Consider the following 56,048-nt stretch of genomic DNA (forward strand, 5'->3'; position numbering starts at 1 on the left):
CCGATGATGCCGGAGAATGTGTTTCTTATGCCGCAGCTTTCACTCGGTGAGTTCACAGCCCTTATTAAAAGAGCCAAGCTCCATATCGGAAATGATTCCGCCCCACATCACATAGCTACGGCGTTTAAGATTCCCACCTTCATCATCATCGGCTCATCCCATACAAGCTGGGTGTTTAATTCTCCCGAGCACACGTACATTACCAAAGGTCTGGACTGTCAGCCCTGCGGAAAATCAGTATGCGCAAAAGGTGAGGAGATCCCTTGTATGGAGAATCTGACTGCGGACGATATTATGCCCGCGCTGGAGAGGTTTATAAATAATGCTGTCCGCCTTTAAATCAGTACCGGTAATAAGCTATACAAGCATTTCAGACAAAAGCGATATAACAAAAGAGGACTTCAGAAAACATATGAGGACTCTTGCGCAGGGCGGCTACACGCCGATCTCCGCTGACAGGCTTCATGAGTTTATGCAGGGCGACGGAGAAGTACCCGGCAAACCGGTTGTAATCACTTTTGACTGCTGCCTTTTTGATAACTGGATAAATGCCATGCCCGTTTTGGATGAATTCGGCTTCAAGGCTGTTTTCTTCTGCATTACCGGCTTCCTGCACGATACACCAAAACGCACTCAGAAAGCTGATTCAGAGCTTCTCGGTCGTGATCAGGCTTTTGAACAGGCTCTTTGCGACAAAAACTTTTCCGGCTTCATGAGCAGGCAGGAAGTTTACGAAACGGTTCACAGTTTCGGGCATGAAGTCTACAGCGCCTCCGCCACTTATCCCATGATATTTAAATCGTCCGCACCGAAGGGAACTTATCCCGACAAAAAGCACTGGTGCTTTCACAGCATATGCAGAAGGCTGAAAGAAGGTGACAAAGTCTATGATGTGGGTTCAGCCCTCGCCTACAACGGGTATGTTGTCAAAGATGACAAGCCTGTGCTGAGAGGCATGGACGAACGCGCAAAACAGTGCCGTTTTGAGATGGAAGAAAGCAAAAAAGAGCTGGAATATCTCCTTGCGCGCCCATGCGGTTTTTTCAGCTGGCCCTGCGGTCAGTACGACAGGCTTTCGGTAAGCATCCTTGAAGAAACAGGTTATAAGGGCGCATTCACATTCGACAGAGGCGCAAACGCCCGCAACACGGATGTCCGCTATATAAAACGCATCAGAGTAAAAGGTAAAAGACCGCTGTTATGGCTGAGAAAAAGGCTTGGCATCTATTCCAACTCAATAATGGCAAACCTCTTCGGAAGAAAATTCAGGCTGAAAATCTAGATACAAAAACGCCCTCCTGAGGGAGGGCGCTAGGCTGATGACAAAAACAGCAGTTGACTTGTTCATAGGTATAAAATCCCCCTCAGTCCCCCTTTATAAAAGAGGGAAGTTGCTATGATTAAAAGCAGAATACCCTCCTTTCGCAAAGGAGGGCAGGGGAGGATTTATGCAAAGGGCGCTTATCTTTACATAGTAGGAACGGTTTTGGAAGCGTATGCCGTCTTTACAAGCACCTCATCGAGTCTTGAGGCGTAGTATTTTGTAGCGTCCTGAAACTCTGCTACTTCCACCTTAGGCAGCTTGGACGCCGGAGCCTTGAAGGTGAGCGGATTTATGTACGTGCTCCCTTTCCTTATGCGGTAATCAAGATGCGGTCCCGTGGATATTCCCGTGCTGCCAACATACCCTATCACCTCTCCCTGCCTAACATATTTGCCTATGCCCATGCCCTTGGCGAATCTGGACATATGCAGGAAAAGCGTGTGATAGTCGTTTGTATGACGTATGCCTATGAAATTTCCGTTGTATTTACCGTACCCCTTTTTGCTGATGTATCCGTCCGCAGTCGCGTGTATCGGCGTTCCCACAGGCGCTGCGTAATCCACGCCGAGGTGCGGTCTGACCTTGTTAAGAACAGGATGGAGTCTTTTGTAGCTGAAGGTTGATGAAATTCTGCTGAATTTAAGAGGCGCCTTAAGGAAGCCTTTCCTGAGTGAGTCGCCTTCCGGTGTGAAATATCCTCTGGTTTTGCCGTTTTCGTAATAAAGTGCGCGGATATGCCTTCCGTTGTTGAAAAAGTCAGCTGCGTGCACTTTTCCGTAGCCTGCGAACTCACCCTTTATGAAGCGTTTGTCAACAAGGAGTGTGAAGCTGTCGCCCGTGCGGATGCCCTTGAAGAAGTCGATCTCCCATTCAAAGATTTCCGCCAGTTTCATGGCGAGAGAGAAGTCCTCCCCCGCTGAAGTGATGGCTCCGTAAAGGCTGCTTTCAATATTGCCCGTAACGTACGCAGTAACTGTTTCAACCGGGTATTTGACCGCTTCAACTCTGAAACCGTCGCCGTCTTTCTCAATGAGAAGCTCTTTATCAAGACTAAGCTTGAAAAGCACCGAGTTTTCGTCAGTGAGAAGAGTCGCGCCCGCTTTCAGAGTAAAATCGGGTAACTGGCTTTTGATCTCCTTTACGATTTCCGCAACCTGTGCGGAATCGAAAATCCCCCCGAGGATCGAGTAGAGCGTTTCGCCGAATTTAACAGTCCTTTCCATATAAGGAGACGCATGGGAAACGGAAGCCGCAAACATAATCACAGCGGTAAGTACGGAAAAGATAATTTTTTTCATCATCACACAGCCTTCTTTTTCTTTTTTTGAAAATAAAAGTAGCACATAATAATAACGGCTACAAAAACAAGCAGTAAAATACTTATCGTCTTTAATTTACTGTGCATTAGCCCGGGATTGTTTCCTATGAAAAATCCCACCCACGCAAGCACGACAACCCAGATTCCGGCGCCCAGACCTGTGTAAAAACAGAACTTGGGGATATTCATTCCGGCTAAGCCTGCCGGAAAGGAAATATACTGTCTTATCACAGGGATAAGCCGTCCGGTGAATGTGGTCACCTCCCCGTGCCGCAGGAAGAAGCTTTCCACCTTCGTAAACTTTTCCTCGCTGAGGAAAAGATACCTGCCGTACTTTTTAAGAAGCCCTCTGCCCATGTACACGGCGATAAAGTAATTTGCCAGTGCTCCTATCACGCTCCCCGCCACGCCGGAGAGAATAACAAGATATATATTCATCTTCCCCTGCGCCGCCAGATACCCCGCCGGGGGCACCACAACCTCGCTGGGAAAAGGAACAAACGAGCTTTCAAGGGCCATGAGGAAAACTATACCCCAATAACCCATGCCGTGAACGGCGTCCAGAACAAAATTAACAAACCCGCTAAGCATTATCCCCCCGACCTGTGAGTAGCTCTTTCGCCTGCTCAATGGACGAAGGTGTCTTTTCTCCCGCTATCATAAGCGCCAGAACCTCTTCCCTTTCATAAGCACTGAGCTCTTTCACATCGGTTCTGGCTTTGTCGCCGTACGTGCCCTTGGAGATATGAAAGTGCCTGTTCCCCTCTGCCGCTACAACAGGAAGGTGGGTGATAACTATGACCTGTTTGCCGCGCGCTATGCTGCCGAGCTTTTTCGCCACCTGCTTCGCCGTTTTTCCGCTTATGCCTGTGTCTATTTCATCGAACACAAGCGTGCCGACCTTGTCAGACTCGGCAAAAACATCTTTCAAAGAAAGCATAACTCTGGAAATCTCCCCGCCCGATGCGACTCTTGCCAGAGGAGCCGGAGGAAAGCCCGGGTTGGTGGATATATAAAACTCTGCGCGTATGCCGCCCAGTTCGTCAAGTTCATCCTGTGGAAAAAACTCAAGGTTAAAGACAGAGTTCCTGAGCTCCAGTTCATTTAAATTTTTTACAATTTCCGAGGAAAGTTTTTCTGCTGCCTTTTTTCTGGCGGTGTTAAGCTTATCAGCTTTTTTCAGTGCTTCATCATAGAGAGATGTCACCTCTTTTTCCATTTTGGACATTGCGTCCTCATCCAGAAAAAGGTTGTCCAGCCGCTCCTTTATAGCCTGTCCGTGGAGAATAACCTCCTCCAGTGTACCGCCGTATTTCTTCATCAGGTTAGCTAAGCGGAACTTCCTGTCCATGAACCTGTTAAGCTCTTCCGGATCAAGCTCCTGCATATCCAGCATCTTTTCCAGAAAAGCGGTGACATCGGATATTTTATAAGCAGCCTCCGCCAGACTCTCCGCAGCGGAGGCAAGCTCCGCGCCGTAGTCCGCAACGGAAGCCATGAGGGAGGACGCATTTCCGATCAGTTCGGAAGCGTTCACTTCGCCGTCCTTGAGGTAGTTGAGGGAGGTCGCCGCAGCCTCACGGATTTTCTCCATATGGGAGAGCATTTTTATCTTCTCTTCGAGTCTTTCGTCTGCGGCGGGGTCGATGCGTATGGATTCTATCTCGTTGAGCTGAAACTCCAGTATATCTTTTTCTTTAAGCGTTCTGGTTATATCGGATCTGATGTTCTCAAACTTCTTTCTCTTTTCCTGATACCTGCCGTAGGCTTCCAGATAATCCGCCTTGAACCTGCCGTCTACTGCGGAATCCAGAAACTCTATGTGGCAGGCGGGGTTGAGCAGCCTCTGGTGCTCATGCTGCCCGTGAATATCGGCGAAGCCTTCGGCAACCTCTTTCAGCTGAACGACAGTTGCCAGCTTTCCGTTGAGGTAGACACGGTTTTTCCCGGCACTGTCTATCTCTCTGCGGATTATCACTTCGTCCTCTATTTCAAACTGCTCCTTGGTATCCGCCGAAAGGTGCGAGAAATCACCGTTGAAAACTCCTTCCACCACGAGCTTTTTCTCCTCATCACGCAGAAGGGTTCTGGTGAAGCGTTCACCCAGAAGGAGCTTCAGAGCACCGATAAATACGGATTTACCCGCTCCGGTTTCTCCGGTGATAATGTTCAGTCCCTCGCCGAACTCAACCGTTGCGGACTCTATAACGGAAAGATTTTCTACACGAAGCATATTAAGCATCAGGAATCGCCCCAGCCGAGTTTTTCCCTGAGAAGGGAATAGTAGTTTTTATTTTTCGGAACCACCAGCACGGTGGGAGATTGGGCTTTTTTTACGGATATGGTCATTGTCGGATCAATGGAGCGCCACACCTGACCGTCGTAGGTGATGGACACGTTTTCGTCCCTGCTTCTCAGCTTGACGGTGATGTTGCTGTTGTCGCTTATGACTATGGGTCTGTTAGTAAGAGCGTGGGGGCATATGGGGGAGATTATGATCGTTTCTGTCTCGGGATGCACGATTGGTCCGCCCGCAGCAAGGTTATAGGCTGTGGAGCCTGTGGGCGTGGAGATGATTAGTCCGTCCGATCTGTAGCGATTCACGAAGTCTCCGTTTATAAAGACCTCCATCTCTATGATTCGGGCAAGGTCTGATTTATTTATCACCACATCGTTTAGGACTTCGATTTCAAGGGTCTTGCGCCCCTCCTCCTCTATATGGCAGTGGAGCTTCATTCTTTTTTCGACTCTGTAGTCATCATTAAGAAAATCATTAAGGGTGTTTATTACGTCATCCACCCTTGTCTCAGTGAGAAAGCCCAGTCTGCCGAGGTTAACCCCGAGAACAGGCGTCTGCCTGCTGCCCAGAATGCGGGCGGCGGATATTAGGGTTCCGTCCCCGCCGAGAACTACAACAAGGTCTGATTTTTCTCTGATTTCGTCATGATCGGAGGGCGCAGCTCCCATTACAGCGGCTGCCTTCTCCTCAAAGAGGATTCCGACACCTTTTCCGGCAAGAAAAACGCATACTTTTTCAAGAGTCTGTCTGACTTTCTCTCCGTGAGGTTTTGCTATAATAGATATAATTTTCATTCGCTACCCGTTTGATGATCTCCGTTAATTCAACGAAGTCTGACGGGCAATTGTATACAAAATACGCAGGATATTCAAGATTTCCTTTTGCGCCCCGTATGGGGGACTGAGTCAGCCCGTGAAAAAAGAAGGATGACTGTCCGGCGGAGCTGACAACAGACTCTATAACACGTGCGTGAACCGCCGTGTCGGTGACTATCCCGTTTCTGCCTGTCTCTCCTCTCTCTGCCTCAAACTGAGGCTTTATGAGGAAAATCGCTTCCGTTCCGTCTTTGCAGAACTGCACGCAGGAGGGAATGATCATACTGAGGGATATAAACGAAACATCTGAAACAATGATGTCGATTTTTTCGCCTATGATTTCAAAAGGGATGGTTCGGAAATTTGTCTGTTCAAGACTTATGACACGGCTGTCCTTTCTGAGCTTTTCATGGAGCTGGTTTGTGCCCACGTCAACAGCGAAGACTTTTTTCGCCCCGTTCTGCAACGCAAGGTCGGTGAAGCCGCCTGTGGATGAGCCAATATCAAGAACAATTTTACCCCTGAAATCAAGTCCGAACGCATTGACCGCCTTTTCAAGCTTCAGCCCGCCGCGGCTGACGTACGGAAGAGTTTCCTTCAGCCGCAGAACGGCTTCACGGCTTACCATCTGCCCGGGTTTGTCAATCCTGTGGTCGTCTGCGACTGCGAGCCCCGCCATTATCAGGCGTTTAGCATGCTCCTGAGATTCCGCCAGTCCATACTCCACCAGAAGCAGATCGAGGCGTTCTTTTTTCATAATCCGCCGAAAACGGATTTCACTTTCTCAAACATCTGCTCCGCAGTTAAGCCGCAGATCTGCCTGAGCTCCTTCACGGAGCCGTGTTCTATGAAGTTATCCGGTATACCGAAACGCACTACTCTCGCTCTGCTGCCGCCGTCCATGAGGATAGACTGAACCTCTTCCCCGGCTCCGCCTTTTACCGCGCCCTCTTCCACTGTGACGACAAGCTTCTTGGAGCCTATAGCCCCGCAAAGATATTCCTGATCGAGAGGCTTAAGAAACCGCAGATTCACGAGAGCGACCTGTCCGTATTCTTCTTTGAGCTTTTTCCAGAGCTTGAATGACTCCTCAAAAATATGCCCTGCGGAGACAACGGCTATATCACCTTCCGCTTCGATGACCTCCGGTCTGCCGTATTCCACTGATGAGACAGGCAGTCCGGAATAATGATGCGCCTCCCCCCTTGCGTATCTCACGGCGGAGGGACCCTTGAGCGCCATGGTCATTTTCAGCATTGTTTCCAGCTCGTATGCGTCCTTGGGGAGCATGATCGAAATATTCGGTATCATGCGGAAATAGGCTATATCAAAAACACCGTGGTGAGTGGGACCGTCCGCCCCCACAAGCCCGCCCCTGTCAACACAGAAGACGACGGGAAGATTCTGTATGGCAACATCATGTATTATCTGGTCGAAAGCGCGCTGAAAAAAGGTGGAATATATAGCGACGTACGGACGTATTCCGCTGATGGCAAGTCCTGCGGCAAATGTAACCGCATGCTGTTCGGCTATGCCCACGTCAAAGAATCTGTCAGGATATTTCTTCTCAAACTCACAGAGCCCCGTACCGTCTTTCATGGCGGCGCTGACCGCTGCTATCTCTCTGTTTTTCTCGCCCATCTCGGCAAGAACCTTGCCGAAGACGTCAGTATATGATTCCGCGCTGCCCAGCTTGGCAGAACAGCCCGTGTTTACGTCAAATGATGAAACACCGTGGAACCGCGAAGGGTCCTTTTCGGCATAACCGTACCCTTGTCCTTTCTTGGTGGATACATGGATGATCACCGGTCCGTCCTGAAGCATGGCGTTCTGAAAAGCCTTGTCCAGTTCGGCTACCCTGTGCCCGTTCACCGGACCGATATAGCGCAGCCCGAGCTCCTCGAAGAGAATACCCGGGGTAAAGAGACCGACTATCCCCTCCTCCATCTTCTTGGCAATCTTGAGGAGTCTGGGACCCAAGGGGCGCTTTTCCAGCAGATTCTGAACATCCTTCCTGAAACGGGTGTACATCTTGCCGGTCATAAGGTTTGAAAGGTAATGGGAGAAAGCGCCGACATTGCTGCTGATGGACATTTCATTATCATTCAGAACAACGATCATCCGCTTGTCCAGATGCCCGAGATTGTTGAGCGCCTCAAATGCCATCCCCGCGGTCATGGCTCCGTCGCCTATTACGGCTACGACTTTTCTGTCCCGTCCGAGAATGGAATCAGCAACGGTCATGCCCAGCCCCGCTGAGATGGAGGTGCTTGTATGTCCCACGCCGAAGGCGTCAAAGGAGCTTTCCGAAGGTTTGATGAAGCCTGATATTCCCTTGAACGTGCGCAGTGTGTGGAACCTGTCCTTCCTGTCGGTGAGGATCTTATATGCGTAGGACTGATGTCCCACGTCCCACACTATGCGGTCGTACAAGGGTGTAAAATTTCGCAGGAGACTGATTGTGAGCTCCACAACACCGAGGCTCGGAGCCAGATGCCCGCCGTTTTTTGAAACAGTATCGATTATTATCTCCCTTGTTTCGGCGGCGAGTATTTCCGTCTGCTGGTAATCCAGCTTCTTTATATCATCGGGAAGCTTCAGTTTTTCGATCGTTCCCATCTAATTCTTACGCTCCAGCACATACTTGGCTATCTCGATACAGGGTCTTGCCGCCTTGCCGTACGGCTCGACTATGGCTATCGCCTCTGCGGTGAGCTCGGAGGCAATCCTCATAGACCTCTCAACCCCGTAAAGGGCTGTGTATGTCGCTTTGCCCTCCGCCGCGTCCTTGCCTATGCTCTTACCCAGTTCCTCCGCTGTGGAGGTAACGTCAAGCACGTCATCCACCACCTGAAAGGCGAGACCTATCTTTCTGCCGTAGGACTTCATGTTCGCTTTATCTATCTCTTCCCCGTAGCCGAGAACAGCGCCAAGTTCGGCGCAGTAGGCTATGAGGCTTGCTGTCTTGTGCATATGGATATAGTCCACGGTTTCGACTTCCGGATCGGTTTTCTCCGCCTGCATATCGGCGAACTGACCGCCCACCATGCCCTTATCCCCTGCGGCGACTGCCAGCTTGAACGCCGCCTCCGCCATGAGCGGGGCTTCTATATCGGGGTTGATCTCTTTATTCAGCATTATCTCAAAAGCCTTGGTAAGCAGAGCGTCTCCGGCGAGAATCGCTGTCGCCTCACCGAAAACCTTATGGTTTGTGGGTTTGCCCCTGCGGAAATCATCATTGTCCATGGCGGGGAGATCGTCATGAATCAGGGAATATGTATGCAGAATCTCCACTGCGGCGGCATAGGGGGTGACCTTGTCGAAATAATTGTCAAATATGCCGAAGGATGAAAAGATAACCGCGGGGCGCATACGCTTTCCCCCTGCGCCGAGGCTGTAGTTCATGGATTTCACAAGTCCGGAGGCATGAATATCCGCAGAGACTATATAGCTTTCAAAAAATTTCTCAACACGCTCCGCCCAGAAGCCCACATAGCCTTTCAGATTGAAATCATTCATCGGCAGGCTCCGTGCGTACGTTCCCTTCGCTGTCCGCGCTGAGAACTTTATTAACCTTTATCTCTATTTCATCAAGCATTTTGCGTGATTCTCTGCCGAGCTGCATCCCTTCCTGAAAAAGCGCGAGGGTAGTTTCTATATCAAGCTCCGAGTTCTCAAGCTTTTCCACTATTTCCTCAAGCCTTTTCAGCTTGGTTTCAAAAGCGCCTGTCTCTTTCATCTCAGTTCACACAGCACTTTCTCAGCGTGCCCCTTCGCCTTGACGTTCTTAAAAACCTTCAGCACTGTTCCGTCCGTGTCAATAACGAAGGTGGAACGGATTATACCTGTGTATGTTACACCGTAGTTTTTCTTTTCACCATATGCGCCGAAAGCTGCCGCGCATATTTTATCGGGATCGGAGAGAAGCAGAATGTCAAGATTCTGTTTTTCCTTAAACTTTTTATGACTGGCAGCACTGTCCGGGCTCACGCCGATGATTTTGCAGCCTTCTTCGGCGTATTCCTTCACAAGCGCTGTGAACTCACGAGCTTCCGTGGTGCATCCGGGAGTGTTATCCTTTGGGTAAAAATAGAGAATCAGCTTTTTTCCGCTGAAATCGGAGAGAGAATAAACCTTGCCGTCATCCCCTTCCAGAGAAAAATCAGGGGCGGGGTCGCCCGTTTTGAGTTCAGCCATTGTCATCACCTTTTTCCCTTGCCGTTTTGGCGTAAAGCTGCCCGCAGGCTCCGTCAATGTCGCTTCCGAGGCTCTTTCTGATAAAAGTACCAATCCTCTCTTGTATCAGATAATTTTGAAATTTTAAAGTTTCTTTTTCCCCGGAGCTTCTGTACTGCCCGTCCTTAGAGGAGTTGTAGGCGATAAGGTTGACCTTGACGTGCATCCCTTTGATCAGCTTGGCGAAGGCTTTGGCGTCCGCTTCGGAGTCGTTTATCCCTTTCAGGAGAACATACTCTATCATTATCATCTTATGCTTGCTGACAGGAAGCGACTTCACCACACGCACCAACTCATCCAGAGGATATTTTCTGGAGATCGGCATTATCTTTTCCCGCTGCGCCTGTGTGGCTGCGTTTATGGAAACGGCGAGGTTAACCGGCTTTTCAAGCTCAAAAAGCTTGGGCAGTTTGTCCGTAAGCCCCGATGTGGAGACCGTGATTCTGCGGTATGAGAAGCCGTAGCCGTTGTCATCCAATAAAACGGTGATGGACGGCAGGAGGTTTTCGAGATTATCCAGAGGCTCGCCCATGCCCATGAAAACAAGATTGGTGAGCCTGCGCCCCTCCGCTCTGAGCATGTTGTCCATGGTGCGCACCTGAAGGAGAATCTCCCCCACGGTGAGGTTGCGGACAAAACCCATCTTAGCCGTGGAACAGAAGACACAGCCCATTCGGCATCCCACCTGAGTGGATATGCAGCCTGTGGCGCGGTCAAAGTCCCTGAGGGTCACTGCCTCTATCATGTTTCCGTCAGCGAGACGGAAAAGCAGCTTCATGGAGTCGTCCTGCATGGAGCGCTGATTCTTTATCACCTCAAACGGCGTAAACCCGCATTCTGCCGTGAGCTTCTCACGGAGCTTCTTGGAGAGGTTCGTCATCTGTTCAAAATCGAGCACACGTTTATTGTGCATCCAGTCGAAAATCTGATCGGCACGGAATTTTTCAAAGCCAATCTGCGAGAAATATTCCCGCAGCTGCTCTTTGGACATAGAGTCCAGCATTATTAAGTCAGTATTGATTTGCGGCATCAGCCTTCCAGAATAGTACCTGCCGTTTCGTCCGTGGAATGGATGCTGAAAAGTCTGTGCAGGTTGGTACTGTCGAAAATTTTGTTAATCTCTTCGTTTAGGTTGGTGAGGAAAAGCAGTTTTCCTCTTTCTTTCAGAAATTTTAATATCTGAATAAGCTCACGCAGACCCGAACTGTTCAGGTAGTTTACTCTGGAAAAGTTGACGATAACCGCATCATACGAATCGTGTTCGATGATGAAGGTCTTCATCTCTTCTCCGTTGTAGGAATCAATCTCATGGAGCGGGTAAAGCACCTCCACGGTTTTTCCTTTGAAATCCTTAACTTCTCTGCTGAACGCCATTATTAGCACCTAGCCTATGAGTTTTCTCAGTTCGAGCTGTCTTTTAAAAACATATTTAATTACTTTATCTCTGTCAACAGTGTTCATTCCGAGGAACTTAAGCCCCGCCTCATATCTGTGGTCCTCGTGGGCTACGCTGCGCATGACCACGGCTCTGACAGATGCCAGTTCGGGAACCATATCACTGAAGTATATCTCAACTTCCTGTCCGTGTTCAAGCCTGTATCCGGCGGTGACTCTCATCCCTCCGCCGGAAATATCCTGAACATACGCCTCAAAGACATCATCCACCGGATTTCCCTTCTCGTCTTCGTATGAGGCGAGAATTTTCACTCTGGCTCTGGTGTTTATCCTGAAAAACTCACGGAGCTCCTTACGGAAAACCACCGAAGGCTTTTCTATCTCAAGCATGGGGATCTGCTCCTTCATCCGTGAAAGCACCTTGGACTGAAAGCTGAAGCGTCCCCCGTCCCCGACATAGGAGACATTTATGCTGATCCCCAATGCCAAAGGCACGGGAAAACCCCTTTCACTGGGCATGGTTATACGTATGGTGCTGGCTGTTATATCCTCAATTCGGGAGTCAAAGATACCCGGATATTCGCCGAATTTTACGTCCAGAATAATTTTCTGATTTATTATCAGAAATTTGTCAATATTTGTGTATTTTTCCACTGATACGTCACCGTTATTAAAACCAAGCTTGTATGATTTTATTTATATTAATCGATAAAGTATGTTTGTAAATTAAAAATATAAGGAAGAGGACAATCCTCCTCCTTAATATATCGGTCTGTTTAAAAAAATCTAAGGCTTGAAGTTCCTGCTGCCGGGTTTGACAGCGGGGGTTCCCAGTTTACAGAGAGGGCAGCTTGCGGGATCGTATGTGTGCACATCTATCTGAAGAAGAGATATAAACGGAACATCAAACTGAGCTTCCCCGCTGCTTCTGTCCACAAGGCTCACAACCGCCTGAATATCTCCTCCGGCGTCCCGCACTGCCTTCATACACTCCTTAGTGGATTTGCCTGTAGTAACAACGTCTTCCGCTATAACAACCTTTTCGTTGGGTTTCATAACGAACCCTCTGCGGAACTGAACAACCTCATCCACCCTTTCGGTGAACAGAGAGCGCTTCCTCAGCTGTCTGGCAAATTCATAGCCGAAGCGTATGCCGCCTATGGCAGGGCTTACCACCGTGGTGAACTCCAGATGATAGGTCTGAAGAACGAGGTCGTTGATCAGCCTCTCAGCTATTGCCGGATACTGCATAATCAGAGCGCACTGAAGGTACTTGTCGCTGTGGAGACCGGAGGAGAGCAGAAAATGCCCCTCAAGAAGTGCGTTGTGCTTGTTGAATACTTCCAGAATCTGTTCGTTTGTCATTATCTCATTTCCTCACTTATTCTGTCTGCGGCAAGATACGGGTCTTCCGCTTTGGTTATGGGTCTGCCGACCACAATATAATCAGTACCGAGTTTTTTGGCGTCAGCGGGTGTTACAACCCTTTTCTGATCGTCCGCAGAGGAATCAAGAGGTCTTATGCCCGGCGTAACGGTTATGAAATCCGCTCCCAGAGCTGTTTTTATTACTCCGGTTTCCTTGGCGGAGGACACCACTCCGTCAAGCCCCGCTTCCCGCACGGCTTTCGCCAGATGCAGAACATAATCCGCAGGGGTGCTGAAACCTATATTGTATTTTTCAAGATATTTTTCATCCAGACTGGTAAGCAGAGTAACGGCTATGACGAGAGGAGCCTTCACGCCTTTTTTTGCGCATTCCTCCCTCATGGAGTCCGCGGCGGTTTTCATCATCTCAACCCCGCCCTGCGCATGCACATTCACCATATCCACGCCGTATTTCAGAGAGGAAGAGAGAGCGCCCGCCACAGTGTTCGGAATGTCATGAAACTTGAGATCAAGAAAGATATTTTTATTCTCTGTTTTAAGAAATTCCAGAGCCTCATGACCGCAGGATACAAACAGCTCAAGCCCCACCTTATACCAGCTTACGGCGCTGCCTATTTTCTTCACTATCTCCCTGACTGGCTTTATATCGCTGTAGTCCAGCGCGACAATAATTTCCGGCTTCACATAATCACCTATATTTTAATAATTCTTCTGAATTTATTCTCTGTTTTCAGCGGTACGCACATGGTTTTTATAATGTCCGAGAGAAGCTCCTCCGGATGGGAGGCTTCCTTGCGGATCTTGTCCGGCTTGGAGCTTTTCAGAATCTCCGCAGACCAGACCACCTCGCCCGTTTCGATTCTGATGAGCTTGGCTGTGAGGTGGGCTTCGGAATACACCCTTTCACGCCCTTTGAAGTCCTGATTAAAGGAAATAAGCTTTCCGGTCAGCAGAGTGTCTGCGCCTATCTGCTGAAGTTTCTGGATAGTTTTATCATCAAGAGTGCCGATCTCAGAGTTTTTGAACTGGTAGCCTACCTCTTTCATAACCTTGTCCACGTCTTTTCTGTCAACAACCGTGAAAAGCTCCGAACCGACAAGCTCCGCAGTGAATCTGTCGGCAATGTTTGAGGAATCATATCTCAGCCCGTTAACGACCGTAAAATCAAGCACGGCGATCCTGCTCATCAGTGAGGGAGAAAAGTTTTTGGAATAATTGACTTTTTCTATATTGGTCTTTGCTCCGCAGCCGAAAGTGAGCAAAACAAGAGCGAGCAGAAAGATTTTCCTCATTCCCTTTCCTCCGAAAGAAGTTAAATAATGATAGATAAAACGGCTTATGATAGGTCAGCGGAAGGGGTTACGTCAAGGTACTTTTACTCTGTTTCCCGAGTAAGGCGAACCAGTCTTTTCTTTAACTCATTCTTTTTTCTGGAGTTTTCTGAACTGTCATCAACGCAAGCGTCCAACAGATTTGTATTTTCAATAATGCGTTTTATTCTCTCAGCAAGGATTCTGCCCATCGTGCCGCCGACAGTGCCGGAGGAATCATCGGCATACTGTTCATTTGCGGTTATGATAAGGTCGGTTCTGAGGCTGAAGAAAATACCGCTGACCTTGTAAAAATTGCTGAGCCTGTTAAGCAGAGCAATCTTATTTTCAAGAATGAGATCCCTGTCGAAATATTCAGTCATATGAAAACGGCTGCCTCCGTGCATATCCGTATAGAGCTATAGAGATCATCGAATAAAACTGCCAATACTTGAGGAGAAAAATGAAAAAGCCGCCGGAAGGCGGCTTCGGGGTTAAAACTTCTTTATCGCCTTTGTGGGGCAGACTTCCTCACACTTTCCGCAGTTAATGCAGATGTCCGGATCTATCACCGCAAGGAAATTCTCCACCTGAATAGCAGACACAGGACAATTCTTGGCGCAGAGCTTACAGCCTATGCAGCCCACGGAACACGCCTTTTTCACGTCTCCGCCCTTGTCCTTTGACATACAGGCGACAACAAACGGTTTATCCTGCTCAATTATAGTGATTATGTTTCTCGGGCAGGCTTTTACACACATGCCGCAGGAGGTGCATTTTTCTTCAATTACCACCGGCAGCCTGTTTTCATCCATATACATGGCGTCAAACCCGCATGCCTTGACACAGCTTCCCTCGCCTAGACACCCATATGAGCAGAGTTTATTCCCGCCTGCAAGCAGGTTTACGCTGTGGCAGTCCTTCGGACCGTAGTAATCGTATTTTTCTGGAGCTTCCGCCCGTCCGCCCTTACAGCGGACTCTGGCGACTTTTCGTACGCTTGAGCCAAGCTCAATTCCCAGAATCGCCGCTATCTCCTTCGCGCTCTCCGCACCCATAACAGGGCAGGAGTTCGGAGCGGATTTGCCGCTGACAATCGATTCGGCAAGCGCCGCACAGCCCGGAAAGCCGCATCCGCCGCAGTTTGCCGCAGGGAGAAGGTTTGTCACCTGCTCTATGCGGGGATCTTTCTCCACATGGAACTTTTTTGAAGCTATCATAAGCCCTAAACCGGCCGCGAATCCGGTTGAAAGCATTGTAAGTATCGCTGCTGTCATATATTCACCTACTTAACCAGACCGCTGAAGCCCATGAAGGCAAGCGCAAGGATGCCCGCCGTTATGAAGGCTATGGGAACTCCCCTGAAAAGGTATGGAATGTCCGAGAGCTCTGTCCTCTCTCTCAGTCCGGCAAAAAGCACGATGGCGAGCCCGAAGCCCAGAGCCGAGCCTACTGTAAACACAAGCATTGTAACAAAGCCAAAGCCGGACTGAATGTTTATTATCGCCGCACCGAGAATGGCGCAGTTTGTTGTTATAAGAGGGAGGAAGATGCCGAGGCTCTTATAAAGATCCGGCGAAGTTTTCTCTATAACCATCTCGACAAACTGCACGAGAGAAGCGATCACCAGTATGAAAACAATTGTCTGGAGGTAGCCTATGCCGAATTTGTCCAGCACGGTGTATTGAATGATCCACGTGAGCGTTCCGGCGACAGCCATTACAAAAGTTACTGCGAGGCTCATGCCTATGGCTGTATCGACCTGTCTGGAAACACCGAAGAACGGGCATATTCCGAGGAAGCGGCTGAGCACAAAGTTGTTAACCAGCACAGCCCCTACGAATATCAGCGCAAGATCAGCCATTTGTCACCGCCCTGCCCGCTTTCGCGCGCTTTCTTTCCTCTATCCAGTTATTTCCCGCGAGTATGAAGCCAAGAACGATGAACGCACCCGGAGGCAGAATCATCAGTATAGCAGGGCTGAACCCTGCGGGAAAAAGACTGAGCCCGAAGAACGAACCGTTGCCGAGCACCTCTCTTATTCCGCCGAGCAGGAACAGGGCGAATGTAAAGCCTAGTCCGGTTCCCACAGCGTCAAAGAACGAATCGCCCACGCCGTTTTTGGAGGCGAAGCTTTCCGCCCTGCCCAGAACAACGCAGTTAACCACTATCAGCGGTATGAAAAGCCCCAGAACCTTGTGGAGATCATGAACGAAGGCGTTCATCATAAGATCCACCACAGTGACGAAGCTGGCTATGATAACGATAAACGCCGGAATGCGCACCTTGGCGGGGATGATTCCCTTAACCATGGAAACAACGGAGTTTGAGCCTATGAGCACAGCCATAGTGGCAAGCCCCATGGCTATTCCGTTCACGGCGGAGGTTGTAACCGCCAGAGTCGGGCAGAGTCCTAAAACCTGTTTAAAAACGGCGTTGTTCTTAAATATGCCGTCTGTAAGGCTGGAAAGTCTCATTTGTTCACCTCCGCAAGCGCTTTGTCCATAAAGGCGAGCCCCGATGTCACCGCTTCGCAGACAGCACGTGGCGAAATTGTAGCTCCGCTGAACTGCTCTATATTGCCGCCGTCTTTCTTAACGGCTATATTGTCGTCTTTAGTGAGCCCCTTAAAGCTGTCTCTGAAATGGGGAGTTTCTATCTTGTTGCCCAGCCCGGGAGTTTCCGCATGTTTCAGAATCTCTATGCCGGTGACCCTGCCTTCAAGATCCACACCCATCAGTACTACTATATCGCCGCTGTATCCTTTGGGTGACACGCTCTGCACTGCATAGGCAAGGAGCTTCCCGTCCTTTTTGGCGGGGTAAAGCATCCTGCCGTCAACCTCAACAGCTTCCTTGTCCGGTTCGTTGTCAAAATCAGGCAGAACGACTATAAGCCCCTTAAGGAAGTCCTTTCTGTATTCCTCGGCTATGCGATCCTTTGTAAAATCAAAAACAAAGGCAAGAATAAGCGCGGAAATCCCCGCGATTACCGTAAGCACCACAACCATCATCACGGAGTTTCTGTTCATGACTTCACCTCGCCGAAGCTTGCGGGGCGCATGTAGTTATCAATGAGAGGCGTAACGGCGTTCATGATAAGTATGGAGAACGCCACACCCTCCGGATAACCGCCGAAAAGCCTGATAACAACGGTGAGAAGCCCGCAGCCGAAGCCGAAGAGCACCTGCCCCTTAACAGTCATGGGGCATGTGACATAGTCCGTCGCCATGAAGAAAGCACCGAGCATAAGTCCGCCCGCCAGCAGATGCTGAACAGGGTTAAGGGTTTTTTCAGGAGATATGAGCCAGTAGAGTCCGGTGAGTAAAAAGACAGTGGCAAGATATGTAAAAGGGATATGCCATTTTATTATACGCTTCCAAATGAGGAAAAGCCCGCCGATAAGAACGGCTAAGGCGGAATCTCCGCCGAGACAGCCGCTGACAGTTCCCAGAAACAGGTCTGCAACATCGGCTATGCCTGTGGAGACTATGTGTCCGCTGCTGATTATCTCGGATTTAACCTGACCGAGAGGGGTTGCAGTACTGACGGCGTCAAACATAAAGCCGCTTTTAAAAGTCGATGCCTCAATCCAAGAGGTCATCTCCGCAGGCCATGCGATAAGCAGAAAAACCCTGCCCACAAGCGCCGGGTTAAAGGGGTTCTGCCCCAGTCCGCCGAAAACCTGCTTGGAGATAACTATCGCAACAAAGCTGCCCGCAAGCACAAGCCACCAAGGCGGCGACGGAGGCATGTTCATGGCAAGGAGAATCGCCGTGACAAGGGCGCTGTTGTCTCTTACCGTAACGGGAAGTCTGCGCATTTTAAGGAAAAGAGCCTCAAGCCCGAGACAGAATATAACCGCCAGAGCGTAGGTTTTAACTGCGTAAAAGCCGTATACGTAAACGGAAACCAGTATGCTGGGCAGAAGCGCCAGCACAACCAGCATCATAACCTTGTCAGTCGTCAGCGGGTCTCTTGTATGAGGGGAGAAGGAAACCAGAAATTTATTGTCAGCCATTTTTCTGTGCCTCCCTTGCTTTCAGGATTTTCATGACTTCACGTTTGGATGTTTTGAATCCGCCCGCGAGGTTGCGTCTGGACGGACAGTCATACGAACAGCAGCCGCATTCGATGCAGTTCATCACATGCCAGTCGGCAAGCGCCTCATACATCTCCTTCACGACGAATCTGTCCATAACCGAAGGTATCAGCCCCATGGGACAGACGTCCACACAGCGCCCGCAGCGTATGCAGCTGCACTGCCTTAAGTCCGGCAGATCCTCACTGCGGAAAACCAGAATGCCGCTGGTTCCCTTCATCATAGGCACGTCAAGGCTGGAAAGCGCAAATCCCATCATGGGACCGCCCATAACCACCTTGCGGGGGTCGCCCAGAAAGCCGCCGCAGTACTCGATAATATCCTTAACAGGTGTACCTATGCGCACAAGGAGGTTCTTGGGCTCCTTAACCGCACCGGTTACTGTTACCACTCTTTCGATAAGGGGTTTTTTATTTTCCGCAGCCTCAAACACGGCAAGGCAGGTTCCAACGTTATGCACGATAACGCCCACCTCAAGAGGGAGCATGCCTTCGGGAACCGTCCTGTTGAGACAGGCTTTTATGAGCTGCTTCTCGCCGCCCTGCGGATATTTAACCTCAAGGGGGATGAGCTCGAATTTATATGCTGAAACGAACTTTCCGAACGCTGCCAGAGCATCGGGCTTGTTCTCTTCTATGCCTATGATGAGATTCTCTATATTGAGAGCCTTGCGGATAATGTCCGCTCCTTTGATGATCTCTTCCGTTTTCTCAAGCATAAGCCTGTGATCACAGGTGAGATAAGGCTCGCACTCAGCGCCGTTGAGCAGCAGCGTATCCACCTTTTTGGGCGGGCTGAGCTTCACATTCGTGGGGAATGTCGCCCCGCCGAGACCGACTATCCCGGCGTTGAGCACTGTTTCCTGAAACTTTGCGGATACATTGACGGGAACAATCCCGCTCTGATCCCCTGCGGCTTCTATCACTATGCCTGCCGTCTTTCCGGTAACCGGATGAGGCAGATCCTGCAAAGCAACGACTCTGCCCGAAACCGGAGCATGGATATTAGCGCTGATAAAGCCAGCTGACTGCCCTATCAGCTCACCTGCCTTCACTTCCTGATTTTTTGCCGCCAGCGCCTTTGCCGGAGCCCCTATGTGCTGTGCGAGCGGAACCCCGTACAGCGCACCCTCTTTCACGGGCATAACCTCAATCGGCTTGCCCGACGTCGCACCCTTATTGTAGTCAGGGTGAACGCCTCCTCTGAATCCAAAAAACGGCATGAGCCTACCCTTTATTAAATTGTTCAACTATTATATTAGTTTCCGCCAGAATCTCGTCCGCGAGAGCGTCCTCGTAATAGAGTTCGTAAACTATGCGCACTATACCGGCGTTTATGATCATTTTGGTGCAGATGGAGCATGGTTTGGTGTTGCAGTAAAGAGTGGCGCCTTTGATGGGCACGCCGTGGTAAGCAGCCTGAAGTATCGCGTTCTGTTCGGCATGGAGCCCTCTGCAAAGCTCATGCCTCTGTCCTGAAGGTACGTTTAGTTTCTGCCTCAGACACCCTGTAGCCTCGCAGTGTGTTACCCCTGCGGGTACTCCGTTATATCCTGTGGCGAGTATATGATTATCCTTAACAAGCAGTGCTCCGACCTGCCTTCTCAGACAAGTGGAGCGTTGTTTGGCTATATTCGTGATTTCAATGAAGTACTGATCCCAGTTTGGTCTCAATACCCTACTCCTGTGTAAAGAAAAAGTCTTTTGACAGAACCTTTCCCCGTTTTTTTGAGCATGTTATTTTTCCTCAGATAAATATTTCCGCCATCTTTCAGCAGCAAGAACATCCAGTTTGTCTATGCGTTTCCGGTGTCTTCCGCCTTCAAAAGGCGTGGTGAGCCATAAATCAACCATGTCCACGGCACGGTCAAACGTAATTATCCTGCCGCCGAGGGCGAGGACGTTTGAGTCATTGTGCATTCTGGACATTTTTGCCGTGTATGTGTCCCAGCAGAGGGCAGCCCTTATGCCGGGTATTTTGTTTGCCGAAATTGAAATACCTATGCCGGAGCCGCAGATAACTATGGCGCCGTCCGCTTCGCCGTCGGCAACAGCTATGCCTGCCTTTGCGCCGAAGTCGGGGTAGTCAACGGAGGTTTCGTTATCTGTTCCCAAATCTAGAACATCCACCCCGTATTTTGATATGTAATTTTTTAACTGTTCCTTAAGTTCAAACCCGCCGTGGTCACTGGCTATTGCGATTTTCTTAAAGACGGAAATACGGCTGCACATATTATCTCCCGAACAAAGGTTCGCTATATTAGCACTTATGTTCTAAAATTCAACTATTTTTGGAATCTATCGTACAAAAATATAAATTTATTGTCAGCTATTAATAGTTTCTGGGTATATCAAGCATCTTCTGAATGCAGCGGACACCCTTCTCCCTTATCTCCTCCGGCACTGTGATTACATGCTGTTTATGCAGCAGCGCCTCATAAAGGCTTTTCAGCGTGGTCTTCTTCATGTTTTTACAGATAAACCCGTCATAAGCGAAGATAAACTCCTTATCGGGGTTCTGTTTCTCAAGCAGGTAGCGCACACCCTCTTCCGTGGCTATTATGAAGCGCTTGTTCGTGCTCTCACGGCAGTAGGTGTAAATGCCCGATGTGGAGCAGACGTGATCGGCAAGATCCACAACAGAAGGCGGGTTCTCCGGATGCGCAACAACGAGCGCATCGGGATATTTCTCCTTAAGCTGCCTGACCTCAAGCTCTGTGGTTCTGTTATGTATGGGGCACCAGCCCTGCCAGAGGATCATCTTTTTATCAGTAAAGCGAGACACATAGTGACCGAGATTACGATCCGGTACGAAGATTATCTCATCAGCTTCCACATGCTTAATGACATTAACCGCATTTGCCGATGTACAGCATATGTCGCTCTCCGCCTTGACCTCAGCAGTAGTGTTCACGTAGCATACCACAGCGGCGTTCGGATGCTGCTTCTTAAATTCGCGAAGCTTATCGGCGGTGATCATGTCCGCCATGGGGCATCCGGCGTTTATCTCCGGCAGGAGAACAGTTTTCTGCGGGGAAAGCATGTGTGCTGTTTCCGCCATGAAGTGAACTCCGCAGAAAACTATTGTGCTTTTATCGGTCTGTGCCGCCTGTATGCTTAAACCGAGAGAATCTCCGGTAATATCTGCGATTTCCTGAATTTCCGCAGGCTGATAGTTGTGAGCGAGAATAACTGCGTCCATTTCTGCTGCTAGACGCCTGATTTCAGTTCTATAGTCCATTTACTCCCCCGATGTTTCTGATATTTTTGAATAACGGACAATTTTTCCGAGCGAATCATACTCGAAAAACAGGGCATTAAACACCATTTTACCTGCTTTTTCAACCTCATATTTCCTCGGCACACCGCCCAGAAAGCGCTCTATCGGCGCTTCGGAGCTCATTCCGATAACCGAGTTAAGCCCGCCGCACATACCGACATCCGTTAAATATAAAGTCCCGTTGGGGAGGATTCTGTCATCATTTGTCTGTACATGAGTGTGGGTTCCGATAACAGCTCCCGCTCTGCCGTCCACATAGAGCCCGAAGGCGTTCTTTTCACTGGTGGCTTCCGCATGGAAGTCCGTGAGGACGAAGCTTTTGCTTATTTCAGGGTAGACTGAGTCGAACTTCCTGAAAGGACAGTCGGAAAGGGGCATAAAGACTCTGCCCATTAAATTGAGCAGAGTGAATCTTTCGCCGTTTTTTTCTATGGTTATGTGTCCTTTGCCGGGTGTTCCCTCGGGATAGTTGGCGGGACGGACGAGACTGCCCAGATGATTGATGAAATTTTCCGATTCCTTCACGTCGAACACATGGTTTCCCGTGCTCATGAGATCCACGCCGTAGGAAAGAATGTCCTTGTAAAGCGCCTCGGTGATTCCGAAGCCGTTTGCGGCGTTCTCAACATTTGCGATCACAATGTCAAGCCCCAGCTCCTCACGGAGGCGGGGTACGGCGGAGCGAAGCAGGCTTCTGCCTGCTTTGCCCATAATATCGCCTATATGCAGTACTTTCATTTACTTTTGTTATTTCGCGTATCCAACAGAGCGGGCTTCTCTGATTACGGTAACCCTGATCTGTCCGGGATATGTGAGTTCTTCCTCTATCTTTTTGGAAATGTCTTTGGAAAGCGTCACGAGCCTTTCATCGGTCACTTTGTCGGGCTCAACGATTATGCGCACTTCTCTTCCCGCCTGAATAGCGTAGCATTTGCTGACGCCTTCAAATGAGGAGGCGATGGTTTCAAGATTTTCAAGCCTTTTCAGGTATGATTCAAGAACCTCTCTCCTCGCGCCGGGTCTGGATGCGCTCATAGCGTCCGCAGCCTGCACAAGAACAGACTCAACGCACTTGAACTCCTCTTCGCCGTGGTGAGAGGCTATGGCGTTAAGCACGCGCCAGTCCTCTTTGTATTTCTTCGCCACTTCCAGACCGATTTCGGTGTGTGAGCCTTCACTCTCGTAGTCTATCGCCTTTCCTATGTCATGGAGAAGACCGGCACGTTTGGCTATTTTCTCGTTCAGTCCGAGTTCGGCTGCCATTGTTCCGCAGATTTTCGCCACTTCGATGGAATGTCCGAGAACGTTCTGTCCGTAGCTGGTTCTGTATTTCAGCCTGCCGATAAGCCTTGAAATGTCTTTATGAACACCGTGTATGCCGAGATCAAAGAGGGTCTGCTCACCAACCTCAAGAACATGCTTCTCAAGCTCCTCACGGCATTTGTCGTGAAGCTCCTCAATTCTCGCCGGATGTATGCGCCCGTCGGTCACGAGCCTTTCAAGGGTCATCTTGGCGATCTCTCTTCTGAAAGGGTCGTAGGATGAAAGGATAACCGCCTCGGGGGTGTCATCCACAATTATATCAACTCCGGTAACGCTTTCAAACGTACGGATGTTTCTTCCTTCACGTCCGATGATTCTTCCCTTCATCTCATCACTGGGGAGGCTGACCACAGAGACTGAAATCTCGCCCACATATTCGGGAGCACATCTCTGGATAGCTGTCGCGATGATGCTCTGCGCCTTTTTCTCAGCATCCATTTTGGTCTGCTCTTCGATTTCCCTGAGCTCACGCGCAGCATCGATTTTAGCATCCTCAACAAGCTCGGAGATAAGCATCTGTTTTGCTTCCTCCCTTGTCATAGCGGCTATCTTTTCGATTTCGGCTATCATTCTGTTGCGGATCTCTTCGGCTTCCTCACGGAGCTTATCGAGAACTTTCTGCTTTTCTTCCGCTTCCTCGTATTTCTTAAGAAGAGCGTCTTCCTTTCTGGTAAGCTGATCAAGCTTGCCGTCTATGGATTCTTCTTTGGTCATAAGCCGTTTTTCAAGTGCGGCTATCTCTTTTTTCTTTTCTCTGGAGTCTCTTTCAACTTCCTGTTTACCTTTATAGACATAGTCCTTGGCTTCAAGCTTTGCTTCCTTGGTTATTTCGTCAGCTTCTTTTCTGGCTCTGCTTAAAATGTCTTCGGCTGTTTTGCTGTTTCTGATATTCTCATTATCATTCTTTCTTTTCTGATATAAAAGTCCCGCGAATATACCTGTCATAAGGCTCACGAGGACGAGTAACGCATGCAGACTGCTCATCTGCTCCTCCTGTATATGTAATTTTCAGTTATCAGCGCATCCAAGGGGAAATCATGCTCTTCCCTGTAAACCGTGCCGACAATCTGAAATCCGTAGCCCAGACCGGCTTTGACCGAAAGCGTCAGTCCGGGCAGTAGTCTGTCGTAGAAGCCGCCTCCGTAGCCAAGCCTGAAAAGCTCGCTGTCAAAAGCCAGTCCGGGCACGGCGACCACGTCAAAATCTGTTCTGTCATCTATCACAATCGGTTCCTTAACTCCGTAAGAACCCGTCTGTAATCCTCCGTTATAGGGTCCGGTAACCAGTCTGCCCTCTTTCAGTTTCGGCAAATAGACTTCCGTTCCTCCGTTCATTAATTGTAGCGCAAGATTTTCCGTTTTCACCTCGTTGTTTATATCTGAGTACAAAAGCACTCTTTTTGCCGATTTATACTCGGCAAGGAATTTTTCGCATATCGCGTCCGAAGCCTCAGTGACAAAAGAGCATGGCAGGCTGCCGCGCTTTTCCTTCATCTGCTTCCTGAGAGCGGCTTTACTCATACTTCTTCACGCCGTCCCAGAGTCTTTTAAGGCGTTCAGAGAACTTCGCCTCAAACCCCTGTTCGGAAGGGATGTAAAAATTAAGCGTTTCCTCCGCGTAATCCTGCTTTACAAAGCTTCCGTGATCAAAAGGGTAAACATACCCGCTGCCCCCGCTTTTCAGATGGTCAGGCACCTTGGGGTTGTGCGCCTGAAGGTAATTTTTTACTTTGTGCAGAGCCATATAGCTTCTGTTGCTCTTCGGGCAGGAGGCAAGGTAAGTCACCGCCTGAGCGAAGATTATGTCCCCTTCGGGTCTGCCCACATTGGTAAACGCCTGATAAGCGGCGTTCGCAAACTCCAGCGCGTCAGGATAGGCGTTGCCTATGTCCTCACTGGCGGAGATGAGCAGCCTTCTGAAAACAGTTTCCGGAGCCACTCCGCTTTCCATAAGCTTCATGCCCCAGAGGAGAGCCGCATCGGGGTCGCTGCCCCTTATGCTCTTTATCATGGCGGAAAGCAGATCGTAGTGTTCGTCCGTATCGTAGCTGCCGCCTGTTACATAGTCCTCAATGCCCTGAAGACCGAGAGTAACACTCTCTCCGCTGAAGGTTCCCTTAATTACCGAGAGCTCCAGCATGTTCAGAAAACGTCTTCCGTCGCCGAGGCTTACACGTTTGAGCCGTGTCATGCTCTCTTCGTCCGCTATGACTTCGTCAACTCCGTAGCTTTCTTTTATGTATGAAACAGCCTTTTCATAAAGCTGATTCAGAGCATCATCCCCGAGAGGATGAAACTCAAACACAAAACTCCGTGAGCGGAGCGGCTGAGTGAGATTGAAGTAAGGATTCTCCGTGGAGGCTCCTATGAGCTTCGCATGTCTTCCGTCGATAACTTTCAGCAGGAGATCCTGCTGGGTTTTGTTAAACCGGTGAAGCTCATCGATGAAGACAATAGCCTCTCTGCCGTAATGCTTCGTGGATTCGATTATGTTCTTTATGTCCGAGGAACCGGAAGTGGAGGCATGCAGCCTGTAGAAGGGTATAGCAAGGTGTTCTCCTATCAGCTCTGCGGCGGTGGTTTTGCCGCAGCCCGGGGGACCTATCAGGATCAGTGAGTCGAAGTTTCCCGATTTCACCAGCTTTAAAAAGAGTGCATCCCCTTTGAAAAGATGATCCTGTCCTGCTATATCTTCAAGCCCTTTCGGGCGGAGTGCTTCCAGTATCCTCATAAAACCAACCCCCGCATGCGCCGTTTGTGGAAGAAACCTAGTAGCCCTTACAATAAGGGCGGGGGTATCACGGACGCTTCAGGCTTCCTGCGAGCAGGCATGCACACTGCGCCCAGTATCAACCCCCTGGTTAAAATTGTTGGCTGCAGTTTTCTTCCGTCTTACGAACGCCGCAGGGGATCTTTATATATCTATCTCGTTCAGCCGTTCGTTGAGCCTGTCCACTTCCGCTTCGGCTTCGGCCGCAAGCTCCGCAAGCTCAACACTGTCAACGGCGACTTTTAAACCTGCCATAACAACGGCGCGGTGGGTGTTGACAATCTTGGAGGAATCGTTTGATTCCTGAAACTTGTCCTCCAAAAGCCCTGCCGCTTTTTTAAGAACATCTTCGTGTTCCGTTCTCAGGGAATAGTGCCCGCCCGCGACGGTTATGTGAACTTCCTTGCTTTCAGGACTCATTGCTTTTACCCTATTCTAGCCAGTATGTTCTCCACTTTTTCCCTGACCGTTTTCCTTTCCTCAATAAGTGCGGAAACTTCTGTTTCCAGTTCCGAAGCCTTCTTCTTCAGGGCTTCGTTTTCGTTTTTCAGATTTTCCCTGTCATCTATGAGACGTTCTATCTTACTGCTTAAAATATTCAGTTTCTCAAGTAATTCCATATCAAAATTATGTCAGAGAAGCATGTGTTTGTCAATCCTCAAGAGATACAGGACAGGTTTATGCAAACCACTTTCACTTTAACGCTTTCAGGCACGGAACACAAACAGTTCTTCTATATTGTTATGAGCCTGCCGGAATTATTTCAGGCACATTCCTTCTTTTTATCTGAAACTGCATATTTTCTATGATATATTATCTAAGAAGCATTTACAAAGGTAATTTTCACTTGATATTTTTTATCCTTTTGTATACTTCCCTTAATTGAAAGAAGCCTAATCAGCGGAAAAGAGGTTTATGAGCGACAGGATATTTGTCGGAAGACAGCCGATACTTGACATTAACGGAAATATATATGCGTACGAAATTCTTTTCCGTAATGCTGAAAAAAATGTGGCGGAGATAGACGATAACCTTTCCGCAACTTCCTCTGTGCTGCTGCATTTGCTTCAGAACTTCGGGATCGAAACTCTGCTCGGCTCAAAAAAAGGCTTTATCAATATTGATGAATCTGTCATTGACGAAGACATAATAGCCCTTCTGCCGGCTGATAAAACCGTTCTGGAAATTCTCGAAACCACCAAAGTAACCGATGATCTCGTAAACAAAATAAAAGGTTACGGCAAACAAAACTACAGCTTCGCACTGGACGACTTCATATTCACCGAGAGCCATGCGGAAACCTTCCGCCCGCTTTTCGGAGACGTAAGCTTTATCAAGGTCGACATACGTTCCGTCTCCAAAATGCAGATAATCAAAAACATGGACTCGCTGAAGGCGATGAATGTACGTCTTTTGGCGGAAAAGGTCGAAAACAGAGACGAATTTGAGTTCTGTAAAAAACTGGGATTTGAATATTTCCAAGGTTATTATTTCGCAAAACCGCTCGTGGTTTCGGCAAAAAAAGGGATAGACCCCGCAGTGGCGGGGGTGATAAGCCTTATAAACATACTCAGGGACGAGGACAGCACAATGGAGTTTATCGCAAGAGAGATGAAAAACTATCCGGCGATAAACCTTAATCTGCTCAAATTCATAAACTCGTCCTCCTTCTTTCTCAGAGCAGATATAACATCCATAAAACACGCCGCGGCGCTGCTCGGCAGGAACAATCTGTCCAAATGGCTTACTCTCCTGCTTTACGCCTCAAAGGGCAGCATGGATCCTTGCGAAAACCCCCTTATGCAGACCGCACACGAGCGAGCTTCGACAATGGAAAAAATAGCCGACAAATCATGCAGGGATCTCAGGGAGAAAGCGTTCCTCACGGGGCTGATGTCGCTTCTGGATGTGATTCTGGAATCGCCGTTTGAAGCATTCCTTGACCAGTTCAACGTAAGCACGGATATAAAGGAAGCGGTTCTCGGTTCGGAAAACAGGCTCGGAAAACTGCTGAAACTGGCGATAATGCTTGAACGGAACGAAATTGACGAAGCCATGACACTCCTCAGGGAGTTTAACCTGACCCTTGCCGATGCTGCGGAGGTGCGCATGGAAAGCTTCGTTACGAAGGATAAGGGACTGCTGGGGTAAGTTTGCAGTTTTGCGCTGAGCCGAAATCAGCAGGCGCCTTCTGAAATCCTCCCCTGTCCTCCTTTGCAAAAGGAGGGTATTTTGATTTTTTGGCTGTCATGAACTATTCAAAATTATAACTTCCTATTGTTAGATAAAATGCTTTTCTCAAAATAGTGTTAATATGAATAATTAATGATAAAATCATACAATCATAAGTTAACATAAGGTGTACTAATGTCGGAATTGATTTCAACAACTTTTAATTATATTATCCACTCAACTTTAGGGGCTGCTATCGCCCTGCTAATTAATAAACACTTAGAAAACTCAAAAGCAAAAATTACTCAAAAAAAACAATGGGAAGAATGTTGGGCTGACAGGTTTATCCAAATCCTAATACTATATAGTTCAACTATCACAAATATTCTTAATGCCTTAGACAGCCTCGTTAATTTTTATAAACCTGATGAACAAGATGACATTAATAAACAAATCAATAGTATTAAAAATAATTTATATGAAGCCCGAAGACTTGAATGGGAGCTATCCATCATGGTCAATTATGCTCCAAAGAATCTTTCAAAAGTACATAAAATATCAAACAATATAAACTTACTAATAGGAAATATAATAAAGAACAAATATGGAGACTTAGAAGAACTTAGAAAACTTCAACAAGAACTTCATAAGTACGGTCGTTCGGCACATGCAGAAATATTGGGTTTAAAAATAAAAAAAATGGGCTCCTTCGATTAAAACGAAGGAGCCCATTTTTTTAATGCGCCCGAAGGGAGTCGAACCCCTAACCTACAGATTCGTAGTCTGCCACTCTATCCAATTGAGCTACGGGCGCAGCAAGGAAGATATACTTAATAAATTTTTATCCGTTTGGCAAGGAAAATTTAAAAAAATAAGACTTTCCGGTAAAAGAATATTTCACACTCTACCTGCCGGAAACCGTATTGTTCAAGATCTCCATATCCTCCCTGCGGTTAATATTGGAGAACATAGAGCTGTCAAAACCGAGACCACAGAAGAAGGAATCGTCCAGATAGCGGGTATTCAGAGATGAAAGAGCGTCTCTCAGGCGGAAATTGCCTGTTTCAAACTGCTTCATCAGCACATCCAGACATGAGGGCGAGTAAGCGGCGATAAGCGGGTGAATCTTGCCGAAAGCGTCCGGCACTGCGGCGTCATACCCTTCCAGCGCACTGAGAACAGCCTTCACAGCTCCTGCGGGAACAGCCGGAGCATCGGTGGAGATAACAAATACCGGAGAACGGAAATGGCGCAGCGCGGTGATTATACCCGCCAGCGGGCACTGCTGCTCGTAGATGTCCTCCACATGCTCAACTGAACCGCTGAGAACATTCAGGTACTTTGTAACGTCCTTTGATATGACGGAAACATTGAACCCTTCACGGACAAACTTTTCGGATATATACTCAATAAGAGGTTTTCCGCGGAAAAGAGCCAGAGCCTTGTCGGAACCGAAGCGCCTGCTCTGCCCGCCCGCAAGGAGAGCTACATTCAAAAGCATCAAAAAGAGATAGCACTTCTCTTTAAACATGGCAACTGATATATTGAGCACACTAACAACAAGGTGATTAATGGAACAGAACAAAAACGGATTCGCGGAAAAACTTAAGCTTGTGCTTATAGCGGTAATACTGCTCAACCTGATTCACGCTGTAATCCACATACAGTCCTATACCAGAAACATTGAGACTTATAAACACCATATAATCGACATGGGCATAAACTCCCTGAAATCGCTGGAAGGCGGCAGGCGGGCGTTCATGGGCTCCAGATTCGCAGGCACGGACAGGCTGAAACGCTTCGTGGAGGAACTGAGCAGACAGAACTCAGTCCTGAATATGGTAATCTTCGACGAAAACGGAAACATAGAGGTAAATCCGTCACCGGAATACACACCGCCTTATATGGGCGAAATCAGCGGATATTCCATTGTCGAAGGCAGAGACACCATTACGATATACACATCGCTCAAAACATTCAGCAGCCAGAATCATGAACATATGCAGAACCGCCCTCAGCAGGGACAGAGACTCATGCAGGAGCTGACCAACCCCGACAACTTTCAGGATATAACAGTTGCACTAGTCATGGATTCCTCCGCAGTGGCTCTGGCAAAACGGCAGATGTACACAGGGCTGGCGCAGATAGGAATTATACTGGTTTTTCTCATTATCGCCTATGTGCTTGTCATACGCTTCATAAAGCTGCATCTTATACAGATAGAACGCCTGAAAAAGGTTGAGCAGGAAGCTGAAATGGGTAAAATGTCCCACATTCTCGCCCATGAGATAAGAAATCCGCTCAGCTCAATCTCCGGACTGATAAGCTTCGCCGCCAAAAAGGAGCAGAGCCCCGACATAAAAGATATTTTATCCCACACCACGGACGAAATAAACAGGCTGAACACCATTGTGAACGACTTCCTCACCTTCGGCAAGGAGCTCAAGGCGGATATGCAGAATATCTCAGTCGGCGCTCTGGTGGACAAAACAGTGAACCTTCTCTCCGCAGATTTCAGAAGCAAATCAGTACGCCCCGTAATAGAAGGCGAGGACGCGCTGATAAAAGTTGATGCAGACAAGATGCTTCAGGTGCTGTTCAATCTCCTCCTCAACGCATTGCAGGCATCGCCGGAGCACGGAACTGTGGAAATACGTTACAGCGAAAAAGGCATAAGCGTTAAAAACGATGTGGCAGGAGAAGCGCCTGAAAAAAGCAGACTGTTTGAGCCCTTCTACACCACAAAGGCAAAAGGTTCCGGTCTGGGGCTTGCCGTGGTGAAAAGAATCTGCGCTCTCCACGGCTTTCAGGCGGAAGTGACAAATACCAACCCCTTTATTATAGAATTAAAATTCGGCAGGTAATTAACATGGCTGGCAGAATACTTATCGTTGATGATGAATCCAACCACAGACTGATGATGAAGCTCCACCTTGAGGACAGCGGATACAAAACGGAAGAGGCCTCAAACGGTGCGGAAGCGCTTATTAAGCTTGATGATTTTGAGCCGGATGTAATCCTGCTTGACATGAAGATGGATATAATGGACGGATTGACCTTTCTTACCCACGTGAGCAGGCGGGGACTGGCTGTGCCTGTCATAGTGATAACGGCATTCTCAAGCGTTAAAACCGCTGTGGAAGCTATGAAGCTCGGCGCCGCTGATTATCTCACCAAGCCTGTGGACATTGAGCACATGCTTGAGACAGTGGCAAAAACACTGACTGAAAAAACTGTTATACCCCCGCTTGAATACGCCGAGGAATACGGCTTTGAGGGAGTTTACTCCGCCGACGGACTGGGAAAAATTATAGAACAGCTTAAGATGGTGGCTCCATTAAACGCCACTGTTCTGGTACTGGGCGAATCCGGCACGGGAAAAGAGCTTATAGCCCGTTCCATCCACACAAACTCACCCCGCAAAAACAAGCCCTTCATCGCCGTTAACTGCGCCGCCCTGAACGAAAACCTCATAGAAAGCGAGCTTTTCGGTCATATGAAAGGCTCCTTCACAGGGGCATCCTCCAATAAGGAGGGGCGCTTTGAGCTGGCGGACGGCGGAACAATATTTCTGGACGAAATAGGCGAGCTTCCCCCGCAGGTGCAGGCGAAGCTGCTTCGTGTTTTGCAGGACAGAACATTTGAAAGAGTGGGTGGAATCCGCACCGTCACCACTGACGCACGCATTGTAGCCGCCACCAACAAAGACCTGAAAACACTTTCGGAAAAAGGCGAATTCAGGGAAGATCTGTATTTCAGACTGTCTGTTTTCCCTGTGAATCTGCCGCCTCTGCGGGAAAGAACACAGGAAATTGAGCCTCTGGTGAACTACTTCATATCAAAATACGCTCAGAGATTCGGCAAACTGATCAAAGGAGCGGAAAGGAATTATATTGATAAGCTGAAAAAATATTCTTTTCCCGGCAATATCAGAGAGCTTGAAAATATAGTCGAAAGAAGCGTGATTCTCTCAAAATCGGAAAGACTTACGCCTGACACACTGCCGCCGCTGGAGATAAAAAACGGCTGCGGCTCTCTGGATATGAGGGACAACGAAAAGGATCTGATAATAAAGGCGCTGGAAAAAACAGGCGGAAACAAAACCAAGGCTGCGGAAGTTCTCGGAATCTCCCGCAGAACACTCCACAGCAAAATAAACGAATTCGGCATTAAATGATGCCTGTCTCTGTTACACCCCTTTCGGGTGTAACAGTTACTTTAAGCTTATTTTACTGAAGTATGCCCATCAGGCAGAGTATTCCGAGCACTGCAAGGCTGAAAGCGAATATGCCGAGCCTGACTTCATTATGTTCGTTGCGCACTTTATAGTTTCCGTTCATATAATCCCTCCGGATAATCATTGACTCTTTATGCTTATTATAATACTACTTTCTCAGAACAATAACAGATACAGTCAACAGAAATTCAGGGTATAACAGACAGGTGTTTTATGACGGCTGACAGCGGAAAATTCCTTTACGAAGAGATACAGGAACTGATCCTAGAAATGGTGAAAACAGGAAAACTGCAAGCGGGAGGAAAGATTCCTTCCCTGCGGGAGACTGCGCAGAAGCTGAAAACCAGCGTTACCACTGTTATGAAAGCTTATATGGAACTTGAGCGCAAGGGCTTCATAGAATCACGCCCGAAATCGGGCTATTTCCTTGTGAATACACAGATGCGCAGGCTCCCCCAGCCTGAAGCGACAAGCCCCTCACCTATCCCGAATCCCGTAAGCAAGTTTGATCTTGTGATGCAGCTTTACTATACAATGGGCAAAACCAGCAAAATATCCTTCGCCGTGGCGGAACCGTCCTCAAAGCTTCTGCCTACCGATGAGCTTGCGAAGATGATGAAAAAGGCTATGGCGCAGACACCGAACCATTCGTCATACGAGACAATCGGCGGTCTGCCGGAACTAAAAAACCAGATAGCCTATCACATGCTCTCAAACGGAATAACAATGCCCACAGATAAGATGATCATCACATCCGGCGGTTCGGAGGCGATTTACCTTGCCCTCAAAATACTCACCAAACCCGGGGACAGCGTAATTGTCGAGTCACCCTGCTATTTCGGCTATACAAACATTCTCCACGCGTTGGGCATCTATGCCCTTGAGCTTCCCACACACCCCGTGACAGGGATAGACAAGGAGGCTCTCCGCCGTGCCCTGATGAGGGATGACGTGAAAGCGGCAATCATCCAGCCCAACTACAACAACCCTCTCGGCTGCCTGATCCCCGAAAGAGACAGGCAGGAGATTACAGAGATGTTCCGCAGCAGCGGAGCGGTGATAATTGAGGATGACATATACGGCGACCTGCCCCATGAGGGGGAGCGCCCCTCCACGCTGTACCAGTATGACAGGGAATCTGTTATATACGTGTCCTCCTTCTCCAAAACAATCGCCCCCGGATACAGAGTTGCGTGGATGTGCTCGGAAAAATATCTCACACCCATGTTCAAATACAAGGCGTCCACCACGGTAGACACCGTACGCCCCACTCAGCTTGCACTGGCGGAGTATCTTGCATCCGGAAAATACACCCGCCACCTCAAGAAATTCAGAGGCACATGCGCCTCCTTAGTCGCCTCCTTCACCAACGCAATATCTAAATATTTTCCCGAAGGGACAAGAATCACCCGCCCCAAAGGGGGATTCATTCTCTGGCTGGAGCTGCCGGAAACGGCGGACACTCTTGCTATTTATCAGCGTGCCTCCCACGAGGGGATAGGCTTCGCCCCGGGAACGGTGTTCTCATCGCAGGACAAATACAATAACTGCATGCGCATAAACTGCGCCGTGGTATGGAATGACGAAACTGAAATGTATCTGAAGCGTCTGGGCGAACTCTGCCACAAGGCGCTCAAGGAATAAAAAACAGCCCGGAGAAAACTCCGGGCTGCCTTTTTTGAAGAAAGTTTATGAAAAAGTGTAATTGCTTCGGTTATTCAACTATGCACTGAGCGTTGCTGAATTTTACGTGAGCGTCAAGGAAGTGGAGTCTTTCCTTCTGAGCGAAGTTGCAGTCCTCTACAAGACCGAAATACATTTCGCCCGCTCTGCCGCCTGAGGCGCAGTGGAAAATGACGTCTCCTTCTTTAGGAAGAAGAGCAGTCACAGCCTCGCAGCCTTCTTTATATATTTTGTTCACGTCTATGTTTATTGCGCCTTCAATGTGACCGTTCTGGAATTCAGCGGGAGTCCTTACATCAACAATAATGATATTCGCGGGTCTGGAAGGAACAAGAGTCTTAAAGTAGTCCTTGTCAACGGAGCCGGGTTCGGCACCCTGTTTGATTGCGCCTGCGGGTGCGGCGGCAGCGGCAGCCTTAGGAGCGGCAGCAGACATTGTTCCGCCCATTTTTTCCCACTCGGGAAGACCGCCGGCGTAGATGAGGGGTTTCTTGTAGCCGAGTTTCATGGCTTCTTCGGCCACGATGTGTGATTTCACACATTCATAGCCGCCGCAGTAAACAACGAAAGTTTCGCTTTTTTCAGCGGGAAGAAGGTTTTTGAACTCTTCAAATTTGTTATCAGGAACATTGACAGAACCGGGGATTGTGCTTTTGGCGAAAACTCTTTCGGGACGTGCGTCAACGAAAAGAGTTTTGCCGTCTGCCTGAAGCTTTTTCGCTGTTTCAAAGCCTATTTCGATCGCCTGCCCCTGTTTTGTCCAGTCGGGCATACCGTCAAGGTAGATTTTTATGTTTGTATAACCTTTGTCTTTGAGCATTTTAGCGTCATAAAGGCTTTTTATGCAGTCAACACCGCCGCAGTAAGTGATTATGTAAGTGTCTTTAGTCACTTTCTTTTCAGCGAGAACAGGGAAGAACTGCTCAAACTTGTTGTCCGGAACATTCACTGAACCGGGGATGTGTCCCTGATCGAATGTGCGTTCGGGGCGCGCGTCAACAAGAACACCTCTTGAAGCGTTGAACATGCCGTCACCGACAACCTTTTTAACTTCATCGAATTTGACCATTTCAAAACCGGCTTCAATAATCTGTTCCGCAACAGATTTAGCTTTTGCAGCCTCGGCGGGGGCGGCAACCTCCTTCTTCGCCGTTCCGCAGCCTGCGGCAAAAAGAGCCATGCTGAACACGGCAGCCATAAGAATTCTGCTTACCATACGCATTAAAATACCTCCATCGGGGTTAATTAAAATTTATAACTCAGCCTGCCGCTTCATCCGTACCGCTCAAGTCGGCACACACATGAGGAACAGGCATCTGCTATCATTGGCTGAGGCGCACTATTTTCGTAAAAATTAAACAAATAAATTATCAACAAAAAACTATTCCAGTATACATTTTTTTACGAAACTTACAATTTAAAAATTCAATAGTAAAAACAATTATTCTATAAGTATTCTAACTATTCAATATTAAAAAACTAAATTACCAAGTAATTATCTATGAATAATATCATAGATTAAATCTATAATATTAGCAAGTATTTATCACTGAACTAATATATAGAGATAAACAAATATCAGTTCCTTTATTCTGCCCGGGCGGCAGCCCCGCGAACAGGACTGCCGTCTGGGAGTATCCGTAAAATCCGCCGGAATGCGCGGATTTTCACTGTTTAATGATGCGCTTCTGTCTCAAGGTTAAGGAACTTCTCCGCTGAGAAATACAGCAGAAAGAAGACGCCGAAACCGAAGAGATAAATAAGCCACTCAAGAGCGGAAGGACTGTACATGGCAAGCCCTGCGGCATTCGTGACCACACCAGAACCCGCGAACCCTTCCCTCATAGGAGGAAGCTGACCCGCCACCACAAAGTCATACCTTGTGAAAAACAGACCGATAAGGAAAAGGAAACCCGCAAGGCTCAGCTTTTTGATGCTTCCCTTAGCGGTAACTATAAGCGCAAGGGGCAGAACAACCGCGAGAAGCATTTCACCGAACCAGAAGTTGAAGCTCAGGGGACCGCTGACAAGCGCCATAACGGACATATAAGCATCGCCCGGTTCAGTGAATATTGATGAAAGCATCTTCCAAAGGTAAAGAAATATCATCACCCCTATTCCGCCGCCCATCAGCTTGCCGAGGGAGACCATAGAGGGCTTGAGCTCTTGGGGAAGAGAGCCTTTGTAAACTATTGTGTGAACCAGTATGAGCAGCGCCGCTCCGGCTGTTACACCCGAAACCACAAGGAATGTGGAAAAGTATATTCCGTGATACCAGTCTCTTGCGTTGAGTGAGCCGAAAACATAGCCGAGGTTGCTTGTGGCGAGTACACCCACAAGGAGGGCGAGAAAGCCCGCAACTGCGGCGAGTTTATGGTCGCTTTCAGTCTGGTTCGGCTTGAAGATCAGGTAAAGCTCAAAGGCGAGGATAACAAGCTCTATGCCGTAGAACATACCCATCCAGAAAATAGGCGCCTTGAAGTTCGGGCTTATCATCATATAAACCATTCTCAGCGGGTTGCCTATCTCCATAAGGATTTGCGTGAATCCGGCAAGGAGAACTATAGTCGCCAGAACGACAATCCTCTTGCTGATCTTCGCGTATTTTTCATACCCGAAGGCATGCCCGAGACCGCCTATGAACGCTATACCCGTGGAGATAATCACGAAATAGGCGTATGAGGAGATCAGAAGTCCCCAAGGAACCTGTCTGGTTACTCCGTATGATTCGTGGTGTCCTTTTACGAACACAGTGATAACCGCGAATGCACCCACGGCGCAGAGAACAAGCCCTAGGATTATAAAAGGCATTGCGGGAATGTCCTTATTATTAACTATAAGGGACTTCAAAAAGGATTTTCCGTGGTTTTCTGTATGTGCTGCCATCAGAACATCCCCCTTATTTTATGTAGTGAAGCCGGGGTTTGGTATTTTTCTCCGGCTTAAGCTGATATGAGTGATTACGGGCAAGCACTTTGCTTGCTTCACTTTCGGGATCGTTAAGATCGCCGAAAACCCTGACTCTGGTGGGGCATGTCTCAACACATGCCGGTTCTCTGCCCTCAGGCTGGCGCTGATAGCAGAAGGTGCATTTGTCTATGGCGTGAAGGTGAACGTTTTCATATCTCGCGTCATAGGGGCATGCTGTCATACATGCTTTACAGAGAATGCACTTGTCATAGTCGATGAGCACCACACCCTCGGCGGATTTGTAGGTCGCCTTCGTGGGGCAGACGCTGGCGCAGGGGGTGTTCTCGCAGTGCTGGCACTGAGAGGGCTGATATTCCTGCGAAATATTAGGATAAACCCCTTTCAGCTCAAGCTCGGTAACCCATATCCTGTATTCGTTTTCGCCCGGGTGGATCATATTCTCAAACTTGCAGGCAACGGTACATGCCTTGCAGTTGAGGCATTTTTTGGCATCAAGAACTATGCCGAATTTTTTAGTAGCCATTATACCATTACCTCCCTACGCCTTGCTTACGGTTACAAAGGTTTCGTGCATTGCGGCGTTTCCCGAGATGGGTTCAATGTAGTCCTCAAGTATCGCCGCCTGAGAGGCGCCCTTCTGGTAAACAAGGCTCATTCCCTTGGAAATACGTCCGAAGCCGTGAGCATAGTATACGCAGTCGGGGCGGATTTTTTCCGTAACCTCGGCTCTGAGCGACTGTTCGCCCACTGAACTCTTCACAACAACTTTATCCCCGTTTTTGATACCGAGCTTAAAAGCCTCTTTGGAGTTTATCCAGAGAGTGTTCTCCTTCTGTATCTCCCAGAGATATTCGTTGTTCTGTGTGCCGGTGTGGGTGTTCCAGCCGTGTCTGCCGAGAATGAAACGGAACTGACCGTTTTTAGGCTGTCTCGCTCTTCTGTAAACAGGGAGCGAATCAAGCCCTTTTTCAGGGTATTTCACATTGGTGAATTCTATTTTCCCGCTTCTGGTCTTAAACCTGTAAGCGTCGTTCTTGGTTGTGCCGTAGACACCCTGATCGGTTTTATAGATCACGCCTTCTTTAAGGAGCCTTTCGTAGCCGTTTTCATAACCGCTTACCTGATATTTTATATAATCCTGTATGGGTGCGTGGAGTATTGCTTCGACAAAGTCTTCCTTGAAATATTCAAGCTCTTCTTCATCCGTGTCATCCCAAAGTTCGGGAATCTTAAGCATTTCGTCCACTATGCCGGCTGTGATCTCAAACATTGATTTTGTCTGGAAAACAGGCTCAACACACGCCTGACGGAAGGTGGCTATAGGCCATATACCGGCAAGACTGTGCACCACGTCCCATCTTTCGAGGTAGGTGGATTCGGGAATAACAAGATCCGCATAGTAGGCGGTATCGGACATCTGTATATCTATCATACAGATGAAGTCCATCATTTCCATCATTTTCAGGGTCTTGACCCTGTTGGGAGCGGCTTCCACGAAGTTCTGCTTGTAGACCATCATCATCTTGACAGGGTAAGGCTCGCCTCTGAGAACGGCTTCCCTGAATCTGACCCAGCTTCCGTCCTTCTCGCCGAGGTAAGCAACGGAATCAAGAGGGAGTCCGGCCTCTTTTCTTGCGTCATCCGGCAGGTTGTTGTCAAACTCTCCGAAGGATTCAACATCAAGCCTTTCCTCAACCATATCATAGAAGGGGTACATAACATCAGGAGTCTTAAGCGGAACACCCGCTTTTGGAACTATGCCGCCCGGAACATCCCAACAGCCGCAAAGGGCGGGGATAATCGCACAGGCTCTGCGGAAGGCAACGTCATCCACATACCATGATGTTCTCCTGCCCGGGTAAATTACTGAGCGGGGAGCATATTTAGCGAACTCACGCGCGCACCACCTTATTTCGGATGCGGGGATTTCACACTCCTTCTCAGCCCATTCAGGGGTGTACTGCTGAACATGAGCTTTAAGGTCTTCAAAACCTTCGGTCATATTCGCGACGAATTCTTTATTATAAAGCTCTTCGTTTATGATCACATTTATCATGCCGAGCATGAAAGCCATATCGGTAGCCGGTTTCACAGGATACCACCTGTCGGCCTTCGCTGCCGTGTTGGTGAACCTCGGATCGAGAACAACAAGCTGCTGACCCTTGGGTCTGTAGCGCAGAAAGTCCATTGAATCCGGCGTTACAAGCGCCTCTGCCCTGTTTGCTCCGGGCATTACCACAAACATGGCGTTAGCCAGATCCGCATCGGGGTAAACTCCGTAAACGGATGACCAGCCCTGTATTGTGGAAGAGAGACAGAGTGAAGGGTGGCGCACTGTGTTAAGTGAGCCGTAGGTCTGTGCGAGCATCTGAAAACTGCCTTCCTGAAGCCCTTCGGATGAGAAAAACGCCACTGATGAACGGTTTTCATATTTTGTTTTGGCTTCAGCCAGCTTCTGAGCGACTATCTGAAAAGCCTCTTCATAAGAGATTTTTCTCCATTTATTTTCGCCTCTTTCGCCGTCTCTCACCAGAGGTGTTTTAAGCCTTTCGGGGTTGTAGGGTTCTTCCGCGCCTGCGTTGCCTCTTGCGCAAAGCATTGAGCGGCTTTTGAAAAAATGGGGGTTGGGGTTAAGCTTTTTGATGCGTCCGTTAACCACGTGGGCGTAAAACCCGCACTTGTTAACGCACATTTCACAGGACGAGGCTATATGCTTTTCGCCTTTTTCCCCTGTCTGCGCATCACCGTGTCCGCTTTCCGCAACTGCCGTAAGGGATGAAAGATTCGCCGCTGCCACTGCCGCTGCGAATGCCCCTCCGGAAGCCGCCAGAAACTTCCTGCGACTGAGCTTCATATGAATGGACCTCCTGTTGTATCACTAATTTTTCCGACATATTCGTTTACTAACTGACTGCATATTGTATACAATATACAAGTATATCTATATCTGTCTTTCTCAATATATGCAAGTACAAATATTTGTTTTTATAACACTGTCACAATTGCTATCAAACCACTGGGAAAAGCATTTAAAGTATTTATGACCTGAATCTGATGTGCGGAACGGAACATGGGTAAAAAGCGCAATACGGTCATTTATCAGCCTTTTATAAAAGCGGGAGCTCTTAGTGAGCCCCCGCGTGAAAGTGCTAGAAACTGTAAGTGAAGGAACCGTAGAATTTCTCTACCTTATCAACAACAGGCATCATCGCATGAAGACCGTTTACGTCATCAATTTTGGTGGGCGCGCCCATGGGGTTGCCGCTGCCTGTGTAGTCATAGTCGAAGTACTGATAGCCGATGGTGGCGAACAGCTTATTGTCGACTATGGGCTGGTGATAGTAAACTTCGTAAACTTTACCTCTTACGGCAAGCTTGCTGCCTACAAGATCATCCTCGCCAGCTGTAAAGTTTATCCAGTTTTTGCTTCCCTGATTGTACTCAAAGCCGAGCTTGCCGCCGGTGAAGGGAAGGTCGGGGGTTGTAACGCCCACCCATACCATGTTGCCGTGCTTGCTGCTGTCTGAGCCGAGAAGCTTGTCCTGATCCATAAACTGGAACATGGGGTTGTTTGATCTGCCGTCCGGATGAGTAACGCTGAGGTTGTAGGAAGCGAACCAGTTAAAACCGTAGTTCTCGCCCTGAACAAGGAAGGCGTGCATTTCTATGTCGCCGATTTCCGCTGTGGGCTCGAATCTTGAGGCATAACCGCCGTAGTTGGCGTTAAACGTGTACTCATCGTACTCGCCGTCCAGATTGTAGTCTTTGCCGCTTATGTAAAAGGGCATAGCCACCATTCCGGTGAAGCCGTCCGTCACGCCGATTCCTCTGGCGTAGTTGTACCATACCTTATACTGCTCATCGTCATAGAACTTAAAGATGATTCCGCCGAACTCAACATCGTCTACATTAGGATTGGAAATGAGACCGTTGTTCGCGGAAAGTGCGTTCGCAGTACCCCACTGACCTTCAAAGCCTTTGCCGTAGCAGAATTTAATAAAAGAGCCGGGAACCCATGCGTCAAAATCGAACTGGAGAGACGCTCCGTCGAAGTTCCACTGGATGATAGAAGCCACGGGAGAACCGCCGAGAACCGAGTTCTCATGGTTTTCATACCCGGGACCATAGGTGGAGGGGCGGCGTCCGAATGAGAAATGGTAGCCCATATCGCCTATATTGTTCTTATAGACGAAGTAGGCTCTCTCTACATGCACAGAATCATCTGTCGGAACAGCGGCGGAGTTGCCGTCAAGATACATACTCTTGAATGTTCCGTCAAAAAATCTGATGTTGTTGGAATCGCCCCATGATTTATACATAACAAGCCTGCCGGCGAAGCTGAGGTTATTATTGACCTTGCTGTTGAGACGAAGGCGAAGCTTGTTTGTGAACATTGAGCTGTTTTCTGTGTCATACTTTCTGGGTTTGACACCTTTGAACATGGATTTTACAACCGCAGCCTCTGCAGAGGAAAGCGTGCTGTCGCTCATGAGGTAAGCGAATGCCATCATGTTTGCCATCATCTGCGCCTGAGCAGCCTGAGCAGGGTCGTTGAGATCGAGCCCGTTCATTCCGGCGACAGTTATAACAACGTCCTGATAGTCGGTAACGCCGTTCATGTTGCCGTCAGCGAGACCTGTCATCCCTGCGAAGTCGATCATGCCGTCAACCCAGTCGGTATTGCTGAAGTTGCCTGTACCGTCGCTGCCGATAAGGGCTCCGAAGTTCATCTGAAACTCCTGCGCAACCTCAGAGGTTCCCATAAGCTCTGTGTAGAGAGCTCCGAAGTCCTGCTGATAGTTCTGCATGAAAGCATCGTTCCAGAAGTCGCCGTTTGTGTCCCATGCGGAACCGCCGGCGCCGGAAATAAGGGTATTATTGAGCCAGAGCCCCATCATGTCGTTAGCGTATGCTGGAAGAGCCCGCACATCGTTATAGCTGATGGAGTCAAGCCTTGTCCTCAGCTCTATGCTGAGATTGGTTTTGTCAAGCGCTGTGTGACGCTCTGTCACATCCACACGCTTGCTGATCGTGTCTATCTCAGACTGCAATGCGGTTATCTGATTTTTGAGATCCTCAAGGGAAGGATCCGCCGCAAAAGCAACCGAGACAGACATGAACACTGTTAAAAGCGCAACGAGAAGTTTGTTCATAAACTGCCCCCATAAAAAGGAATGAAATTATATATAAACAGCGTTGAAGGGAACGCTGGTTTATATCTTTTAACTGTTTGTCTGAGCGGGTGTTGAAGGGAACACCCGCTCAGGCACTTAGTTTATCAACCGCAGGTTTCGGGCTGATCGCTGTCCAGCGCGTGACCTTTCAGATATTCGTATATATCTTCCCAGTCGCTGGGCTGAAGAGCATCGTGCGAAGCGCCTTTTGCTTTGTGAGCAGCATCAATCTTAGCGTGGTTGCCGTCAAAGAGGGCCTTCCACTGAGCCTGAGTCTTTGAAACAGGAGAAAGATCAGAAGCCTTGCCTCCTTCATGACATGCCGTACGGCAGCTTTTCTTCCATGTTCTTTTGCCTTTTCTTTCATTTCCCGCAGCAAACGCAGTCGCAACTGCGAAAGCGAGGATAAGAGCAATTGTGAGAACCATAACCGCTTTTCTTTTCATGTTTTGCCTCCATAAACCAACAGGGCGTTTGCCCCTTTATTTTTATTATCCTTCGAAGATCAGCTCTCCGAAAATCTGCTCTGCATCCGCAAGAAAGCCCTGAGTAAGTCTCCCTGCGGTTTTATAAAACTCCAGCTCCGCCTCTTCGGTTACTTTTAAAGCGAACTTATCGGCGAAGGCGGGGAAAAAATCTCTCATTATTTCAAGAAGCGCAAAAAAGCTGCCTATTCCGCAAGGTTCCGCACCTGATGCTATCTTTTCAGTGAGAACCGAACAGAACTCAAGGACAACGCTTACGTGATCCTCAAGCTCGGTCACGGAAGCGCTCATTACGAAGCCTTCCTTCTCCATGAGCTCCTTAAGGCGCATCATCTGCTCGCCCCAGAGGAGCTTTTCGTCACTGAGCCAGCATGAGGCATAAGGGTTTGCTTTCATTCCGCCGGGTGCGTTTATAAAGAGACGCACATAGTCGTACTCCATTTCACGCCTGTCGGTGAGCTCAAGAATGCCCGCCGTATATTCATCAATAAATGACTGAAATTCGGGAAGATACCTTTCGAGGGTGTCGTAAACCGGCTTATCCGGATACCTGAAAACAAGGGAGAGAAACATAAAAGCGGCGGACAGACTGACCAGACCGTTTTTATCAGGATTCGCGCCGGAAAGAACACTGATGGCGCTTTCATAGTTATTTTCCGCAAGAGCGGTTTTTAGTCCCGTCATTGAACTCATAATAAAAAAACCTCGGGGCTGATTACGTATTAATCTACTTTATCTATCTGTTATTCACCATATTCCAAGATTGGAATATAGCTACTATACCGATGTATAAAAAAATGTAAAGAGTTTTTTGTATACAATATACATTTTCTTTCACATTATAAACACTAGTTACATCATATGTTTTTCGCTTATTGAAAACATCTATCCCGCTGACGTGTTACTTTTTAATCACGTAACTTATTTGTCACTAAAGCAATTAGCATTAAAACAATTCGGGAATAAAACAGATGATAAAACATAGAGGCAAGTATTTAATTCAATAGATAAGAAAATATAATAATCAAAATATTATGTTTTTTGAATGAATCCCAATCAGATTCCGCAAAACAAAGAAAACCGCCGCGAAAAACAGCGGTCAGACTGATGACAAACTCAGTATTTGGCACTGAGATGAGCATGTTTAACTCAAGTCTGTATTGCTAATAAGTTACGTCACTGCGGGGAGCGTCAGCGACGCGGCTGTCTCAGTTTTTTGCCTTTGTCAACAAGCTGAACAGCCGCGAAAAACGGCGGTTCAGCTTGTATCTGTTTCATTACGTCAGCATGTCCGACCAGATGCTTAGCGCCCAGTCCTCAGCATGTTTTGCGTAGAGCTCCGAACGCTCGGGGGAAAGCCCGCCGCCCCTGCTGATTATCAGCTTAGTCGTTTCGTCATAGTCGTACACACCTGATATGAATATAGCCTCCCTGTCATTAACCATGCTGTAGCATGTATTAACAAGGTTCGGCTTCAATGGCTCCTTGCCGTTAAGCTGATTCACAACAGCGGCAGCCGCTACCTTGCCCATTGAATTGGCGACAAAGCCTGATTTCGGAACAGGACCCACGGTTCCGGCATGGGTGGAGTCTCCGAGCACAAAAACATCTTTCAACGCCTGAGATTCAAGGGTAAACGCCTGCACCCTCACCCAGCGGTCGGTTTCGGGAAGAAGTCCTGCCTTGTAAGCAAAAGAGCCCGCCTTCATGTCCGGAATAATGTTCGCCGCGCCGCCTTTAAAATCACCGTTGGTTGTTTTCACAACTCTGCTTTTTACATCAACACCTTTCACGGCAGTGTCAGGCACATACTCTATGACATCCTTATAATAATCATCCCACGCCGCATGGAAGAGCTTGCCCTTGGAGGCAATATCCTCATTGGCATCAATGACTATCAGCTTAGAACCCTTCTTGTTGTTCTTGAGGTAAAAAGCTATCTGGCACGCTCTTTCATAAGGACCCGGAGGGCATCTGTATGGAGCAAGAGGAACAGTAAGCAGGACATTCTCGCCGTTATTCAGGTTTACAAGCTGCTCACGGAGGAGTGTTGTCTGCCTGCCGGCCTTGTAAGCATGGGGGAAAACATCCTCAGCGTCCTTTGACCAGCCTTCTATCTTATCATACATAAACTCTACGCCCGGGGAGACTATGAGCTTGTCATACTCAATGCGCCCTGCCGCGGTGATAAGCTGCTTCGCAGCGGCATCAAGCCCCGCAGCTTCTGTCTTTATAATTTTGATGCCGTAGTTTTTCACCAGAGCATCGTATGTAAAAGTGATTTCCTGAAGGGATTTCATTCCGGATAAAACAAGGTTGCTCATCGGGCATGAGACAAAATTATCCAGCCTCTCCACAAGCACAACCTCAATGGAAGGATCGCCGAGCTTAACATATTTCGCAGCCGTGGTCCCTCCCCAGCCGCCGCCGAGAACGACTACTCTTTTGCCGGATTTTGGCAGAATAACCTGCTCCTGCTGCTTATTAAAATTAAGATTCAGGCTTCCCGCACAGCCGGAAATACCCGCCGAGGCTATGACAGCGGCGGAAGCCTTAACAAAGTTTCGTCTGGATATGCCGCTCATCTGTTCCTCCCCAGTTCTGTGAGATAAGACACCATGGCGTCTATCTCAACTTCGCTAATATCTTTGAGAAAAACCATTTCATCCGAAGGGATCAGCCCCGCCTTATACTTCATCAGCACATTTTTCAGGTATCCGGGCGCCTGTCCGGTTATTGCGGGTGTTTCGCCCTCGCCCTTTCCGTTGTTAACGTGACAGCCGAAGCAGGAATAATCCTCAATGAGCTTAACAGTCGCGCTCATATTGTATTCCTTTACCTTAACCTTGGAATCGACCCATTTTTTCTCGGCGTACCATTCGGATACAGCGATAATCTGTTCCTCGGTGTAGCCGGATGCCATGAGAGACATCTCAACACTGTGGGAGCGTTTTTTCGCTTTCAGCTCAATGAGAACTTTCTTAAGATATTCGGCGTTCTGACCGCCGATAGTGGGGATGAATGTGCCGGGTGAAGCACCGTAGGTTCCGTGACAACCCGCGCACGTTTTTGCGGTTCTTTCCGCAGTGTCTCCCCCTGCCGCTGCCCATGCGCTGATGGACACGAGCATAAGGAGAGACAACAGATAAAGCGCTGACCTCTTCATTAATACCTCCGTTCTTCTCAAGGGAAGAAGACTGGGTAACCGTATGAGGCTATTTGAGAAGCTTGGTAAACGACCTTCCGTCGGCATATCCGTAAACGTCAGCCGAACGCACAGCCGCAACACCCGCAGTCCCTGCCTCGCCTTCCAGAATTTCCACCATTGAATCGGGTGAAATTATCTTCACCGGTTCGCCGGTTAAATTACGGTTCCCATACAATGATACACCTTTATTTGAATAAGCCAAATTCTTTGTGAGAGTAAAATTGTCCACTTTTGAATTAATAGCGGTCAAGGTTTCCCTGTAAGCCACGAAAAGCTCTATAATCTGTTTGTATTTTTCCTCAATCGCCATGTTTCTGCGGTTGATTATCTCTATATCCTGTTTTACCTCATGAAGCTGGGCAGTAAGCTCTCCGAGCCGTTTGGAGTTCTCAGTTTCTCCGGCGGAGGAAAATCCGGCGAGTATCGCCTGCCCCGTTTCAACCTTCGGCTCCTTTGCACCGCAGGCAGCTAAAAAAGCACATACATAAATAAGACAGATAAGTTTTTTCATAAGAAGACACCCCATAATGCGGAAATTTTAAAAATACAGCCACAAATACACTCAAACCCCTTGACTAAGGAGGTTTCTTTTGATATACATCACCTCTTACAAAAATACTAGAGGTGAAAAGTGGCCCACACACTTTGTGCTAACAAAAGAATCAGACAGGACAGTAAAAAGGCTCTTGCGAACAAAGCGAATAAATCTAAAATGAGAACTGTCATCAAAAAATTTCTCGCGGCTGTATCAAGCGGAGATAAAGCAGTGGCAGCAGAAGCTTTTAAAAACGCCGAAGTCACAATAAGAAAAATCTCCACTAAAGGCGTGATTCACAAGAATCAGGCTTCCAGAAGAGTATCAAGGCTCGCTGTCCGTCTTAACGCAATGGGTTAAGTTTCAGATGATATAAACCCCGGCTATCGGATGATGTCGGGGTTAGCGTCTGATTCTCATCTACTCAATCCCGACGTTCACCTTAACAGGCTTAAGCACTCTTTCCATATCCTTCGGATCCAGAATTACCAGAAACCCTCTTTTCCCCCCGTTTATCAGTATCTTACTGAGTTCAAAAATAGTCTCCTCTGCATAAACGGGCATTTGCTTCTTTGTGCCGAAAGGGGATGTTCCGCCGACCATGTAGCCTGTGTGCTTGTTAGCCGTGTTCGGATCGCAGGGATGCAGGGTCTTTGCTCCGATGAATCTGGCAAGATTTTTCAGGGAAATCTCCCTGTCCCCGTGCATAAGGACAATCATCGGTTTTTTATTTTCATCTTCGACAATAATGGTTTTCACCACGATATGCTCTTCAACGCCAAGTTCTTTTGCGGACTGCGCCGTGCCGCCCTTCTCCACATATTTGTATAAGTGCCCCTCAAAGGGAACCTTAGCCGCTCTCAAAACACGTATCGCCGGAGTAACGGGTAAATCTGCCATTGCCAGTGCCTCTCTGAACTGAAATAATTAATAATATAGCATATTTTGAAGACTAATACAAAAAAAAGATATGACCGCCGCTCAGTGATTAGGGTTTTAAGGGAATTCGAGGGAACTTTTGCCTAAAAATTATCCCGCTTAAGATGAAAAAACAAAAAACTAATATTTCCTGAAAGCGTCCAGAAGACGTTTTGAGGCAGCAGAGGGAGTGGTTATCCCTTTTGAAACTGCCTCCTGCACCTGCGGAAAGATGCCTTTTACGTTTTTATTATTGAGAAACAGTGACTTAAGGTCATCCATCAGCAGGCTCCACATCCAGTCCACTGACTGGCTGCGGCGTTTATCCTCAAATTCACCGGATTTTTCCATAGCCTCACGGAAGTTCATCAGCATTGTGCGGACTTCTTCCATCCCCTCATTTTTCAGAGCACTCACAGTGAGCACAGGGACTGACCAGTTGCGGCTTCTGGGGCGGAGGATATGCAGGGCTGTGATGTATTGCGATTTGGCGAGATCTGTCTTGCTGCGGTCTATGTCCGCCTTGTTTATGACTACAGCGTCCGCAAGCTCCATGACACCTTTTTTGATCCCCTGAAGCTCATCACCCGCTGTTGCGAGCTGTAGCAGCATGAAGAAATCCACCATGGATGCCACGGCCGTTTCCGACTGCCCGACGCCGACGGTTTCCACTATGGCTACATCATACCCTGCCGCTTCGCAGAGGAGCATTGTCTCCCTTGTGCGTCTGGCGACGCCGCCTAGGGTGTCTCCGGCGGGGGAGGGACGTATGAATGCGTTGGGATCACGGGAAAGTTCCTCCATGCGTGTTTTATCGCCGAGGATGCTTCCGCCTGTTATCTGAGAGGATGGGTCAACGGCAAGCACCGCCACTTTGTGCCCCAAAGAGGTGAGATGCCTGCCGAAAGATTCGATGAATGTGCTTTTGCCCACGCCCGGAACGCCTGTGATGCCTACTCTGAGCGACCTGCCGGAGTGAGGCAGAAGCCTGTCCAGAAGCTTAGCCGCCTGTTCCGCATGCTCAGGTCTGCGGCTTTCTATCAGGGTTATCCCTTTTCCGATAGCCCTGACGCTGCCTTTTAGTATCTCCTGCGTGAGTAAGTCCAAATCCATTATGAGATTTTCTTTTTCCTTATGGCTTCCAGAGTTTCTCTGGCTGATTTTGTTATGGGAGTACCGGGACCGAAAATGCAGGCTGCTCCGGCGGCGTACAGCGCGTCATAATCCTGACGGGGGATAACCCCTCCGCAGACAATGACAACATCATCAGCTCCGAGCTTGCGCAGCTCTTCTGCCAGATGAGGCACAAGGGTTTTATGACCTGCCGCGAGACTCGATACGCCTATGGCGTGAACATCGTTCTCCACTGCCATTTTAGCAGTTTCGGCAGGAGTCTGGAACAGAGGTCCCACATCCACATCGAAACCGGCATCAGCAAAAGCCGTAGCCACAACCTTAGCGCCTCTGTCGTGTCCGTCCTGCCCCATTTTAGCGATGAGGATTCTGGGTCTGCGCCCCTCCTCTTCGCTGAAGGAATCTATTTCTTTCTTAATTTGAGCAAAATCTTCACTGTCCTCAAACACTTTTCCGTACACTCCGGATACAAGCTTAATTTCCGCCTTGTGCCTGCCGAAAACCTTTTCCATAGCGTCAGACATTTCACCGACTGAGGCACGCTTTCTCGCGGCATTCACACACGCTTCAAGGAGGTTGCCCTGCCCTGTCTCGGCGACTCTTGTTATCTCTTCAAGGGCTGCGCGGCATTCCGCCTCATTGCGCTCCGCACGGAGCCTTTGAAGGCGTTTTATCTGCGCCTCGCGAACCGCAGTGTTGTCGATGTCAAGCACGTCTATGGGGTTTTCCTTGGCGAGCCTGTACTTATTCACCCCGACGATAACATCCTCGCCTATATCGATTTTCGCCTGCTTTCTCGCTGAGGATTCCTCGATCTTAAGCTTCGGCATGCCGGATTCGATTGCTTTTGTCATACCGCCGAGTGCGTCTATCTCTTTTATGAGCTTGCGCGCCTCGCTTATGAGCGATGCCGTCAACGACTCAACATAATATGAACCGCCCAGAGGGTCAACAACATTGCATATGCCTGTCTCTTCCTGAATTACAAGCTGCGTGTTTCTGGCTATGCGTGCCGAGTGGTCGGTGGGAAGAGCTATAGCCTCGTCCAGAGCGTTGGTATGCAGTGACTGTGTTCCGCCCAGAACCGCAGCCATCGCCTCTATTGTGGTTCTGATGACGTTGTTGTAGGGATCCTGTTCGGTGAGGCTCCAGCCGGAGGTCTGGCAGTGGGTGCGGAGTGCGGAGGAGAGAACGTTTTTCGGGTTGAACTGACTCATAAGCTCCGCCCAGAGGAATCTTGCCGCGCGGAGCTTGGAGATCTCCATGAAGAAGTTCATGCCTATTGCGAAGAAGAACGAAAGTCTCGGCGCAAACTGATCGACCTCAAGTCCTTTTGCAATGGCTGCTTTCACATACTCAACGCCGTCAGCGAGAGTGAAGGCGAGTTCCTGAACATTGTTCGCTCCCGCCTCCTGAATGTGATAGCCGCTGATGGATATAGAGTTGAACTTCGGCATGTATTTGCTGGTATATTCTATGATGTCCGAAATAATGTTCATGGAGGGCTCAGGGGGATAGATGTATGTGTTTCGCACCATGAACTCTTTCAGTATGTCGTTCTGGATTGTGCCTGAAAGCTTGTCCTGAGTGACTCCCTGCTCCTCAGCGGCGATGATGTAAAGCGCCATAATGGGCAGAACCGCGCCGTTCATAGTCATTGACACGGAAACATCCGCAAGGGGAATGTCCTTGAACAGAATCTCCATGTCAAGGATAGAGTCGATTGCGACCCCCGCCTTGCCCACATCGCCCACCACTCTGGGATGGTCTGAGTCGTAGCCTCTGTGAGTGGCGAGATCGAACGCAACGGAAAGTCCCTGCTGACCTGCCGCGAGATTGCGGCGGTAGAAAGCGTTTGACTCCTCCGCTGTGGAGAAGCCCGCATACTGACGCACAGTCCACGGACGCCCCGCATACATTGTCGCCTTGGGACCGCGCATAAAGGGCGCAAATCCGGGGATTGTATTTATATTTTCTAGTTTCTCAAGGTCTTCAAGCGTGTACAGCGGTTTTACTCTTATGCCTTCCGAAGTATCCCACATGAGGGATGAAACATCTTCCTTCTTAATCTCCTTCGCGGCGAGCTTTTCCCAGTCCTGCACGGTCTTTTTATCAAAACCTGCCATGTTGTTTTCTCCGTTTAAAAAGCGATGGGAGAACCGTCACCGACTCTCCCTTCAACTATATCATTACAAGTTCAATTTTAAAACTCCGTCTATTCCACAACCGCCAGCTTATCTCCGGCAGCGACTGTCTGATCAGGCTTAACAAAAAGCTCCTGAACCACTCCGTCCTTCGGCGCCTTGATCTCGTTTTCCATCTTCATGGCAACGAGGATCATAAGCGGCTGACCCGCCTTGACCTCCTGCTCAGGCTCCACAAGAACCTTCCAGATCATGCCGGGCATCTGCGCCTCAATGACCTGACGCCCCTCAAGCCCTGCGGATGTGCGGAGCTTCATTAGACGCTTCATCTCATCCAGAACCTCCACATCGAAGTGGTCGCCTCCCATGAGCACGGAGAAATTATCCCCTTTTTCTGTTACATCAATATCATAAGAGCGTCCGTCAATAATGATCGAATACAGGTTGTCACCCATCCGCGCGAAATCAACCGTGCTTTCTTTTCCGTCTATGCTGACGGTGAACACGTTTGAGGTTTCCTCAACAATATCAATGGTGTATTCCTGTTCGCCCTTATCAACCGTCGCGAAGTACTGTCTTTTGGTTATCATTATCCACCCCTTATCCGAGCCTGTTTCCGAGGCTTGTCAGCCTGCCGAAACGCTTCCAGTTGCTTTCGCCCACGTCCCTTCTGGTGACTGAGCGCTGTGCCGAGATTTTTTCGCTCAATAGCTGCTTAATAGCCGCCGCGATGAGCGCCACGGAGGGATCCTTTCCCTCTTTGCGCTGAAGGTCTTCCATGTCGAACTTGGTGTCTATGAAGCTTGTGTCATAGTTGCCCGCAAGGAAGGTTTCGTTCTTCAGAACCCTCTGGTGGAAAGGGATGGATGTTTTTATGCCGCATACCTTGTACTCGGTAAGAATCCTTTTCATGGCGATTATGGCGCTCTCTCTGGTTTTGCCCACAGAGCAGACCTTCGCTATCATCGGGTCATAGTACAGGGGAACCTCATAGCCAGCAAAAGCGCCGCTCTCAACCCTGACATTGGGACCGCCCGGAGTTTCGTACACGGTTATAAGTCCCGGTGAGGGAGCAAAGTTGTTGCTGGGGTCCTCTGCGTAAATCCTGCACTCGATGGCGTGTCCGGTTCTCACGATCTCTTCCTGTTTGTAGGTGAGGGGTTTGCCTTCCGCGACCTTGATCATCTCGGTTACTATGTCTACACCGGTTATGAGTTCGGAAATCGGGTGCTCAACCTGAAGCCTTGTGTTCATCTCAAGGAAGTAGAAATCCTGATTCTCTCCCACGATAAACTCTAAGGTTCCGGCGCTGTAGTAACCTATCGCTTTAACAGCTTTCACCGCGACATCATACATCTTAGCCCTTGTTTCATCATTGATAAAGGGTGAGGGAGCCTCCTCAATAACCTTCTGGTGGCGGCGCTGGATGGAGCATTCACGCTCAAAGAGGTGAAGCGCGTTGCCGTGCTTGTCGCCAAGAATCTGTATCTCCACATGGTGGGGACCTATGATGAATTTTTCGATGTACATGTCTCCGTTGCCGAAAGCGTTTTCCGCCTCAGAGGAAGCCATGCGGAATGAGGATTCAAAATCCTCTTCTCCCTGAACAAGCCTCATGCCCTTTCCGCCGCCGCCGTGGACGGCTTTCAGCATGATCGGGTAACCTACTTCCCTTGCGGTTTTTTTCGCTTCCTCAATGTCACGGATTGCGTTCTTTGTTCCGGGAACAACAGGTACGCCCGCCTCAACCATTGCGTTTCTGGCGCCGGTTTTGGAGCCCATGAGCTTGATATGCTCCGCGGAGGGACCGATAAACACAACGCCCTCTTCCTCAAGACGCTGTACAAACGTCGGGTTTTCGGAGTAGAAGCCGTATCCCGGATGGATAGCGGCCCCTGCTTTCTTAGCGATTTCTATTATTTTGTCAGCTTTCAGGTAGCTTGTGTCGTTATCCGCTTCGGAGATGCAGTAAGCCTCGTCAGCGTATCTGACATGGGGAGCCGTTCTGTCCGCATGGGTGTAGATGGCAACGGTTTTGATGCCCAGCCTGCGGCAGGTTCTGAAAACCCTTATAGCTATTTCGCCTCTGTTGGCGACAAGTATTTTTTTAATATCAGGCATTTTGTCCTCCTCTTAAAGCGGCAGGTTGTCGTGCTTCTTGGGCGGGTTGGACTGCCTTTTGTTCGCAAGAAGCTCAAAAGCCTGAATTATTTTCGGTCTGGTTAATTCGGGCAGGATTATTTCGTCTATGAAGCCCAATTCAGCAGCTCTGTAAGGATTGGCGAAGGTTTCCCTGTATTCGTCAACCTTCTGCTTCTGAAGAGCCGCGGGATCACTCGCGCTTGTGATCTCTTTTTTATAAAGGATCTGCGCCGCGCCGTCCGGTCCCATAACAGCTATCTCCGCCGTGGGGAAGGCGTAGTTAATGTCGCCTCTCACATGCTTGGAGCTGAGAACATCATAGGCTCCGCCGTATGCCTTTCTGGTAATCACCGTGACCTTGGGCACTGTGGATTCGCAGTAAGCATAGAGAAGCTTCGCGCCGTGGCGGATTATGCCGCCGTATTCCTGCGCAACGCCGGGCATAAAGCCGGGAACATCCACAAGGGTAAGGAGCGGAATGTTAAACGCATCGCAGAAGCGGACAAATCTGGCTGCTTTAACCGATGAGTCAATATCAAGAGCACCCGCCATAATTGCCGGCTGGTTGGCTACTATGCCCACAGTTCTGCCGTTGAGACGGCAGAAGCCTATGATGATGTTTTTCGCGAAATGCTCCTGTATCTCAAAGAAGTTACCGTCATCAACTATTTTATGTATAAGATCGTGCATGTCGTAGGGTTTGTTGGCATCAACCGGAATTATGTCATGAATAGACATTTCAGGTCTGTTGGGGTCGTCTTTAGTGGGAACTATGGGCGCTTCCTCCATGTTGTTGGAGGGGATGAAGCTGAAGAGTTCTCTGATTCTGAGAAGGCAGTCCTCATCGTTTTCCGTGGCGAAGTGGGCAACACCGCTTTTGGAGTTGTGGGTCATAGCCCCGCCAAGCTGCTCCTTGGTCACATCCTCGCTGGTCACTGTTTTAACAACCTCGGGACCGGTGATGAACATGTAGCTGGTATCCTTAACCATGAAGGTGAAGTCCGTAAGCGCGGGTGAATACACAGCACCGCCCGCGCAGGGTCCCATGATAGCGCTTATCTGGGGAACAACGCCTGAGGAGAGAGTGTTTCTGAGGAAAATGTCGGCATAGCCCGCAAGAGACATAACGCCTTCGTGAATCCTCGCGCCGCCGGAATCGTTAAGACCTATGACAGGGCAGCCGAGCTCAATTGCCTTGTCCATAATTTTGCAGATTTTTTTGGCGAACATTTCGGAAAGAGAACCGCCGAGAACAGTAAAATCCTGAGAGAAAACAAAGACAGTTCTTCCGTTGATTTTTCCGTAGCCTGTAACAACACCGTCGCCGAAGACTTTGCTCTTTTCCATGCCGAAGTTGGTGCATCTGTGAACCACGAACTTATCAAGCTCAACGAAAGTTCCTTTATCAAGGAGTTTGTCGATTCTTTCGCGGGCGCTGAGCTTACCCTGCTCGTGCTGTTTCTTGATCCTGTCCAGACCGCCTCCCAGTTCTGCAATACTGTTAAGCTCCTGGAACTTTTTGATTTTCTCTTTCATGAAAGTCCCCCATTTTTTTCTTATATGGCTCAAATATAAAAACATAATTTATAATCCGTGTCAACTGTCAATATAAGTTTTCATAATATAATCAAACACTTTTTGTTTGTTTATTTATCAGTTGTTTATAGAACACAAATATTCATAACGATATTATGAACCAGGATCAGTTAAACTGTTATTATGGTTTTTAACACATGAAAGCAGCGAGATTTTCCATAATCAGAAATGATTTGAGAGTTTCACAGAATAGCACGAGAGTTATTGTTTATCAGGTTTTTAGAGCTTGAAAACTGTTTTAGAATATACTTTGAAAAAGGGTTCCTAAAGACCTGAGAGCGGGTTTAAGATCCCATTCCTGCTTTGTTCTTTCACCGCAGTAGTTTGAAATGCTTCTGACCTGCATTGTCCTGACATTGAAACGAGCAGCCGAGAGTCCGACGGATGCGCCCTCCATATTCTCAACAGAGGCACCGGTCTTATTATAATAAAGATTTGCGAGGTTATCACACGAACTGAGGAGGGATACAGTATTAGACACTGCCTCATTGAGAGAGGGTATTTTTTCAAATATAGTGAAATTATTTTCGCATACAGGGAAACCCTCTTCCCCTAAAAGCCTTATATCAGACCCGAAAAAGAGCGCTTCATCCACAAACCAGTCTTTAACCACACTGACAATATCACCGGTTTTAAGCCCGCTTTGCCTGTAAGCACCGCATATTCCTGCGAGAAGCGCCTGCTCAGGACGGATTTCGGAAAAAATAAGCGCAGATGAAAAAGCGGCGTTGGTTTTCGTGACTCCGGTAATGAATACCCGCATACCCTTCCACTCGCCGTTGAGAATGCCGTATTTCCATTCGTTGAGAGTGATTTTGCCCAGCGAGCCGTACAGTTCGTTCACAGTGGGAAACAGGAGTATCATTTAAAATTCCTCATAAAAGTCGGGGTACTTATCCAGCATACCCCGAGAATGCAGAAATTTCTCCGCTTCATCAACTCTTGCCAGAAGTTTTTCCTTATCCCTCGGCAGAACACCCTCAAGAGGAACAAAGTTTGAAACGTGATTTGAACGGAAAATCATGCTGCCTTCATTTATCCCCGTCAGGAATCTTCTGATCTCATCCGTAAGATCTCCGACACGCGGTTTTTCGATGCTGTCGAAATAGTCCCGCCTGCGTCTGAGGAAAAGCGTAAGAAGAGACACATACTTAGGCTTTGCAGCGTTGAGCCATGCAGTTGTGTCCTCCATGTGTGCACAGCTGAGCTTCCGCCCGCCGCCGCCCAGAATAACCATGACCGAAAAATCGATCCCCTGCTCTTTAACCAGTTGAACCTTCGGAAGAAGTTTGTCCGCCTTCATCCCTTTGTTCATCAATTCGAGCACCTCATTATTTCCGCTTTCAAGCCCGAAATACAGCAGCCTCAATCCCTTTTCCCTGAGAAGCTTCCAGTCACCGGCGCTCTTCTTCATAAGCGCCTGAGGACCGGCGTAGCTGCTTATTCTTCGTATTGCGGGAAACTTTGCTGTCAGAGCGTCCAGAATCACAGCCAGTTCAGCGGTCGGGTAAATAACGCCGTCACCGTCCGCAAGGAAAACCCTGTGGACATGCTTTGCGTAAGGCTCGGGGATGCCGTTTATTTCGACGAGAACATCGTCCAACGGTTTAATACGGAATGGTTTATCGATGTACATGCCGCAGAAAGCGCATTTATTGTATGAGCAACCTTCTGTTATCTGAAATATAAGCGAATCCGCCTCGCTGGGCGGTCTGTAAAGCGGCTCGGTATGATGCGGCATGCCCATTAAAACAGCCTCTTGAGAACCTCTTCTGTTGCACCGGAGCGGTTCAGAGTATAAAAATGAACACCCCTGACGCCGTTTTTCCATAGATCCGCACACTGCTCCACAGCATAATCCACGCCGAGAGAGAACATGTCCTCTTCGCTCCTGCCTTCCATGGCGCTGATGATCGAGACGGGAACCTCAACGCCGCACATCTGGGTGAAGCGGATGACCTGAGATATATTCGTGATAGGCATCACACCTGCTATAATCGGAATGGTAATGCCCGCCTTTTCGCACTTTTCAATGAACCTGTAGAAGTAGTCATTCACAAAAAACAACTGCGTAATGGCAAAATCCGCACCAAGTTCCTGTTTAAGCTTAAGGTGTTCCAGTTCTTTGTCTA

The 56,048-nt window shown here is 48.6% G+C and carries 59 protein-coding genes, 1 tRNA gene and 1 other RNA gene (2 of these 61 running past the window's edge); 8 read left to right on the top strand and 53 right to left on the bottom strand.

Annotated elements, in window-relative coordinates:
- Both EP073_RS09195 and EP073_RS09200 read left to right on the top strand, forming a co-directional pair.
- On the top strand, window positions 1-339 hold the end of the coding sequence (locus EP073_RS09195; RefSeq protein ID WP_128466855.1) for a glycosyltransferase family 9 protein. Its footprint begins 678 nt before the window's first position; 339 of the gene's 1,017 nt are visible here — the last part of the coding sequence; the start codon falls outside the window, past its left edge; it ends in the stop codon at window positions 337-339.
- Between the two features lie 73 nt (window positions 340-412).
- A complete protein-coding gene (locus EP073_RS09200; protein ID WP_164885325.1) occupies window positions 413-1,282 on the top strand; it encodes a polysaccharide deacetylase family protein in 870 nt (289 codons plus the stop codon).
- Window positions 1,283-1,467: 185 nt separating this feature from the next.
- On the opposite strand, the gene EP073_RS09205 is transcribed toward EP073_RS09200, so the two are convergent.
- The 32 genes from EP073_RS09205 to zapB all read right to left on the bottom strand — a co-directional run bounded on the left by EP073_RS09205 (window position 1,468) and on the right by zapB (window position 26,177).
- A complete protein-coding gene (locus EP073_RS09205; protein WP_241653988.1) occupies window positions 1,468-2,625 on the bottom strand; it encodes a M23 family metallopeptidase in 1,158 nt (385 codons plus the stop codon).
- Window positions 2,625-3,233: a DedA family protein gene (locus tag EP073_RS09210; RefSeq protein ID WP_128466857.1), complete on the bottom strand. Its 609-nt coding sequence runs from the start codon at window positions 3,231-3,233 to the stop codon at window positions 2,625-2,627. The genes EP073_RS09205 and EP073_RS09210 overlap by 1 nt, the downstream gene beginning before the upstream one ends.
- Complete coding sequence (recN, locus tag EP073_RS09215) at window positions 3,226-4,884, bottom strand: DNA repair protein RecN (RefSeq protein ID WP_128466858.1); 1,659 nt, start codon at window positions 4,882-4,884, stop codon at window positions 3,226-3,228. Before recN ends, EP073_RS09210 begins: the two co-directional genes overlap by 8 nt.
- Entirely contained in the window at window positions 4,884-5,735 is an 852-nt protein-coding gene (locus EP073_RS09220) for an NAD(+)/NADH kinase (RefSeq protein ID WP_128466859.1), read from the bottom strand. The genes recN and EP073_RS09220 overlap by 1 nt, the downstream gene beginning before the upstream one ends.
- The gene (locus tag EP073_RS09225; RefSeq protein ID WP_128466860.1) at window positions 5,677-6,513 is read right to left on the bottom strand and encodes a TlyA family RNA methyltransferase; all 837 of its coding nucleotides are present in this window, start codon (window positions 6,511-6,513) and stop codon (window positions 5,677-5,679) included. Before EP073_RS09225 ends, EP073_RS09220 begins: the two co-directional genes overlap by 59 nt.
- Window positions 6,510-8,375, bottom strand: coding sequence for a 1-deoxy-D-xylulose-5-phosphate synthase (gene dxs / locus EP073_RS09230; protein ID WP_128466861.1), 1,866 nt, complete (start codon window positions 8,373-8,375; stop codon window positions 6,510-6,512). The genes EP073_RS09225 and dxs overlap by 4 nt, the downstream gene beginning before the upstream one ends.
- Window positions 8,376-9,275, bottom strand: a complete 900-nt coding sequence (locus EP073_RS09235) for a polyprenyl synthetase family protein (RefSeq protein WP_128466862.1) — start codon at window positions 9,273-9,275, stop codon at window positions 8,376-8,378.
- Window positions 9,268-9,495 carry an exodeoxyribonuclease VII small subunit gene (gene xseB / locus EP073_RS09240; RefSeq protein WP_128466863.1) on the bottom strand — a complete coding sequence of 76 codons (228 nt, stop codon included), beginning with the start codon at window positions 9,493-9,495 and terminating at the stop codon, window positions 9,268-9,270. The genes EP073_RS09235 and xseB overlap by 8 nt, the downstream gene beginning before the upstream one ends.
- The gene (gene bcp / locus EP073_RS09245) at window positions 9,492-9,953 is read right to left on the bottom strand and encodes a thioredoxin-dependent thiol peroxidase (RefSeq protein WP_128466864.1); all 462 of its coding nucleotides are present in this window, start codon (window positions 9,951-9,953) and stop codon (window positions 9,492-9,494) included. Before bcp ends, xseB begins: the two co-directional genes overlap by 4 nt.
- A complete protein-coding gene (gene rlmN, locus EP073_RS09250) occupies window positions 9,946-11,022 on the bottom strand; it encodes a dual-specificity RNA methyltransferase RlmN (RefSeq protein WP_128466865.1) in 1,077 nt (358 codons plus the stop codon). Before rlmN ends, bcp begins: the two co-directional genes overlap by 8 nt.
- The gene (locus EP073_RS09255) at window positions 11,022-11,366 is read right to left on the bottom strand and encodes an STAS domain-containing protein (protein ID WP_128466866.1); all 345 of its coding nucleotides are present in this window, start codon (window positions 11,364-11,366) and stop codon (window positions 11,022-11,024) included. The genes rlmN and EP073_RS09255 overlap by 1 nt, the downstream gene beginning before the upstream one ends.
- A gap of 9 nt (window positions 11,367-11,375) precedes the next feature.
- Window positions 11,376-12,041, bottom strand: a complete 666-nt coding sequence (locus EP073_RS09260; RefSeq protein WP_128466867.1) for a flagellar brake protein — start codon at window positions 12,039-12,041, stop codon at window positions 11,376-11,378.
- A 132-nt stretch (window positions 12,042-12,173) separates the two neighbouring features.
- Window positions 12,174-12,752, bottom strand: a complete 579-nt coding sequence (pyrE, locus tag EP073_RS09265; RefSeq protein WP_128466868.1) for an orotate phosphoribosyltransferase — start codon at window positions 12,750-12,752, stop codon at window positions 12,174-12,176.
- Window positions 12,752-13,459, bottom strand: coding sequence for an orotidine-5'-phosphate decarboxylase (gene pyrF / locus EP073_RS09270; RefSeq protein WP_128466869.1), 708 nt, complete (start codon window positions 13,457-13,459; stop codon window positions 12,752-12,754). Before pyrF ends, pyrE begins: the two co-directional genes overlap by 1 nt.
- Window positions 13,460-13,467: 8 nt before the next feature.
- Complete coding sequence (locus EP073_RS09275; RefSeq protein WP_128466870.1) at window positions 13,468-14,067, bottom strand: CsgG/HfaB family protein; 600 nt, start codon at window positions 14,065-14,067, stop codon at window positions 13,468-13,470.
- 83 nt (window positions 14,068-14,150) lie between these two features.
- A complete protein-coding gene (locus EP073_RS09280) occupies window positions 14,151-14,468 on the bottom strand; it encodes a hypothetical protein (protein ID WP_128466871.1) in 318 nt (105 codons plus the stop codon).
- Between the two features lie 111 nt (window positions 14,469-14,579).
- Window positions 14,580-15,362: an RnfABCDGE type electron transport complex subunit B gene (locus EP073_RS09285; RefSeq protein WP_128466872.1), complete on the bottom strand. Its 783-nt coding sequence runs from the start codon at window positions 15,360-15,362 to the stop codon at window positions 14,580-14,582.
- An 8-nt stretch (window positions 15,363-15,370) separates the two neighbouring features.
- On the bottom strand, window positions 15,371-15,949 hold the full coding sequence (gene rsxA / locus EP073_RS09290; protein ID WP_128466873.1) for an electron transport complex subunit RsxA: 579 nt from the start codon (window positions 15,947-15,949) through the stop codon (window positions 15,371-15,373).
- On the bottom strand, window positions 15,942-16,562 hold the full coding sequence (locus tag EP073_RS09295; protein ID WP_128466874.1) for an RnfABCDGE type electron transport complex subunit E: 621 nt from the start codon (window positions 16,560-16,562) through the stop codon (window positions 15,942-15,944). Before EP073_RS09295 ends, rsxA begins: the two co-directional genes overlap by 8 nt.
- Window positions 16,559-17,116, bottom strand: a complete 558-nt coding sequence (locus EP073_RS09300) for an RnfABCDGE type electron transport complex subunit G (RefSeq protein ID WP_128466875.1) — start codon at window positions 17,114-17,116, stop codon at window positions 16,559-16,561. The genes EP073_RS09295 and EP073_RS09300 overlap by 4 nt, the downstream gene beginning before the upstream one ends.
- Window positions 17,113-18,105 carry an RnfABCDGE type electron transport complex subunit D gene (locus tag EP073_RS09305; protein WP_128466876.1) on the bottom strand — a complete coding sequence of 331 codons (993 nt, stop codon included), beginning with the start codon at window positions 18,103-18,105 and terminating at the stop codon, window positions 17,113-17,115. The genes EP073_RS09300 and EP073_RS09305 overlap by 4 nt, the downstream gene beginning before the upstream one ends.
- A complete protein-coding gene (gene rsxC / locus EP073_RS09310) occupies window positions 18,098-19,408 on the bottom strand; it encodes an electron transport complex subunit RsxC (RefSeq protein ID WP_128466877.1) in 1,311 nt (436 codons plus the stop codon). The genes EP073_RS09305 and rsxC overlap by 8 nt, the downstream gene beginning before the upstream one ends.
- A gap of 4 nt (window positions 19,409-19,412) precedes the next feature.
- Window positions 19,413-19,859, bottom strand: a complete 447-nt coding sequence (locus EP073_RS09315; RefSeq protein WP_128466878.1) for a deoxycytidylate deaminase — start codon at window positions 19,857-19,859, stop codon at window positions 19,413-19,415.
- A gap of 63 nt (window positions 19,860-19,922) precedes the next feature.
- Window positions 19,923-20,417: a ribose 5-phosphate isomerase B gene (gene rpiB, locus EP073_RS09320; RefSeq protein WP_128466879.1), complete on the bottom strand. Its 495-nt coding sequence runs from the start codon at window positions 20,415-20,417 to the stop codon at window positions 19,923-19,925.
- Window positions 20,418-20,517: 100 nt separating this feature from the next.
- Window positions 20,518-21,426, bottom strand: coding sequence for a quinolinate synthase NadA (nadA, locus tag EP073_RS09325; RefSeq protein WP_128466880.1), 909 nt, complete (start codon window positions 21,424-21,426; stop codon window positions 20,518-20,520).
- Window positions 21,427-22,203 (bottom strand): TIGR00282 family metallophosphoesterase, encoded by a 777-nt coding sequence (locus EP073_RS09330; protein ID WP_128466881.1) that lies wholly within the window; start codon window positions 22,201-22,203, stop codon window positions 21,427-21,429.
- Window positions 22,204-22,212: 9 nt separating this feature from the next.
- Window positions 22,213-23,772, bottom strand: coding sequence for a ribonuclease Y (rny, locus tag EP073_RS09335; protein WP_128466882.1), 1,560 nt, complete (start codon window positions 23,770-23,772; stop codon window positions 22,213-22,215).
- Window positions 23,769-24,308, bottom strand: a complete 540-nt coding sequence (locus EP073_RS09340) for a 5-formyltetrahydrofolate cyclo-ligase (protein ID WP_128466883.1) — start codon at window positions 24,306-24,308, stop codon at window positions 23,769-23,771. Before EP073_RS09340 ends, rny begins: the two co-directional genes overlap by 4 nt.
- On the bottom strand, window positions 24,301-25,518 hold the full coding sequence (locus EP073_RS09345; protein ID WP_128466884.1) for an AAA family ATPase: 1,218 nt from the start codon (window positions 25,516-25,518) through the stop codon (window positions 24,301-24,303). Before EP073_RS09345 ends, EP073_RS09340 begins: the two co-directional genes overlap by 8 nt.
- A gap of 4 nt (window positions 25,519-25,522) precedes the next feature.
- Window positions 25,523-25,700: non-coding RNA, 6S RNA (ssrS, locus tag EP073_RS09350), on the bottom strand.
- A 1-nt stretch (window position 25,701) separates the two neighbouring features.
- Window positions 25,702-25,977, bottom strand: a complete 276-nt coding sequence (locus EP073_RS09355; RefSeq protein ID WP_128466885.1) for a cell division protein ZapA — start codon at window positions 25,975-25,977, stop codon at window positions 25,702-25,704.
- Window positions 25,978-25,982: 5 nt separating this feature from the next.
- Complete coding sequence (zapB, locus tag EP073_RS09360) at window positions 25,983-26,177, bottom strand: cell division protein ZapB (protein ID WP_128466886.1); 195 nt, start codon at window positions 26,175-26,177, stop codon at window positions 25,983-25,985.
- A gap of 295 nt (window positions 26,178-26,472) precedes the next feature.
- Here zapB and EP073_RS09365 point away from each other — a divergent pair, with 295 nt between their 5' ends.
- Both EP073_RS09365 and EP073_RS09370 read left to right on the top strand, forming a co-directional pair.
- Entirely contained in the window at window positions 26,473-27,708 is a 1,236-nt protein-coding gene (locus EP073_RS09365; protein WP_128466887.1) for an EAL and HDOD domain-containing protein, read from the top strand.
- Between the two features lie 216 nt (window positions 27,709-27,924).
- Entirely contained in the window at window positions 27,925-28,446 is a 522-nt protein-coding gene (locus EP073_RS09370) for a hypothetical protein (RefSeq protein ID WP_128466888.1), read from the top strand.
- Window positions 28,447-28,469: 23 nt separating this feature from the next.
- On the opposite strand, the gene EP073_RS09375 is transcribed toward EP073_RS09370, so the two are convergent.
- Window positions 28,470-28,543 (bottom strand) — tRNA-Arg (locus EP073_RS09375).
- A 90-nt stretch (window positions 28,544-28,633) separates the two neighbouring features.
- Window positions 28,634-29,230 (bottom strand): molybdenum cofactor guanylyltransferase, encoded by a 597-nt coding sequence (gene mobA, locus EP073_RS09380; protein WP_241654079.1) that lies wholly within the window; start codon window positions 29,228-29,230, stop codon window positions 28,634-28,636.
- Window positions 29,231-29,300: 70 nt separating this feature from the next.
- On the opposite strand from mobA, the gene EP073_RS09385 reads away from it, so the two are divergent.
- The 3 genes from EP073_RS09385 (at window position 29,301) to EP073_RS09395 (ending at window position 33,610) form a co-directional block, all read left to right on the top strand.
- Complete coding sequence (locus EP073_RS09385) at window positions 29,301-30,593, top strand: ATP-binding protein (RefSeq protein ID WP_128466890.1); 1,293 nt, start codon at window positions 29,301-29,303, stop codon at window positions 30,591-30,593.
- Window positions 30,594-30,598: 5 nt separating this feature from the next.
- The gene (locus tag EP073_RS09390) at window positions 30,599-31,906 is read left to right on the top strand and encodes a sigma-54-dependent transcriptional regulator (RefSeq protein WP_128466891.1); all 1,308 of its coding nucleotides are present in this window, start codon (window positions 30,599-30,601) and stop codon (window positions 31,904-31,906) included.
- A 273-nt stretch (window positions 31,907-32,179) separates the two neighbouring features.
- Window positions 32,180-33,610 (top strand): aminotransferase-like domain-containing protein, encoded by a 1,431-nt coding sequence (locus EP073_RS09395; RefSeq protein ID WP_128466892.1) that lies wholly within the window; start codon window positions 32,180-32,182, stop codon window positions 33,608-33,610.
- 70 nt (window positions 33,611-33,680) lie between these two features.
- On the opposite strand, the gene EP073_RS09400 is transcribed toward EP073_RS09395, so the two are convergent.
- The 10 genes from EP073_RS09400 to EP073_RS09445 form a co-directional block, all read right to left on the bottom strand.
- A complete protein-coding gene (locus EP073_RS09400; RefSeq protein ID WP_241653989.1) occupies window positions 33,681-34,865 on the bottom strand; it encodes a rhodanese-like domain-containing protein in 1,185 nt (394 codons plus the stop codon).
- 458 nt (window positions 34,866-35,323) lie between these two features.
- The gene (nrfD, locus tag EP073_RS09405; protein ID WP_128466894.1) at window positions 35,324-36,535 is read right to left on the bottom strand and encodes an NrfD/PsrC family molybdoenzyme membrane anchor subunit; all 1,212 of its coding nucleotides are present in this window, start codon (window positions 36,533-36,535) and stop codon (window positions 35,324-35,326) included.
- A 13-nt stretch (window positions 36,536-36,548) separates the two neighbouring features.
- Entirely contained in the window at window positions 36,549-37,103 is a 555-nt protein-coding gene (locus EP073_RS09410) for a 4Fe-4S dicluster domain-containing protein (RefSeq protein WP_128466895.1), read from the bottom strand.
- 15 nt (window positions 37,104-37,118) lie between these two features.
- The gene (locus tag EP073_RS09415; RefSeq protein WP_128466896.1) at window positions 37,119-39,434 is read right to left on the bottom strand and encodes a molybdopterin-containing oxidoreductase family protein; all 2,316 of its coding nucleotides are present in this window, start codon (window positions 39,432-39,434) and stop codon (window positions 37,119-37,121) included.
- 295 nt (window positions 39,435-39,729) lie between these two features.
- The gene (locus EP073_RS09420) at window positions 39,730-41,733 is read right to left on the bottom strand and encodes a DUF3373 domain-containing protein (RefSeq protein ID WP_128466897.1); all 2,004 of its coding nucleotides are present in this window, start codon (window positions 41,731-41,733) and stop codon (window positions 39,730-39,732) included.
- Between the two features lie 125 nt (window positions 41,734-41,858).
- Window positions 41,859-42,200, bottom strand: a complete 342-nt coding sequence (locus EP073_RS09425) for a cytochrome c (RefSeq protein WP_128466898.1) — start codon at window positions 42,198-42,200, stop codon at window positions 41,859-41,861.
- A gap of 45 nt (window positions 42,201-42,245) precedes the next feature.
- Window positions 42,246-42,932, bottom strand: a complete 687-nt coding sequence (locus EP073_RS09430) for a TorD/DmsD family molecular chaperone (protein WP_128466899.1) — start codon at window positions 42,930-42,932, stop codon at window positions 42,246-42,248.
- Window positions 42,933-43,516: 584 nt separating this feature from the next.
- On the bottom strand, window positions 43,517-44,824 hold the full coding sequence (locus EP073_RS09435; protein ID WP_128466900.1) for an FCSD flavin-binding domain-containing protein: 1,308 nt from the start codon (window positions 44,822-44,824) through the stop codon (window positions 43,517-43,519).
- Window positions 44,821-45,405 (bottom strand): c-type cytochrome, encoded by a 585-nt coding sequence (locus EP073_RS09440; protein WP_128466901.1) that lies wholly within the window; start codon window positions 45,403-45,405, stop codon window positions 44,821-44,823. Before EP073_RS09440 ends, EP073_RS09435 begins: the two co-directional genes overlap by 4 nt.
- A gap of 49 nt (window positions 45,406-45,454) precedes the next feature.
- Complete coding sequence (locus EP073_RS09445; protein WP_128466902.1) at window positions 45,455-45,958, bottom strand: hypothetical protein; 504 nt, start codon at window positions 45,956-45,958, stop codon at window positions 45,455-45,457.
- 120 nt (window positions 45,959-46,078) lie between these two features.
- Here EP073_RS09445 and rpsT point away from each other — a divergent pair, with 120 nt between their 5' ends.
- Entirely contained in the window at window positions 46,079-46,342 is a 264-nt protein-coding gene (gene rpsT / locus EP073_RS09450; RefSeq protein ID WP_128466903.1) for a 30S ribosomal protein S20, read from the top strand.
- 60 nt (window positions 46,343-46,402) lie between these two features.
- Here rpsT and ybaK read toward each other — a convergent pair whose 3' ends face one another.
- From ybaK to metF, 9 genes are all read right to left on the bottom strand, one after another.
- The gene (gene ybaK, locus EP073_RS09455; RefSeq protein ID WP_128466904.1) at window positions 46,403-46,882 is read right to left on the bottom strand and encodes a Cys-tRNA(Pro) deacylase; all 480 of its coding nucleotides are present in this window, start codon (window positions 46,880-46,882) and stop codon (window positions 46,403-46,405) included.
- Window positions 46,883-47,041: 159 nt separating this feature from the next.
- Window positions 47,042-48,013, bottom strand: a complete 972-nt coding sequence (gene meaB / locus EP073_RS09460) for a methylmalonyl Co-A mutase-associated GTPase MeaB (RefSeq protein WP_128466905.1) — start codon at window positions 48,011-48,013, stop codon at window positions 47,042-47,044.
- Window positions 48,013-50,160, bottom strand: a complete 2,148-nt coding sequence (gene scpA / locus EP073_RS09465) for a methylmalonyl-CoA mutase (protein WP_128466906.1) — start codon at window positions 50,158-50,160, stop codon at window positions 48,013-48,015. Before scpA ends, meaB begins: the two co-directional genes overlap by 1 nt.
- A gap of 89 nt (window positions 50,161-50,249) precedes the next feature.
- Window positions 50,250-50,768, bottom strand: coding sequence for an acyl-CoA carboxylase biotin carboxyl carrier protein subunit (locus EP073_RS09470; RefSeq protein WP_128466907.1), 519 nt, complete (start codon window positions 50,766-50,768; stop codon window positions 50,250-50,252).
- 10 nt (window positions 50,769-50,778) lie between these two features.
- A complete protein-coding gene (accC, locus tag EP073_RS09475) occupies window positions 50,779-52,299 on the bottom strand; it encodes an acetyl-CoA carboxylase biotin carboxylase subunit (protein ID WP_128466908.1) in 1,521 nt (506 codons plus the stop codon).
- 12 nt (window positions 52,300-52,311) lie between these two features.
- Window positions 52,312-53,856, bottom strand: coding sequence for an acyl-CoA carboxylase subunit beta (locus EP073_RS09480; protein ID WP_128466909.1), 1,545 nt, complete (start codon window positions 53,854-53,856; stop codon window positions 52,312-52,314).
- A gap of 298 nt (window positions 53,857-54,154) precedes the next feature.
- Window positions 54,155-54,781, bottom strand: coding sequence for a phosphorylase family protein (locus EP073_RS09485; protein WP_128466910.1), 627 nt, complete (start codon window positions 54,779-54,781; stop codon window positions 54,155-54,157).
- On the bottom strand, window positions 54,782-55,663 hold the full coding sequence (locus EP073_RS09490) for a radical SAM protein (protein ID WP_241653990.1): 882 nt from the start codon (window positions 55,661-55,663) through the stop codon (window positions 54,782-54,784).
- Window positions 55,663-56,048 carry the final stretch of a methylenetetrahydrofolate reductase [NAD(P)H] gene (gene metF / locus EP073_RS09495; protein ID WP_128466911.1) on the bottom strand. It continues 463 nt past the right edge of the window, so only the last 386 of its 849 coding nucleotides appear in the window; its start codon lies beyond the right edge, outside the window — the gene reads right to left on this strand; it ends in the stop codon at window positions 55,663-55,665. The genes EP073_RS09490 and metF overlap by 1 nt, the downstream gene beginning before the upstream one ends.

This window comes from Geovibrio thiophilus (assembly GCF_004087915.1).
GTDB classification, from domain to species: domain Bacteria; phylum Chrysiogenota; class Deferribacteres; order Deferribacterales; family Geovibrionaceae; genus Geovibrio; species Geovibrio thiophilus.

Excerpts from the sequence above, each read along its gene's own strand:
- EP073_RS09200 (WP_164885325.1), top strand. The coding sequence starts at position 413 with ATGAGGACTCTTGCGCAGGGCGGCTACACGCCGATCTCCGCTGACAGG.
- EP073_RS09205 (WP_241653988.1), bottom strand. The coding sequence starts at position 2,625 with ATGATGAAAAAAATTATCTTTTCCGTACTTACCGCTGTGATTATGTTT.
- EP073_RS09210 (WP_128466857.1), bottom strand. The coding sequence starts at position 3,233 with ATGCTTAGCGGGTTTGTTAATTTTGTTCTGGACGCCGTTCACGGCATG.
- recN (WP_128466858.1), bottom strand. The coding sequence starts at position 4,884 with ATGCTTAATATGCTTCGTGTAGAAAATCTTTCCGTTATAGAGTCCGCA.
- EP073_RS09220 (WP_128466859.1), bottom strand. The coding sequence starts at position 5,735 with ATGAAAATTATATCTATTATAGCAAAACCTCACGGAGAGAAAGTCAGA.
- EP073_RS09225 (WP_128466860.1), bottom strand. The coding sequence starts at position 6,513 with ATGAAAAAAGAACGCCTCGATCTGCTTCTGGTGGAGTATGGACTGGCG.
- dxs (WP_128466861.1), bottom strand. The coding sequence starts at position 8,375 with ATGGGAACGATCGAAAAACTGAAGCTTCCCGATGATATAAAGAAGCTG.
- EP073_RS09235 (WP_128466862.1), bottom strand. The coding sequence starts at position 9,275 with ATGAATGATTTCAATCTGAAAGGCTATGTGGGCTTCTGGGCGGAGCGT.
- xseB (WP_128466863.1), bottom strand. The coding sequence starts at position 9,495 with ATGAAAGAGACAGGCGCTTTTGAAACCAAGCTGAAAAGGCTTGAGGAA.
- bcp (WP_128466864.1), bottom strand. The coding sequence starts at position 9,953 with ATGGCTGAACTCAAAACGGGCGACCCCGCCCCTGATTTTTCTCTGGAA.
- rlmN (WP_128466865.1), bottom strand. The coding sequence starts at position 11,022 with ATGCCGCAAATCAATACTGACTTAATAATGCTGGACTCTATGTCCAAA.
- EP073_RS09255 (WP_128466866.1), bottom strand. The coding sequence starts at position 11,366 with ATGGCGTTCAGCAGAGAAGTTAAGGATTTCAAAGGAAAAACCGTGGAG.
- pyrE (WP_128466868.1), bottom strand. The coding sequence starts at position 12,752 with ATGACAAACGAACAGATTCTGGAAGTATTCAACAAGCACAACGCACTT.
- EP073_RS09275 (WP_128466870.1), bottom strand. The coding sequence starts at position 14,067 with ATGAGGAAAATCTTTCTGCTCGCTCTTGTTTTGCTCACTTTCGGCTGC.
- EP073_RS09280 (WP_128466871.1), bottom strand. The coding sequence starts at position 14,468 with ATGACTGAATATTTCGACAGGGATCTCATTCTTGAAAATAAGATTGCT.
- EP073_RS09285 (WP_128466872.1), bottom strand. The coding sequence starts at position 15,362 with ATGACAGCAGCGATACTTACAATGCTTTCAACCGGATTCGCGGCCGGT.
- rsxA (WP_128466873.1), bottom strand. The coding sequence starts at position 15,949 with ATGGCTGATCTTGCGCTGATATTCGTAGGGGCTGTGCTGGTTAACAAC.
- EP073_RS09295 (WP_128466874.1), bottom strand. The coding sequence starts at position 16,562 with ATGAGACTTTCCAGCCTTACAGACGGCATATTTAAGAACAACGCCGTT.
- EP073_RS09300 (WP_128466875.1), bottom strand. The coding sequence starts at position 17,116 with ATGAACAGAAACTCCGTGATGATGGTTGTGGTGCTTACGGTAATCGCG.
- EP073_RS09305 (WP_128466876.1), bottom strand. The coding sequence starts at position 18,105 with ATGGCTGACAATAAATTTCTGGTTTCCTTCTCCCCTCATACAAGAGAC.
- rsxC (WP_128466877.1), bottom strand. The coding sequence starts at position 19,408 with ATGCCGTTTTTTGGATTCAGAGGAGGCGTTCACCCTGACTACAATAAG.
- rpiB (WP_128466879.1), bottom strand. The coding sequence starts at position 20,417 with ATGTGCAGCCGTATTTCCGTCTTTAAGAAAATCGCAATAGCCAGTGAC.
- nadA (WP_128466880.1), bottom strand. The coding sequence starts at position 21,426 with ATGGACTATAGAACTGAAATCAGGCGTCTAGCAGCAGAAATGGACGCA.
- EP073_RS09330 (WP_128466881.1), bottom strand. The coding sequence starts at position 22,203 with ATGAAAGTACTGCATATAGGCGATATTATGGGCAAAGCAGGCAGAAGC.
- rny (WP_128466882.1), bottom strand. The coding sequence starts at position 23,772 with ATGAGCAGTCTGCATGCGTTACTCGTCCTCGTGAGCCTTATGACAGGT.
- EP073_RS09340 (WP_128466883.1), bottom strand. The coding sequence starts at position 24,308 with ATGAGTAAAGCCGCTCTCAGGAAGCAGATGAAGGAAAAGCGCGGCAGC.
- EP073_RS09345 (WP_128466884.1), bottom strand. The coding sequence starts at position 25,518 with ATGAGGATACTGGAAGCACTCCGCCCGAAAGGGCTTGAAGATATAGCA.
- EP073_RS09355 (WP_128466885.1), bottom strand. The coding sequence starts at position 25,977 with ATGAGTCCTGAAAGCAAGGAAGTTCACATAACCGTCGCGGGCGGGCAC.
- zapB (WP_128466886.1), bottom strand. The coding sequence starts at position 26,177 with ATGGAATTACTTGAGAAACTGAATATTTTAAGCAGTAAGATAGAACGT.
- EP073_RS09365 (WP_128466887.1), top strand. The coding sequence starts at position 26,473 with ATGAGCGACAGGATATTTGTCGGAAGACAGCCGATACTTGACATTAAC.
- EP073_RS09370 (WP_128466888.1), top strand. The coding sequence starts at position 27,925 with ATGTCGGAATTGATTTCAACAACTTTTAATTATATTATCCACTCAACT.
- mobA (WP_241654079.1), bottom strand. The coding sequence starts at position 29,230 with ATGCTTTTGAATGTAGCTCTCCTTGCGGGCGGGCAGAGCAGGCGCTTC.
- EP073_RS09385 (WP_128466890.1), top strand. The coding sequence starts at position 29,301 with ATGGAACAGAACAAAAACGGATTCGCGGAAAAACTTAAGCTTGTGCTT.
- EP073_RS09390 (WP_128466891.1), top strand. The coding sequence starts at position 30,599 with ATGGCTGGCAGAATACTTATCGTTGATGATGAATCCAACCACAGACTG.
- EP073_RS09395 (WP_128466892.1), top strand. The coding sequence starts at position 32,180 with ATGACGGCTGACAGCGGAAAATTCCTTTACGAAGAGATACAGGAACTG.
- EP073_RS09400 (WP_241653989.1), bottom strand. The coding sequence starts at position 34,865 with ATGGTAAGCAGAATTCTTATGGCTGCCGTGTTCAGCATGGCTCTTTTT.
- nrfD (WP_128466894.1), bottom strand. The coding sequence starts at position 36,535 with ATGGCAGCACATACAGAAAACCACGGAAAATCCTTTTTGAAGTCCCTT.
- EP073_RS09410 (WP_128466895.1), bottom strand. The coding sequence starts at position 37,103 with ATGGCTACTAAAAAATTCGGCATAGTTCTTGATGCCAAAAAATGCCTC.
- EP073_RS09415 (WP_128466896.1), bottom strand. The coding sequence starts at position 39,434 with ATGAAGCTCAGTCGCAGGAAGTTTCTGGCGGCTTCCGGAGGGGCATTC.
- EP073_RS09420 (WP_128466897.1), bottom strand. The coding sequence starts at position 41,733 with ATGAACAAACTTCTCGTTGCGCTTTTAACAGTGTTCATGTCTGTCTCG.
- EP073_RS09425 (WP_128466898.1), bottom strand. The coding sequence starts at position 42,200 with ATGAAAAGAAAAGCGGTTATGGTTCTCACAATTGCTCTTATCCTCGCT.
- EP073_RS09430 (WP_128466899.1), bottom strand. The coding sequence starts at position 42,932 with ATGAGTTCAATGACGGGACTAAAAACCGCTCTTGCGGAAAATAACTAT.
- EP073_RS09435 (WP_128466900.1), bottom strand. The coding sequence starts at position 44,824 with ATGAGCGGCATATCCAGACGAAACTTTGTTAAGGCTTCCGCCGCTGTC.
- EP073_RS09440 (WP_128466901.1), bottom strand. The coding sequence starts at position 45,405 with ATGAAGAGGTCAGCGCTTTATCTGTTGTCTCTCCTTATGCTCGTGTCC.
- EP073_RS09445 (WP_128466902.1), bottom strand. The coding sequence starts at position 45,958 with ATGAAAAAACTTATCTGTCTTATTTATGTATGTGCTTTTTTAGCTGCC.
- ybaK (WP_128466904.1), bottom strand. The coding sequence starts at position 46,882 with ATGGCAGATTTACCCGTTACTCCGGCGATACGTGTTTTGAGAGCGGCT.
- meaB (WP_128466905.1), bottom strand. The coding sequence starts at position 48,013 with ATGGATTTGGACTTACTCACGCAGGAGATACTAAAAGGCAGCGTCAGG.
- scpA (WP_128466906.1), bottom strand. The coding sequence starts at position 50,160 with ATGGCAGGTTTTGATAAAAAGACCGTGCAGGACTGGGAAAAGCTCGCC.
- EP073_RS09470 (WP_128466907.1), bottom strand. The coding sequence starts at position 50,768 with ATGATAACCAAAAGACAGTACTTCGCGACGGTTGATAAGGGCGAACAG.
- accC (WP_128466908.1), bottom strand. The coding sequence starts at position 52,299 with ATGCCTGATATTAAAAAAATACTTGTCGCCAACAGAGGCGAAATAGCT.
- EP073_RS09480 (WP_128466909.1), bottom strand. The coding sequence starts at position 53,856 with ATGAAAGAGAAAATCAAAAAGTTCCAGGAGCTTAACAGTATTGCAGAA.
- EP073_RS09485 (WP_128466910.1), bottom strand. The coding sequence starts at position 54,781 with ATGATACTCCTGTTTCCCACTGTGAACGAACTGTACGGCTCGCTGGGC.
- EP073_RS09490 (WP_241653990.1), bottom strand. The coding sequence starts at position 55,663 with ATGGGCATGCCGCATCATACCGAGCCGCTTTACAGACCGCCCAGCGAG.